The organism is Bradyrhizobium sp. USDA 336, from assembly GCF_044908355.1.
Classification (GTDB): Bacteria; Pseudomonadota; Alphaproteobacteria; order Rhizobiales; family Xanthobacteraceae; genus Bradyrhizobium; species Bradyrhizobium yuanmingense.
Genome location: NZ_JBIYDC010000002.1, coordinates 1,746,641 through 1,803,626, shown reverse-complemented (window position 1 = coordinate 1,803,626; position 56,986 = coordinate 1,746,641). Strand labels below are relative to the sequence as shown.

General features: G+C 63.8%; 52 protein-coding genes, 2 tRNA genes and 1 pseudogene (2 of these 55 cut by a window edge). 41 read left to right on the top strand and 14 right to left on the bottom strand.

The annotated features are described in order from the left end of the window. The 5 genes from ABIA45_RS09335 to ABIA45_RS09315 all read left to right on the top strand — a co-directional run. Positions 1-704: the end of an efflux RND transporter permease subunit gene (locus ABIA45_RS09335; protein WP_404651804.1), read on the top strand. It extends 2,446 nt beyond the left edge of the window; the window shows 704 of its 3,150 coding nt (coding positions 2,447-3,150); its start codon lies off the left edge, out of view; the stop codon is at positions 702-704. Beyond that, complete coding sequence (locus ABIA45_RS09330) at positions 704-3,811, top strand: efflux RND transporter permease subunit (RefSeq protein ID WP_157284297.1); 3,108 nt, start codon at positions 704-706, stop codon at positions 3,809-3,811. The genes ABIA45_RS09335 and ABIA45_RS09330 overlap by 1 nt, the downstream gene beginning before the upstream one ends. 36 nt (positions 3,812-3,847) lie before the next feature. Further along, on the top strand, positions 3,848-4,588 hold the full coding sequence (locus ABIA45_RS09325) for a tRNA-uridine aminocarboxypropyltransferase (RefSeq protein ID WP_404651802.1): 741 nt from the start codon (positions 3,848-3,850) through the stop codon (positions 4,586-4,588). 84 nt (positions 4,589-4,672) lie between these two features. Next, positions 4,673-4,746: transfer RNA gene (locus ABIA45_RS09320), tRNA-Cys, on the top strand. Positions 4,747-4,920: 174 nt separating this feature from the next. Next, positions 4,921-5,067, top strand: a complete 147-nt coding sequence (locus tag ABIA45_RS09315) for a hypothetical protein (RefSeq protein WP_198399783.1) — start codon at positions 4,921-4,923, stop codon at positions 5,065-5,067. 82 nt (positions 5,068-5,149) lie between these two features. Here the strand turns inward: ABIA45_RS09315 and ABIA45_RS09310 are convergent, their stop codons facing one another. After that, positions 5,150-5,344 carry a hypothetical protein gene (locus ABIA45_RS09310; RefSeq protein ID WP_404651800.1) on the bottom strand — a complete coding sequence of 65 codons (195 nt, stop codon included), beginning with the start codon at positions 5,342-5,344 and terminating at the stop codon, positions 5,150-5,152. Positions 5,345-5,607: 263 nt separating this feature from the next. On the opposite strand from ABIA45_RS09310, the gene ABIA45_RS09305 reads away from it, so the two are divergent. The 8 genes from ABIA45_RS09305 to ABIA45_RS09270 all read left to right on the top strand — a co-directional run bounded on the left by ABIA45_RS09305 (position 5,608) and on the right by ABIA45_RS09270 (position 12,905). Then, positions 5,608-5,868, top strand: a complete 261-nt coding sequence (locus tag ABIA45_RS09305) for a hypothetical protein (protein WP_157284303.1) — start codon at positions 5,608-5,610, stop codon at positions 5,866-5,868. Positions 5,869-6,305: 437 nt separating this feature from the next. Then, positions 6,306-7,469 (top strand): PspA/IM30 family protein, encoded by a 1,164-nt coding sequence (locus ABIA45_RS09300; protein ID WP_404651798.1) that lies wholly within the window; start codon positions 6,306-6,308, stop codon positions 7,467-7,469. Between the two features lie 10 nt (positions 7,470-7,479). Continuing rightward, entirely contained in the window at positions 7,480-8,139 is a 660-nt protein-coding gene (locus ABIA45_RS09295; protein ID WP_157284307.1) for an OB-fold-containig protein, read from the top strand. A 23-nt stretch (positions 8,140-8,162) separates the two neighbouring features. Then, positions 8,163-9,857 carry a flotillin family protein gene (locus ABIA45_RS09290; protein WP_157284309.1) on the top strand — a complete coding sequence of 565 codons (1,695 nt, stop codon included), beginning with the start codon at positions 8,163-8,165 and terminating at the stop codon, positions 9,855-9,857. 208 nt (positions 9,858-10,065) lie between these two features. Beyond that, positions 10,066-10,431: a hypothetical protein gene (locus ABIA45_RS09285; protein ID WP_404651796.1), complete on the top strand. Its 366-nt coding sequence runs from the start codon at positions 10,066-10,068 to the stop codon at positions 10,429-10,431. A 136-nt stretch (positions 10,432-10,567) separates the two neighbouring features. After that, positions 10,568-10,642, top strand: a tRNA-Asn gene (locus ABIA45_RS09280). 722 nt (positions 10,643-11,364) lie between these two features. Beyond that, positions 11,365-12,426, top strand: coding sequence for an AI-2E family transporter (locus ABIA45_RS09275; RefSeq protein ID WP_404541182.1), 1,062 nt, complete (start codon positions 11,365-11,367; stop codon positions 12,424-12,426). A 26-nt stretch (positions 12,427-12,452) separates the two neighbouring features. Beyond that, positions 12,453-12,905: a potassium channel family protein gene (locus ABIA45_RS09270; RefSeq protein WP_404651794.1), complete on the top strand. Its 453-nt coding sequence runs from the start codon at positions 12,453-12,455 to the stop codon at positions 12,903-12,905. A gap of 57 nt (positions 12,906-12,962) precedes the next feature. On the opposite strand, the gene ABIA45_RS09265 is transcribed toward ABIA45_RS09270, so the two are convergent. After that, entirely contained in the window at positions 12,963-13,646 is a 684-nt protein-coding gene (locus ABIA45_RS09265; RefSeq protein WP_036039435.1) for a helix-turn-helix domain-containing protein, read from the bottom strand. A 304-nt stretch (positions 13,647-13,950) separates the two neighbouring features. Here ABIA45_RS09265 and ABIA45_RS09260 point away from each other — a divergent pair. Further along, positions 13,951-14,575: pseudogene (locus ABIA45_RS09260) on the top strand (response regulator transcription factor). A gap of 171 nt (positions 14,576-14,746) precedes the next feature. Continuing rightward, positions 14,747-15,115: a response regulator gene (locus tag ABIA45_RS09255; RefSeq protein WP_404655638.1), complete on the top strand. Its 369-nt coding sequence runs from the start codon at positions 14,747-14,749 to the stop codon at positions 15,113-15,115. A gap of 14 nt (positions 15,116-15,129) precedes the next feature. Here the strand turns inward: ABIA45_RS09255 and ABIA45_RS09250 are convergent, their stop codons facing one another. The 3 genes from ABIA45_RS09250 to ABIA45_RS09240 all read right to left on the bottom strand — a co-directional run bounded on the left by ABIA45_RS09250 (position 15,130) and on the right by ABIA45_RS09240 (position 18,321). Beyond that, positions 15,130-15,714, bottom strand: coding sequence for an invasion associated locus B family protein (locus ABIA45_RS09250; RefSeq protein ID WP_404651791.1), 585 nt, complete (start codon positions 15,712-15,714; stop codon positions 15,130-15,132). Between the two features lie 23 nt (positions 15,715-15,737). After that, positions 15,738-16,565, bottom strand: a complete 828-nt coding sequence (locus ABIA45_RS09245; protein ID WP_404655637.1) for an alpha/beta hydrolase family protein — start codon at positions 16,563-16,565, stop codon at positions 15,738-15,740. Positions 16,566-16,632: 67 nt separating this feature from the next. After that, the gene (locus ABIA45_RS09240) at positions 16,633-18,321 is read right to left on the bottom strand and encodes an aspartate:alanine exchanger family transporter (RefSeq protein WP_404651790.1); all 1,689 of its coding nucleotides are present in this window, start codon (positions 18,319-18,321) and stop codon (positions 16,633-16,635) included. Positions 18,322-18,453: 132 nt separating this feature from the next. Here ABIA45_RS09240 and ABIA45_RS09235 point away from each other — a divergent pair, with 132 nt between their 5' ends. The 6 genes from ABIA45_RS09235 to ABIA45_RS09210 all read left to right on the top strand — a co-directional run bounded on the left by ABIA45_RS09235 (position 18,454) and on the right by ABIA45_RS09210 (position 25,895). Continuing rightward, complete coding sequence (locus tag ABIA45_RS09235; protein WP_157284503.1) at positions 18,454-19,134, top strand: YoaK family protein; 681 nt, start codon at positions 18,454-18,456, stop codon at positions 19,132-19,134. Beyond that, on the top strand, positions 19,131-20,834 hold the full coding sequence (locus ABIA45_RS09230; RefSeq protein WP_404651788.1) for a SulP family inorganic anion transporter: 1,704 nt from the start codon (positions 19,131-19,133) through the stop codon (positions 20,832-20,834). Before ABIA45_RS09235 ends, ABIA45_RS09230 begins: the two co-directional genes overlap by 4 nt. 136 nt (positions 20,835-20,970) lie before the next feature. Then, positions 20,971-23,724, top strand: a complete 2,754-nt coding sequence (locus ABIA45_RS09225; RefSeq protein WP_404651787.1) for a decarboxylase — start codon at positions 20,971-20,973, stop codon at positions 23,722-23,724. Between the two features lie 19 nt (positions 23,725-23,743). Further along, positions 23,744-24,175 carry a hypothetical protein gene (locus ABIA45_RS09220; RefSeq protein WP_404651786.1) on the top strand — a complete coding sequence of 144 codons (432 nt, stop codon included), beginning with the start codon at positions 23,744-23,746 and terminating at the stop codon, positions 24,173-24,175. Next, positions 24,150-25,445 carry a TrkA C-terminal domain-containing protein gene (locus tag ABIA45_RS09215; RefSeq protein WP_404651785.1) on the top strand — a complete coding sequence of 432 codons (1,296 nt, stop codon included), beginning with the start codon at positions 24,150-24,152 and terminating at the stop codon, positions 25,443-25,445. The genes ABIA45_RS09220 and ABIA45_RS09215 overlap by 26 nt, the downstream gene beginning before the upstream one ends. A gap of 15 nt (positions 25,446-25,460) precedes the next feature. Next, positions 25,461-25,895 (top strand): hypothetical protein, encoded by a 435-nt coding sequence (locus tag ABIA45_RS09210; RefSeq protein WP_404651784.1) that lies wholly within the window; start codon positions 25,461-25,463, stop codon positions 25,893-25,895. A gap of 43 nt (positions 25,896-25,938) precedes the next feature. Here the strand turns inward: ABIA45_RS09210 and ppk2 are convergent, their stop codons facing one another. Then, on the bottom strand, positions 25,939-26,739 hold the full coding sequence (gene ppk2 / locus ABIA45_RS09205) for a polyphosphate kinase 2 (RefSeq protein WP_404651783.1): 801 nt from the start codon (positions 26,737-26,739) through the stop codon (positions 25,939-25,941). 11 nt (positions 26,740-26,750) lie between these two features. After that, a complete protein-coding gene (locus ABIA45_RS09200) occupies positions 26,751-27,203 on the bottom strand; it encodes a hypothetical protein (protein WP_025035470.1) in 453 nt (150 codons plus the stop codon). 160 nt (positions 27,204-27,363) lie between these two features. Here ABIA45_RS09200 and ABIA45_RS09195 point away from each other — a divergent pair, with 160 nt between their 5' ends. From ABIA45_RS09195 to ABIA45_RS09155, 9 genes are all read left to right on the top strand, one after another. Next, complete coding sequence (locus ABIA45_RS09195; RefSeq protein WP_404655635.1) at positions 27,364-27,789, top strand: hypothetical protein; 426 nt, start codon at positions 27,364-27,366, stop codon at positions 27,787-27,789. After that, on the top strand, positions 27,782-29,017 hold the full coding sequence (locus ABIA45_RS09190) for an HlyD family secretion protein (protein ID WP_404651781.1): 1,236 nt from the start codon (positions 27,782-27,784) through the stop codon (positions 29,015-29,017). Before ABIA45_RS09195 ends, ABIA45_RS09190 begins: the two co-directional genes overlap by 8 nt. A gap of 180 nt (positions 29,018-29,197) precedes the next feature. Next, entirely contained in the window at positions 29,198-29,983 is a 786-nt protein-coding gene (locus tag ABIA45_RS09185) for a DUF2092 domain-containing protein (RefSeq protein ID WP_157284337.1), read from the top strand. Further along, positions 29,980-30,264 carry a hypothetical protein gene (locus tag ABIA45_RS09180; protein ID WP_275502014.1) on the top strand — a complete coding sequence of 95 codons (285 nt, stop codon included), beginning with the start codon at positions 29,980-29,982 and terminating at the stop codon, positions 30,262-30,264. The genes ABIA45_RS09185 and ABIA45_RS09180 overlap by 4 nt, the downstream gene beginning before the upstream one ends. 84 nt (positions 30,265-30,348) lie before the next feature. After that, positions 30,349-32,241 carry an ATP-binding protein gene (locus tag ABIA45_RS09175; protein ID WP_404651779.1) on the top strand — a complete coding sequence of 631 codons (1,893 nt, stop codon included), beginning with the start codon at positions 30,349-30,351 and terminating at the stop codon, positions 32,239-32,241. Positions 32,242-32,333: 92 nt separating this feature from the next. Beyond that, complete coding sequence (locus ABIA45_RS09170) at positions 32,334-33,314, top strand: ABC transporter substrate-binding protein (RefSeq protein ID WP_404651778.1); 981 nt, start codon at positions 32,334-32,336, stop codon at positions 33,312-33,314. 112 nt (positions 33,315-33,426) lie between these two features. Next, positions 33,427-35,109 carry a DUF3300 domain-containing protein gene (locus ABIA45_RS09165; RefSeq protein WP_404651776.1) on the top strand — a complete coding sequence of 561 codons (1,683 nt, stop codon included), beginning with the start codon at positions 33,427-33,429 and terminating at the stop codon, positions 35,107-35,109. Beyond that, positions 35,106-36,023, top strand: coding sequence for a DUF2950 domain-containing protein (locus tag ABIA45_RS09160; RefSeq protein WP_157284346.1), 918 nt, complete (start codon positions 35,106-35,108; stop codon positions 36,021-36,023). Before ABIA45_RS09165 ends, ABIA45_RS09160 begins: the two co-directional genes overlap by 4 nt. Then, complete coding sequence (locus ABIA45_RS09155; protein ID WP_271542176.1) at positions 36,007-36,465, top strand: hypothetical protein; 459 nt, start codon at positions 36,007-36,009, stop codon at positions 36,463-36,465. Before ABIA45_RS09160 ends, ABIA45_RS09155 begins: the two co-directional genes overlap by 17 nt. 20 nt (positions 36,466-36,485) lie before the next feature. On the opposite strand, the gene ABIA45_RS09150 is transcribed toward ABIA45_RS09155, so the two are convergent. After that, positions 36,486-37,004 (bottom strand): GNAT family N-acetyltransferase, encoded by a 519-nt coding sequence (locus tag ABIA45_RS09150; RefSeq protein ID WP_333919458.1) that lies wholly within the window; start codon positions 37,002-37,004, stop codon positions 36,486-36,488. 154 nt (positions 37,005-37,158) lie between these two features. Here ABIA45_RS09150 and ABIA45_RS09145 point away from each other — a divergent pair, with 154 nt between their 5' ends. Genes ABIA45_RS09145 through fabI form a run of 4 tightly spaced genes read left to right on the top strand, consistent with a single transcriptional unit; the run spans position 37,159 to position 42,376 of the window. Further along, positions 37,159-39,387, top strand: a complete 2,229-nt coding sequence (locus tag ABIA45_RS09145; RefSeq protein WP_271542178.1) for a DUF3141 domain-containing protein — start codon at positions 37,159-37,161, stop codon at positions 39,385-39,387. A 29-nt stretch (positions 39,388-39,416) separates the two neighbouring features. Then, positions 39,417-40,379, top strand: a complete 963-nt coding sequence (locus ABIA45_RS09140) for a phosphate acetyltransferase (protein WP_157284353.1) — start codon at positions 39,417-39,419, stop codon at positions 40,377-40,379. A 5-nt stretch (positions 40,380-40,384) separates the two neighbouring features. Next, positions 40,385-41,578 (top strand): acetate/propionate family kinase, encoded by a 1,194-nt coding sequence (locus ABIA45_RS09135; RefSeq protein WP_271542179.1) that lies wholly within the window; start codon positions 40,385-40,387, stop codon positions 41,576-41,578. Between the two features lie 9 nt (positions 41,579-41,587). Then, positions 41,588-42,376, top strand: coding sequence for an enoyl-ACP reductase FabI (gene fabI, locus ABIA45_RS09130; protein ID WP_025035483.1), 789 nt, complete (start codon positions 41,588-41,590; stop codon positions 42,374-42,376). A gap of 19 nt (positions 42,377-42,395) precedes the next feature. Here the strand turns inward: fabI and ABIA45_RS09125 are convergent, their stop codons facing one another. Further along, the gene (locus tag ABIA45_RS09125; RefSeq protein ID WP_404651775.1) at positions 42,396-42,995 is read right to left on the bottom strand and encodes a hypothetical protein; all 600 of its coding nucleotides are present in this window, start codon (positions 42,993-42,995) and stop codon (positions 42,396-42,398) included. After that, positions 42,992-43,918 (bottom strand): alpha/beta fold hydrolase, encoded by a 927-nt coding sequence (locus tag ABIA45_RS09120; protein ID WP_157284359.1) that lies wholly within the window; start codon positions 43,916-43,918, stop codon positions 42,992-42,994. Before ABIA45_RS09120 ends, ABIA45_RS09125 begins: the two co-directional genes overlap by 4 nt. A gap of 132 nt (positions 43,919-44,050) precedes the next feature. Here ABIA45_RS09120 and ABIA45_RS09115 point away from each other — a divergent pair, with 132 nt between their 5' ends. Then, entirely contained in the window at positions 44,051-46,558 is a 2,508-nt protein-coding gene (locus tag ABIA45_RS09115; protein ID WP_271542181.1) for an alpha/beta hydrolase, read from the top strand. 9 nt (positions 46,559-46,567) lie between these two features. Next, positions 46,568-47,452, top strand: a complete 885-nt coding sequence (locus ABIA45_RS09110) for an alpha/beta fold hydrolase (RefSeq protein WP_404651772.1) — start codon at positions 46,568-46,570, stop codon at positions 47,450-47,452. A 196-nt stretch (positions 47,453-47,648) separates the two neighbouring features. On the opposite strand, the gene ABIA45_RS09105 is transcribed toward ABIA45_RS09110, so the two are convergent. From ABIA45_RS09105 to ABIA45_RS09095, 3 genes are read right to left on the bottom strand one after another with little or no spacing between them, the layout of a single operon-like run. Next, positions 47,649-48,107: a MaoC family dehydratase gene (locus ABIA45_RS09105; protein ID WP_157284365.1), complete on the bottom strand. Its 459-nt coding sequence runs from the start codon at positions 48,105-48,107 to the stop codon at positions 47,649-47,651. 12 nt (positions 48,108-48,119) lie between these two features. After that, positions 48,120-48,770, bottom strand: coding sequence for a 3-oxoacid CoA-transferase subunit B (locus ABIA45_RS09100; RefSeq protein WP_275509866.1), 651 nt, complete (start codon positions 48,768-48,770; stop codon positions 48,120-48,122). Between the two features lie 4 nt (positions 48,771-48,774). Continuing rightward, positions 48,775-49,422 carry a CoA transferase subunit A gene (locus ABIA45_RS09095; RefSeq protein ID WP_035999395.1) on the bottom strand — a complete coding sequence of 216 codons (648 nt, stop codon included), beginning with the start codon at positions 49,420-49,422 and terminating at the stop codon, positions 48,775-48,777. Between the two features lie 382 nt (positions 49,423-49,804). Between ABIA45_RS09095 and ABIA45_RS09090 the strand changes: the two genes are divergently transcribed. The 5 genes from ABIA45_RS09090 to ABIA45_RS09070 all read left to right on the top strand — a co-directional run bounded on the left by ABIA45_RS09090 (position 49,805) and on the right by ABIA45_RS09070 (position 56,469). Then, positions 49,805-49,984 (top strand): hypothetical protein, encoded by a 180-nt coding sequence (locus ABIA45_RS09090; protein WP_128261698.1) that lies wholly within the window; start codon positions 49,805-49,807, stop codon positions 49,982-49,984. 130 nt (positions 49,985-50,114) lie between these two features. Next, a complete protein-coding gene (locus ABIA45_RS09085) occupies positions 50,115-50,777 on the top strand; it encodes a protein-L-isoaspartate O-methyltransferase (protein ID WP_271542184.1) in 663 nt (220 codons plus the stop codon). Between the two features lie 204 nt (positions 50,778-50,981). Continuing rightward, positions 50,982-52,367, top strand: coding sequence for a TolC family outer membrane protein (locus ABIA45_RS09080; RefSeq protein ID WP_404651770.1), 1,386 nt, complete (start codon positions 50,982-50,984; stop codon positions 52,365-52,367). 303 nt (positions 52,368-52,670) lie between these two features. After that, positions 52,671-53,441 (top strand): PopZ family protein, encoded by a 771-nt coding sequence (locus ABIA45_RS09075; protein WP_275501999.1) that lies wholly within the window; start codon positions 52,671-52,673, stop codon positions 53,439-53,441. Between the two features lie 151 nt (positions 53,442-53,592). Beyond that, positions 53,593-56,469, top strand: coding sequence for a valine--tRNA ligase (locus ABIA45_RS09070; RefSeq protein WP_404651768.1), 2,877 nt, complete (start codon positions 53,593-53,595; stop codon positions 56,467-56,469). 92 nt (positions 56,470-56,561) lie between these two features. On the opposite strand, the gene ABIA45_RS09065 is transcribed toward ABIA45_RS09070, so the two are convergent. Next, positions 56,562-56,986, bottom strand: partial view of a DNA-3-methyladenine glycosylase gene (locus ABIA45_RS09065; RefSeq protein WP_271542187.1) — the 3' portion only. Its footprint extends 178 nt past the window's final position; only the last 425 of its 603 coding nucleotides appear in the window; its start codon lies beyond the right edge, outside the window; it ends in the stop codon at positions 56,562-56,564.

Here is a 56,986-nt window from a genome sequence, read left to right as displayed (position 1 = left end):
TCAGCTTCAACCTGGCGCCGGGCGCGGCGCTTGGCGATGCCGTCGAAGCTGTGAAGGTGATCGAGACCCGCATCGGCATGCCGGGCAGCATCGTCGGCGTCTATGCCGGCGACGCCGCCGAATTCGCCAAGGCACTCGCCGGCCAGCCGTGGCTGCTGCTCGCCGCCGTCATCACGATCTACATCGTGTTAGGGGTGCTCTACGAGAGCTATATCCATCCGATCACGATCCTGTCGACGCTGCCCTCGGCCGGTGTCGGCGCGATCCTGGCGCTGATGCTGTGCGGACAGGACCTCTCGGTGATCGGCCTGATTGGCATCATCCTTTTGATGGGCATCGTCAAGAAGAACGCGATCATGATGATCGACTTTGCGCTCGAGGCCGAGCGCGGGCGGGGCATGTCGCCGAACGAAGCGATCGTGCAGGCGTGTCTGTTACGCTTCCGTCCGATCATGATGACGACGCTGGCGGCGCTGTTCGGGGCGCTGCCGCTCGCGATCGAGAGCGGCACCGGCGCCGAGCTGCGCTTTCCCCTCGGCATCTCCATCATCGGCGGTCTGCTGCTCAGCCAGCTCCTGACACTTTACACGACGCCCGTGATCTACCTGGCGCTCGACCGCATCAACCGCCGGTTCGAGCAGGCATTGCCGCCGGCCGAATCCGGCGGCCCGCCGGTCGCCGGCGCGACCGAGGGGATGCAGTGATGGCATCGATCTCGGAGCCCTTCATCCGCCGTCCGGTCGCGACCACGCTGCTGTCGATCGGGCTGTTCCTGCTGGGTATCGTCGCCTACCAGTTCCTGCCCGTCGCCTCGGTTCCGAATGTCGACTTCCCCGCCATCTTCGTCTCCGCCAGCCGGCCCGGCGCCGATCCGTCCGTGATGGCGGCGACGGTGGCGTCGCCACTTGAGCGGCGGTTGGGAGAGATCGCCGGCATCAACCAGATCACCTCGACCTCGAGCCTCGGCACGACCAGCATCCAGCTTCAGTTCGACATCGGCCGCAACATCGACAAGGCCGCGCGCGACGTGCAGGCGGCCATCAACGCCGCGATGGTCGACCTGCCGAGCGACCTGCCGACGCTGCCGCGTTTCCGCAAGGCAAACACGGCCGGCGCACCCATCTTCGTGCTGGCGTTGACCTCCAAGACGATCTCTCCGTCGGCGATCTACGACGTCGCCGACAGCGTCTTGGCGCAACGCATCTCGCAGGTGCCGGGCGTCGGCAACGTGTCGATCTCCGGCGCCGACCAGCCGGCCGTGCGCGTGCAGCTCAACCCGGTTGCGCTGTCCAATGCTGGAATCGCCACTGACGACGTGCGAACCGCGATCATCGCCGCCAACGCGCTCGGCCCCGTCGGCATCTTCGAAGGCGAGCGCCAGAGCGAGACGCTGTCGCTGAACAAGCAGATGCGCACGGCGAAGGAGTTCCGCGACATCGTCATCAAGAGCTCGGGCAATAATTTCGTGCGGCTGTCGGACGTCGCCGACATCGAGGATTCCGTCCGCAACGTCCGCTCGATCGCCTGGTTCAACAGGCAACCGGCGGTTCTGATCCAGATCACCAAGCAGGGCGATGCCAACGTCATCGACACCGTCGACCGGGTCAAGGCGCTCATCCCCGAGCTGAAGCAGTGGATCCCGGCCGGGGTCGAGATCTCCACCCTGGTCGATCGGACCGGCACGATCCGCGCCAGTGTGCTGGACATGCAATGGACGCTGCTGGCAACGTCCGTCCTTGTGATGGTCGTCGTGTTCGTGTTCCTGCGGCGGCTGACGCCGACCATCGCGGCCGGCATCTCGGTGCCGCTGGCACTCGCCGGCACTTGCGCAGGCATGTGGGTCGCAGGCTTCTCCATCGACAACCTGTCGCTGATGGCGCTCGCCATCTCCGTCGGCTTCGTCGTCGACGACGCCATCGTCATGATCGAGAACATGTTCCGCAACCTCGAGCAAGGCATGCGGCCGTTCCGGGCGGCGCAGGAGGGCGCCAAGCAGATCGGCTTCACCGTGGTCTCGATCAGCCTGTCGCTGATCGCCGCCTTCACGCCGCTGATCTTCATGGACGGCGTCGTCGGCCGGCTCCTGCGCGAATTCTCGCTGACGCTGACCTTTGCCATCCTGGTCTCGACGCTGGTGTCGCTGACGGTCACGCCGATGATCTGCGCCCATTACATCCGGCAGACCACCTCCGGCACGGCAACGCTGTTCGACCGCATTATCGAAGGTGCGCTATCGCGCACCGTCGCGTTCTACGCCCGCAGCTTGCGCACCGTGCTGGAATTCCCGCTGCTGACGCTGCTGGTGTTCTTCGCCACCATCGCGCTCACGGTGACGCTCTACATCAAGGTCCCCAAAGGCTACTTCCCGACCGACGATTCCGGCCTCATCATCGGCGCGACGCGCGCCTCGGCGGACATCTCGTTTCAGTCGATGCTCGGCCTGCAGCAGCGGCTCGCCGAGATCGTGATGCGGGATCCGGCCGTGGCCGGCATCGGCTCGACCGTGGGCAGCGGAGGCGGGGGGCCGGGGCCGGCAACCTCGAACCGCGGCACCATGTTCATCAGCCTGAAGCCGCCGGAGGAGCGTGGCCACGTGTCGACTGAGGTCGTGATCGACCGGCTCAGGCGCGCGCTGTATCCCGTGCCCGGCATCCGCCTCTTCATGTTCGCCGCCCAGGACGTGCGGGCCGGCGGGCGTCAGAGCGATTCCGACTACCAATATACGCTCACCAGCACCGATCTCGGCCTGTTGCAGAAATGGGCGCCGATCGTGGCCAAGCGCCTGGAGAGCGTGGAGGGCATCACCGACATCTCCAGCGATCGCGATCCCGGCGGGCTGCAGCTGACGCTCGCCATCGACCGCCAGAAGGCGTCCGCGCTCGGCGTCAGGGTCCAGGACATCGACAACGCGCTGAACAACGCTTTCGCACAGCGGCAGATCTCGATCATCTACACCCAGCGCAATCAGTACATGACCGTGCTGGAGATCGACCCGAAGTTCCAGGTCGACCCCTCCAATCTCGATCGCATCTACGTCGCCGGGGCGGGAGATGCGCAGGTGCCGCTGTCGGCCGTGGTGCGCGCGACGCGTGGGCTCGCTGCGCTTGCCGTCTATCATTCGCAGTCGTTCCCATCGACCACGGTGTCCTTCAACCTGATGCCGGACGTGCCGCTTCAGGCGGCGACCCAGAACATCCAGCGCGCGGTCGACGAGTTGCACATGCCCGAAGGCATTCGTGGCAGCTTCGACGGCAATGCCGGCGATTTCGCCAGGACCAGCGGTCGCCAGCCGCTCCTGATCCTCGGCGCGCTGGTCGCGATGTATATCGTGCTCGGGGTGCTCTATGAGAGCCTCGCCCATCCGCTCACGATCATCTCGACACTGCCTTCGGCCGGCTTAGGTGCGCTGCTGGCCTTGCAGCTCACCAACACGCCGCTGACGGTGATCGCCTTCGTCGGCATCATCCTCTTGATCGGCATCGTCAAGAAGAACGGCATCATGATGGTGGACTTCGCGCTCGATGCCGAGCGCCAGCGCGGGCTGTCCTCCGCCGAGGCGATCTTCGAGGCCTGCCAGGCGCGCTTCCGCCCGATCCTGATGACGACCATGGCGGCGCTGTTTGCCGGCATTCCGCTGGTGATCGCCACCGGCCCCGGCACGGAGCTGCGCCGCCCACTCGGCATCACCATCATCGGCGGCCTGTTCGTTTCGCAGATCCTGACGCTGTACACGACGCCCGTGATCTACCTCCTGATCGACCGCCTGCGGCGGCGATCCGAGCCGCGTCCGCTGGCGGCCCCGGCGGAATAGGTTGTTGCAGCGCCGCGTCAAGCGTATAGCGGCGCCATGTCCAATCCGCCCGACACTACCGCCGCGCCGGCCGAGCCGATCCCCGAATGCCCGCATTGCCAGAAGCCGATGCCGCTGTGCATTTGCGACAGCGTCACGCCGATCGAGAACCGGCTCTCGCTCCTGATCCTGCAGCATCCGCAGGAGCAGGACAGGGCGCTCGGCACGGCGCGGCTGCTGGCCAGGCATTTTGCCGATGCCAAGGTGCGGGTCGGCCTGTCCTGGCCGAGCCTGTCCAAGGCGCTGGGACGTCCGGTCGAGAATGCTTCGCACTGGGCGGTGCTCTATCTCGGCTCGGCACGCGCGGCCGATCTCGATGCCGAAGGTGAGATCCTCGCGCTCAACCGCAAGGGCGAGGTCGCGGAGAACCAGCGCGCGATCCTCGGCAAGCTCGAAGGCGTGGTGCTGCTCGACGGCACCTGGAGCCAGGCCAAGGCGCTGTGGTGGCGCAATCCCTGGATGCTCAAATGCCAGCGCGTGATCCTCAACCCGGCGCATCCCTCTCGTTACGGGCGCCTACGCAGGGAGCCGCGCCGCGACGGCCTCTCGACCATCGAAGCCGCCGCGACGATCCTCGCCGGCCTCGAGCGGCGCCCTGATATCGCCGAGACGCTTCATGCCAGTTTCGAACGGATGCTGGCTCGCTACCGCGAGGTCCAGGCCGAGATGCCGGAACTGGCACCCAAGCCCGCGCCCAAGGGCCGCCGGCGCGACTTCCGGCGCGGCAAGCGCGCCTGATTTTGCCTGGACATTTCGCTGTGCTACCCGCGGGCCGTGGGGTTGCCTAAGCCATTGATCCCCTATATTGGTCCGCCCTTACGGGGCCACGTGGCGGAGTGGTTACGCAACGGTCTGCAAAACCGTGTACACCAGTTCAATTCTGGTCGTGGCCTCCATCACAAGTCTCTGATTTTCCGCAAAATTTTGACTTTTGGGCGGTTTCGCCGAGCCGCACGCGCCAGCCAGTCACCGGGTTTGCCCGGGGCTTGGCGGAAAGGTGCGATTCAGTCCTCTGGCATAGACTTCGCATCTGCGAAGAGACGCATCCAAACCCTGGAGCTGGAGAGCACGTGGGCGACGTCGTTCGATTTGTCCCGAAATCCGAGCTGGAGCGGGCCCGCCTCATTGCTGAGGCGCGCGCGATCTATGACAGCATCTTTCCGCCGGCTGCACCCGACCGGGCGCCGCAGCACGGCGAGGAGCGCGTCAAGACTTGATCGGGCTGCGCCGGTCCCCCCGCCGCTCGGTCACGCCGAACCGCCCGCAAGGCGGACGCATCGGTTCACTTCAAGGCGGGCCTCAGCAGGCCGCGTACCAGTCGTCGGGAAAGGGCAGGAGGGGCCAGGCGCCCTCGTTGTCATTGGCAGCGTTGGGCGTCGCGTCGAAGTTCCACGAGCGGGGCACGTATTGCTCCACCGGCACAGGCGCGAAATCCTCAAACACCATGGCGTCCCGGACAGCATCCAGCAGCAAATTGAATTCGGCTTCGCTCATCACACCCTCGCAGAACGCGGACGGCGCAATGTCGCAAAGCCGATTTGTTTCCGTATTGACCCGATCGTTCGCATTTTAACGATGCGGCGATCGGGACCCGAATGGTTAGCGATTCCTGAAAATCCCCGGGGCAACCCTATGTGCCGCCGCCGCGCGGCGGGTGTGAAGGAGATCACGTCCCTGGCGGTTTATTTCTCGTAACCCCTTTGCACCGTGCCGGCCAATGCAGGCCGGAGCGGGCAGTGCAGAGCGGGAGACCGGTCATGAAGGCGAGGTTCTTGCGGTTTGCGGGCGTGAAGAGCCGGGCGCGGAGCGCCTCGACGGTCGGGCTGTTCCTGACGCTGTTTGCCTCCGCGGCCCATGCACAGGGAACGGCAGAGCAGCGGCGGGCCTGTACGCCCGATGTCTACCGGCTCTGCGCCGGCGAGATCCCCAACGTCCGCGCCATCACCGCCTGCCTGCGTCGCAACCGCGCCAGCCTCAGCGAGGCCTGCCGATCCGTGTTCGACCAGGCGGGTGGCTGAACGGCCCGCCTGTGGGGTTGTGCGCAGCAAGTGTCTCGCAGAAGCTCGCGAATCGGTCACAGGCACCCTGTGGATATGCTGTGGATTTGCTGCGGATGCCGGACGTGAATGCTTCGTACCGTCGTCGCATCTTGGTCGGCGATCGTCATATCTCCGTCAAATGAGCTCACCGGAATGATTGGGCGATCTGGCAGATCGCTGCTGCGGCCGGAGCTCCTCGCAACGGCGCGTCGAGAGAATGTCGGCTTACCGAACACCCACAGCATTCGTCTCAAATTTCAACCGAAGCGTGCATCAAATCTTGATCGGCCGTCCGCTAGGGATGATCGGCAGCCTTGAACGCAGGCCCTCGTCGCCGCGACTAACCTACAGAGTGCATAGGAATCAGCAGAACGTGATCGAGTTTCGTCTTCCGAAAGCACCAAAATGGTGCTTTAGTGCTTTCTATGAGCCCATCTCGCAAAAACGCGCCGTCCGCGCTGCGTTACCGGCTTGCCCCTGACCCGGCCGCCAAGGCCGCCATCGAGGCGACATTCCAGGCCTATGACCGCATGATGGAAATCCTCGATGAGGTGGCGCGGATCCACAATGTGGGTTCCAATGTGGTCCTGCTCCATGCCCATGCCTATGAGCCGATCCGCAAACAGACGGCGCTGCCTTCGCGGCTGGTGACGTTGGGGCTGCGCGACCGCGCGGAGTATCGCGCCGCGCAAGGGCGCCGCCTGCCGCTCGACGACAAGCTCGCCAAGATCAAGGGGCCCGCCACCATTTCGATTGCGACCGTGCAAGGGCGCTTCAGCGTGCCCTTCGACTACGCCGGCTATGCCGAGGGCTGGGGGCAGAGCGTGCCGGCGCGCCTCATCCGCACCGACGACGGTTTCGAAGTTCACTACGGCGTCACGCCGAACAGCCTGCCAGAGGAGGAGAACGCCATGGATAACATCGCTGCCGCTCCCGACAATTTCCTGTCCCGAGTCGGGCGCCTGATTGCCGGGATCGCGTACGATGCGATCGAGCAGGCAGAAGGCAAGAACAAGCTGAAGGTGGTCGGCCAGGCCATCCGCGAAATCGAGCGCGCCGAGACCGAAGCCCGCGATGCGCTCGCCGCTGCGCGGGCCGAGGAATATCGCCTCAACGCGCGCCGCAGCGAGATCGAGCGGGCGATGACCGATCTGACCGCCAAGATCGAGGCCGCGATCGCAGACGGGCGCGATGATCTCGCCCGCGCCGGCATCGCGCGGCAAATGGACCTGGAGGCGCAGTTCGAGGTGCTCTCCCGCGCCATCGACGAGAACAACGAGAAGATCGAGCAATGCGTCACATCGCTCCGCGCGGTGCTGTCGGCGCTCCAGGATGCCGAGCAGCGCCGCGCCGATCTGGAAAAGAGCGAGGCACAGGCCAGCCCACAGACATCGACGTCGTCGCGGAAATCCGGCGGCACCTCCGCTGCCGCGAAGGCGCTGCGGGCGGGCAGGGCAGTGGCACGGGCCACCGGCGTGCCGCCGGGAATTCCTTATTCGGGCGACATCGACGAGCTGAGCACGCTCCATCGCGACAAGGAAATTGCAGCGAGGCTGGCCCGGTTGAAGTCGGGCTCCTGAGTGCGGTGTCATGAGCGCTTTGCTCGAACACGTCATGGCGCCTGAGGTCAGGCCGTTCGCGATCGCGGCGGCCATGATCATCATCGTCGGCTCGGTCGAGGTGATCTCGATGCTGGTCGGGGCCTCCTTGAGCGAGATGCTGGGCACCAACATCGATTTTGCTCATCCCAGCGACAACGGCGTGCTCAACGCCATTTCATGGATCAATGTCGGCGGCGTGCCGCTCCTGATCTTCCTCTTGCTGCTGCTCGGCGCCTTCTCGATCACCGGCTTCCTGATCCAGGACCTCGCGCGGATGGTGGCGGGTCCCTTGCCGGCGGCGGTCGCCTCGATCGGGGCAGTCGCCGCATCGGTTCCACTGGTCCGCGTTTCCAGCCGTGCCATCGCGCGGATCATTCCCAAGGACGAAAGCTACGTCGTCGGCTTGGGGGATCTCGTCGGCCGCATCGGCGAGGTCGTCGTCGGCCCGCTCGACCAGGGGCCGCCCGGCCGCGTCAGTGTCGCCGACGTCCACGGCAACCGCCATTTCGTCTCGGCGGTCGCGGCGCCGCAATCGGGACCTTTGCCCCAGGGAACCATGGTCCTCCTGGTCGACCGCGACGGCACGCGCTTCGTCGCGGTGAAGGCCGACGATGAACTCAAGCCGTCGAAGCCCACTCTAAGCAATTAGCAAGTCCCACAGCGGAGAAAGTCATGTTCGACATCGCAGTCCCGGCCGTGATCGGCGTCGCGCTGATCGTCGTCCTGGGGATCGTCTTCACCATCCTCTACAAGCGCGCCACCCGCGACGAGGCCTTCGTGCGCACCGGGCTCGGTGGCAAGAAGGTCGTGCTCGACGGCGGCGCCATGATCCTTCCGATCTTCCACTCCTGTGCCAGCGTCAACCTGAAGACGTTGCGCCTCACCGTCGAGCGCAAGGAGCGGGAATCCCTCATCACCAAGGATCGCCTGCGCGTCGACATCGTCGCCGAGTTCTATGTGCGTGTCCGTCCCGACGAGGAGAGCATCGCGCTCGCGAGCCAGACGCTGGGTGCATTGACCAACGATGCCGAGGCGCTGCGCAACCAGGTCGAGGCGAAATTCGTCGACGGCCTGCGCTCGGTCGCCGCGACCATGAGTATCCTGGAGCTCCAGGAGAAGCGCTCGGACTTCGTCAAGCACGTGCAGTCCACGGTCGAGTCCGACGTCAAGTCGAACGGGCTCGAGCTGGAATCGGTATCGCTGACCAAGCTCGACCAGACCGACGTCAAATTCTTCAACCCGGAGAATTTCTTCGACGCCGAAGGTCTCACCCAATTGAAAACCGTCACCGAAACCCGGCGGCGCGATCGAAACGCCATCGTTCGCGACAATGAGGTGGCGATCGCGCAAAAGGATCTCGAAGCCCGGCAGCAGACCCTCGGGATCGAGCGGACCAAGAAGGAAGCCGAGCTGTCGCAGGAGCGCGACATCGCCAACAAGACGGCGAGCACCCGCGCCGAGGTCGCGACCGCGACGCAGACAGCGCGTCTGACCGAGGAGAACGCTCGCATCGACACCGATCGCGCGGTTGCCGAGAAGGAGGCGGGTGCCAAGCAGGTCAAGGAAACCGCGGTGATCGAGTCGGAGCTGGCAATCAACAAGCGCAAGACCGACGCCCAGCGCGAGATCCAGATCGCGACGCAGGAGAACGAGATCCAGATCGCGGCGAAGAGCAAGGAGACGTCGGAAGCCGTCGCCGAAGCCAAGACCGCCGAGGCGCTGGCCGTCTCCGCGGAGGAAAAGGTCGTCACCGCGCGCGCCATCGAGGTCGCCGATCGTGCCCGCCTGACCCAGGTGCTGGCCGCACGCACCGAGGCCGAACGGAAATCGACCGAGCTGATCGTCGCCGCCGAGGCCGAGAAGAAGGCCTCGCTCGATCGCGCCGAAGCCGTCAAGACGCTGGCCACCGCCGAAGCTGAATCCAACAAGATCAAGGCGGTCGGCGTCCGCAACATCGGCGAGGCGGAAGCCGCCGTCATCACCATGAAGAACGAGGCGCAGAACAAGCTCGGCAGCAACGTCATCGATTTCGAAATCGCCAAGAAGCGGATCGAGACCATGCCGTCCGCGCTGGCGGAGATGGTGAAGCCGATCGCGAACCTCAAGGATGTCCGCATCCTGCACACCGGCGGCGCGTTCGGCGGCAATGGTGCGAGTGGAGGCAATGTCGGCTTCGGCGAAGGTCTGGCCGGCGAGCTGCTCAAGGTTCACGCGCTGCGTCCGATGATCGACGAGATCCTGCGCCAGAGCGGCTTTGCGCCGGGCGACGATCCGGTCAAGGCGCTGGTCGGTGCCGTGACGGGCAAGAGCAATGGCGCGGCCGTACCGGTGCCGGTACCGGAGAAAACAAACTCTGCCGATCTATGAATGCCGGTTCATTGCTGCTGAGAATTCGAAACGATAAACAGGTTGGGCGCGTCTCGCGTCGCGCAGCCGTCCCGGAGTGCAGATCGATCGTGTCTTGAACATGGCGATCGCGCTCCGGACGTGTCTCGAGGCAACGCATTTCCCTGCCGCGGCGCCCGCGCCGATCCATGCCGGTCGCCGAGGCCTGTTTTGATCGGAGGATTTTCAGATGAAGCATTTTCTGTCCGGATTGATCGCGATCGCCCTTTCGATCGCCGCCACGCCGTCACTTGCGGCCGATGCCCGCAACGTCACCGTCGTCAACGAGACCGGCTATGCCATCAAGTTTCTGGGTTTCAACGCGCCGGATGACGGGCTGGACGAATGGGAGAACGAGCTCGACAAGGTGTTGCAGAACCAGGCCAGCACTTATGTCGAGTTCGACGGCGACGATGAAGGCTGCTGGAACATCCGGGTCGACTGGAAAAGCTATGACGAGTCGGTGCTGTGGAAGAACGTCAATCTCTGCAAGCTCACCGCGCTCCGCTTGCGCTACGACCCCGGCACCAAGACCACCTCGTTCCTGGCGGAATAATCCTTGCCCGGTCCCGACCGGAGGAGCGGCCGTTCCAGGTCCCTCCGAGCGCGTTGCGGATGATGACGAATTCGTCCTTTGCAAGCGCAAGCGGCTTTGTTATACGCAGCCGCGCGCGAACGAACGGTTCGCCCTTTCCTCGGTAGCTCAGCGGTAGAGCATCCGACTGTTAATCGGATGGTCGCTGGTTCGAATCCAGCCCGGGGAGCCATCAGGCTGTTTCGTAAGCCTCTCCAAAATCAAACAAGACTTGTAGATAAGCCCTTGAAATTTCAGGGCTTTTGATGTTATGTTATGTTCTAAGGCTTCCATCGGCGTCCGCCCTCGTCCGGAGCCGCTGGGGGTATGGAAGGGGGTAGGGGCCTTGCACCCCCCAAATTCACCCCCCTCAGATACCCCCAAATTCCAGCCACGGGGGTTTGAATGAAATTCCGGAAGGCGCTCTCTGATCGGCCGTTCTAAGCGCCAAGGCCGAATCGAAGGACATAAAGCTGGCCGATGGCGGCGGCCTATTCCATCTGATCACGACCAAAGGGGCCACGTAGAGGATCGATGTTGGCTCTTGCTGGTCTCGCGGCCGAACTCGACAAGCTCGGTCATCGCAACGAGCAAGGTACGATCCTCCCCGATCAGCGGTGGCGTCCTGATCGGCGTGAAATACGCCCCAGAATCCCCAGAATGATGTATTCCGAGGCGATCCTCGCCCGCTGGAACCCACCAGCCGACCTTCCGTGCAAGCTGAGGCTTCCAGCTAAGGCCGCCACCAAGCGAGGCTGACGTGACTTGCGAGCTTGATCTGGATCAAGCCTCCGCGGTGGGCCGCCCCGCTAGCTGCTCAGCAGCGGTCCGTCGGCCTGGAGGCAACGACCCTTGAAAACGCTTCGCCAGCTTCTGTCCGCGGAGGACATTGTCCAACTCGTGATCCGGCTAGGCTTGCTCGGGCTGCTGATCTTCTGGACATTTGTCGTCCTCCGGCCGTTCGTGCCGATCCTGAGCTGGAGCGCCGTGCTGGCCGTGGCGTTTCATCCCGTCTTCGCCTGGCTCGCCCAACGCCTCGGTGGCCGTCCCCGGACAGCCTCAGCCGTTCTCACCCTGATCACGCTGGGCATCGTCATCGGTCCCGCCGCCTGGCTCGGCCTCAGTGCAGTCGAAGGAATCCGGGACCTTGCGGGCCAGATCGGCAGTGGCGATCTCGCGCTCCAGGCCGCACCGGAGCAGATCAGGAGCTGGCCGTTGATCGGTCCTCAGCTCTACGCGATCTGGAACGAGGCCTACACGAACATCCGTGCGGCGCTGCGCGAAGTGGCGCCGTACTTGAAACCGCTCGCCGGAGTGATGCTGTCGTTTGCCGGTGACACCGGAATTGGCATGCTCCAATTCCTGCTGTCGGTGATCGTCGCGGGCTTTCTGCTCCCGCACGGCGCGCAGCTCGTCGCCGCGCTGCGCGGCTTCCTGTTGCGCGTCGTGCCCGGCCGGAGCGAGCACTTTCTCGAGCTCGCCGGCGCAACCATACGCGCCGTCGCGCAGGGCATTATCGGCGTCGCCATCCTTCAGGCCTTGCTGGCGGGCATCGGCTTCAAGCTCGCAGAGATCCCAAGCGCGGGACTGCTCGCGGTCGTCGTGCTCTTGCTGTCGATTGTCCAAATCGGCGCCGGCCCCGTTCTTTTCCCCGTGCTGGTCTGGATATGGGTGGACAAGGACGTGACCGTCGCCCTGCTCTTGACTGTCTATCTGGTCGTCGTCGGTCTGCTCGACAACGTGCTGAAGCCGCTCCTCATGGGGCGGGGCCTGACGACGCCGACGCTGGTCATCCTGATCGGGGTCATTGGTGGTACGCTCGCGCATGGAATCATCGGACTGTTCATTGGGCCGATCATCCTGTCGGTGGCCTGGGAGCTCGCGACCGCATGGACAGGAATCGACCGCGCTGCGTCAGCGCGGGTCGATCAGGAAACCGTTGTCGCAAAGGAAACGATCGAGGCACGGTTGGCCTAGGCTGAAATGAGGTGTGGTTCACCCCGATGATGCTCCAATTCCTTGTCGGCACGCTCGTCAGCGTGATCAATATCGGAATACACGCGCTCGTGACGGTGGTCGCCGTCACCGTCGCCCGCAGTGCCGTCCCGCGCCATACCAAGCGACCGCGATTGCACCTCATGAGCGTCATGATCACGATCGCCGTCGTGTTGAAGATCGCCCACATGATCGAAATTCTGGTGTGGGCGGCGACCTATCATGTCGTCCAGGCCGCCGCCGACGCAGACATGCTCTACTTTGCCTTCGTCAACTACACCACGCTTGGCTACGGCGACATCACGCCGGTGCGCGAATGGCGCCTGCTCGGCCCGCTGACCGCCATGAACGGTGTTCTGCTGTTCGGCTGGTCCGCCGCCATTCTGTTCGAAGTCTTGCTCAAGACGCTCGACCATCTCGGCCTCACCGAAAAATCCGGCGTGGACCTGCCACGCACCTGATGCTGTCGCGTCGGTCAACCGCGACCATTGCGGATCGTGAACCGGCCTTTCGCCGGCTCAGGGCTGCAGATCGAGGCTTGCGAGCTGGTGCCGGTCGAGCAGCACGATCTGGCGTTGGGTGTTGCCGATGAAGCCGAGCACGCCGAGCTCATGCAGCCGCGACAAAGCCCGCGAGACGGTCTCCAGCGTCAGGCCGAGATAGTCGGCGATATCGCGGCGTGACATCGGAAGCGCCATGACGCCTGCAGCCGTCAGGCGCTTGTCCATTTCGAGCAGGAACGCGGCGACACGCTCCAGGGAGGTCTTGCGGCCGAGAAGCAGCATGTGGTCTTCCGCATGCTGGAGGTTATTCGTGGTCATGCTGAGCAGGTTTCTGGCTACCATGGCATCGCTCTCGGCCACGATTTCCAGGCTTTGGCGCTTGATCAGCCGTACCGTGGTATCGACGATGGCTTCCGTCGTGAAGCGGTGCTCGCTGCCGTTCTCGAGCCCGAAGATGTCACCGACGAGGTGAAATGCGCCGATCTGCCTGCGACCGTCCGACAGCAGCTTGTAGCTTCGTACCGCGCCGGACTTGACCTGATAGACATACTCGGCCGGCTCCTTCTCGCCGTAGATCTCGGAGCCTTTCCGGTAGGAAAATTCGCTTAAATTGACCAGTGCATTTGAATGACTTGCCATACCGAGGTCGCGGAGAGTATTGGGTCGCAGCGTGGAATCCGTCGTGATGCGAACGAACATAGGCCAACTCCTCAGCTTTTCCGCCGAATTGGTCTGTCAGACGAAATACGTTGCCGGAAATGCGCCGCGCAATCCCACTCCCGCCGAAGTTGATTTTCGGCCAGCGAAGTATTGTTATCCATTGTCCCAAGGTTCATTGTACCAAAGGACAGCACGGACGATTGCTGCGCTGGATGAGAAGCCCTCTGCGCAGGGTAGCTGCGACGAATTGCGAAGCAGATATTTCGACTTTCAGACGTGAGGATCGCTTTGAACAATGAGAAGGACGTCGAGCGTCCTCATTGAGTTGGGCGAGAGGTAGAAGTTGCCAGGCCTTGTTCACGTTGTTGACGACGACGCGTCCTTTCGGACCGCGATCGAGCGCCGGCTGAAGCTCGCAGGGGTACGAGGTGGCGACATATGCTTCTGCATCGGAGCTGCTGGACTCGCTATCGGATGACGAGCAGGCCGGGTGTATCCTGCTCGACGTCCGGATTCCTGGCCTGAGCGGTCCCGACCTGCAGGCCCGGCTGGTCGCATCCGGTTCGATGTTACCCATCATCTTTTTGACCGGTCATGCCGACACGCCAACGACCGTACGTGCAATCAAGGCCGGTGCGGAAGACTTCCTGACCAAACCAGTTTCGTCCGAGCAACTGCTCGATGCCATCGAGCGGGCGCTGGCCAGTCAGCGGACGGCGCGGGCCCAGGCCAGCAGGCTTGATACGCTTCGTCGTCATCTGGCCGCGCTGACCCAGCGCGAGCGACAGGTGTTTGATCTGATCGTGCGCGGCCGGATCAACAAGCAGATCGCGCATGAGCTGGGGACCACCGAGCGCACCGTGAAAGCACACCGCCATCAAGTGATGGAGAAGATGCAGGTTCGCTCGCTGGCGGAGCTCGTTTCGATCGCAGAGCGTCTCGGAATGCTCAATCCCGACGAACGCTGACGGCTTTGGAACGGCTTAAAGTTCCCTCGATGCGCCTGTCCCAAAGGACAATGCCGAGGCGTGTTGACAGTGCGCGACAAGCTGTGTGCAAGATGCACACATAACCGCGTCAGAATGCGGAGCCTTCGCAATCCAATATCCCAACGGCGTCTTCCAGAAAGGCAAATCGCCTTGCCCCTGCGCGAATCCGTCTTTGTCGTAGATGACGATCGGTCCATGCGGACCAGCATGGACCGGCTTCTGCGGGGACACGGCTTCGCAACGACTCTGTTCGACTCTGATAGCGCCTTGCTCGATCATGGCAGGCTCCATACGGCGATCTGCATCATCCTCGACATCAATCTGGGTGCGAGGTCCGGCATCGAGGTGCGGCGAAGCTTGGCCGAGAATGGCATCGCAGCGCCGGTGATCTATGTCACCGGCAATGACAGCCCGGCGAACCGCGCCGCAGCGATTGCTTCAGGCTGCATCGCCTATCTCATCAAACCGTTTGCGGCTCAGTCCTTGATCGAGTCCGTCGAGCGCGCACTCGTCTCGTAGCTCCGCCTCGGCCGTCATTCGTCGACATATTGCTCGAGCGTCCTGGTCGGCGCCCCCTTGTGGGCGGAAGCAAATTGCGCGAGCGGAATCGAGGTCGTCACGGCAAGAAGATTTGAATCGACGAGTTCGAGCAGAAGCGTCTGACCGTTTTCCATTTCATCAATGATTTTCGGCGCCACGACGTCCGCCGCGACGCATAGATTGGTGAGACACCAGGTATAGGGAACGCGAAACGCGGCGCCATGATCGACGGCCAATTTCGGTGATTGTTGCAGGTACATCCCGACGGGCACGAACAGCTGCAGGCGGGCTGTGGGCGCGTCCTCCCGCTCGATCAGATCGATGCGCACGGCGGTCTGCCCGGTCGGGAAGCGCCCAGTGATCGAGGTTCGGCAGAGGGTGGGCGCACCGCCAGCCCTGAAGCACAGTTTTTGCCAGCTGCCATAGCTGATGTCGTTGGCGTCACGCTGGCCGCGTGTTGCGACCTCGGCGGGCTTTTCGGATTGCGCTGCCACGGGTGAGGCGACGCTCGAGATCGTGGCGGCCCCGATTGCTGCAACCATCAGGAGGCCAGAGAGACAATCAAGAGCACGGGCCATCGCTGCAACTCCGAAATCCGGACTCAGTTCTGCGCATCTAGAAACCTGGCGACCAACGGCGACCAGAGCGGGACCGCATCCGGCGAACCGAGGAAGAAATGTCCCTCGTTGCCGAACGGCGGCATCAGGTGATATTCGGCCCGGCCGCCGGCGGCGAGGAAGGCCGTGTGCATGCGCTTTGACAAGTCGGGACCGAAGAACGTGTCGTTCCCGATGTAGATCCACAGCATCGGCACGCGCGACGTGCGGCCGAAATCGGCGGTGGCCTCGACCAGCCGGTCGGGTGCGCAATTGTTGTTCGGCTTGCCGCCGACCCGTCCGCCGCGCCCCCCGGCAAAGACAATGATGGCCTTCACCTGCGGCGGGTTCACGCTCGACAGGGCGATCGCGCCCCAGCCGCCGGCGGACTGCCCGACGACGATCACGTCCTTCGGGATGATCCGCTTTTCGGCGGCCAGGTAGTCAATGATCCAGAGGTCGACCTGGGCGATCGCGAGGCCCGCATCACGGAAATTGGGATTGGTGCACTTTCCGATTTTCGAGAAGAACGGGCCGAACAGCCCGCGTTCGGGGATGTCGATCGCTTGCGCGCCATAGCCGCTGCCCACCGGCGCCACCACAAGATAGCCGCGCTTCGCAAACCATTTGGCGGCGTCGCGAAATTCGACCAGCGGGAAAAGGCTGCGCTGGGTCGCGTCGAGCGAGACGCCGTGATTCATGATGACGAGCGGAAATGGACCGTCGCCGACCGGGCGCACCAGATAGGCGAACATCGGCAGCGGCAGGGGCAGCGCCCAGATTTCCTCCTGGATGCGGACCTCGTCCCCGGCGCGCGTAGACGATGCGGCCATGATGAGGGCGAGGAAGGTGATCGCGAGAGAATGGAGCAAGGCAGGTCCGCGTCGCATCTGGGCCCCCTCAACCTGCGTAGGTTGCGGCCACGACGATCGGGCCGAGCACCGTGAGGACGACATTGCCAACAGCGTAGGGGACGGCAACGCCGAGCACCGGCGTCTGGCTCTCGGCAACGTCGCAGGCGCCGGTGACGGCGGCATCGACCGTCATCGCGCCGGCGAGCGCGCCGCAGGTCACGACGGGGTTCATGCGCAGCAGATAGTAAGCAGCCAGCGTTCCGACCGTCATCGGAACCAGCGTGACCACGATGCCCATGCCGACCAGCAACAGACCGTGCGCCTGGATCGCCGACCAGGCGGCAAGGCCGTTGCCGAGTCCGATCGCCGCGATGAAGCCGCCGAGGCCGATGTCGCTCAGGGTCTGCTGCGCGGCCGGCGGCATTGCACCAATTCCGGGTCTGCGCGTCCGCAGCCAGCCGCAGACGAGCCCGGCGATCAGTGCGCCGCCGCCACCACCCAGCGTCAATGCAACAGTGCCGACTTTGAAGCTGGCAAGGCCGGCCAGAAGACCCACTGCGATGCCGGCGGCAAGATAGGCGATGTCGGTTCGATCGCCGGTATTCAGGGGGTGTCCCACTTGCGCCGCTGCACGCGCGATATTGCTGGTGCTGCCGACCAGCGTCATGACGTCGCCGAGATAGACCCGCGTGTCGGGACCGAGAGGCACTTCCCGCCCCATGCGCGTGAGCGCACGCAGGAATACGCCGCGCGCATCGGATCCAAGCCGGTCAGCGATCTCGCGAAGTGAGCGGCCGTGCAACTTGCGGCTTTCAACGAGCACCTCGATCACATTGCCGGGCAGGTTGCGCAGCAGCTCTCCGGCGTCGATCTCGGCGCCGATTATCGGCTTGGCCGCAACGATCGCGGCGGTCGGTCCGGCAATGACAATGTCGTCGCCGGCCTCCAGCACGGTGTCCTGCTGCGGCTTGATGTCGGCCCCGCCGCGCACGATGCGTTCCACGACCGTGCGGCTGCCGATCTCCGCCTCGATCGCGCCGATGGTGCGACCTCCGCCGGCCGACACGCGATAGGCGCGGGCCTGAAATTTGCGATAGGACAGGTTTTCCGCCTTTGGTGGCGCACCACCGGCGAGCTCGGCCTCGAGCTTTTTCGCCTCTACCTTCAGATCGATCCGCATCAGCCGTGGCGCGACGAATGGCACGAACAGGAGCGTCAGGATGTAGCCGAGCACGTAGGTCACGGCATAGCCCGCCGCGATGTTGGCTTCCTGCTGCTTCAGCACGTCGCTCGGCAGGCCGAGCTGCTGTAGCGCGCCGGATGCGGTGCCGATCACCGAGGATTGCGTCAGCGCCCCGGCGGTCAGTCCTGCCGCTGTCCCCGTGTCCAATGTGAAGACACGAGCGAAGGTGAGCACCAGGACGAGCCCCGTGGCGCCGATCACCAGCGCGAGCACGACCTGTGCCAAAGTCCGCACGCTCAGCGAGGCGAAGAATTCCGGTCCAGAACGGTAGCCGATCGTGAAAACGAACAGGCTGAACAGAATCGCCCTGAGGATCGGCGGGAACGTGAAGCTCCCGAGCTGTCCGATCAGCACGGCGACGATCAGGATGCAGGCGGTAGTTCCGATCGAGAAGCCGCGAACCCTGATGCGGCCGAGGATGGTGCCGATCGCGATCGCGAGCAGCAGGAAAATTTCCGGTGCGGTGGCGATGCTCCACCTGACGGTTTCCATGGCATTCCCCCGGCACTTCGGCGTGATTTGATTGGCGGCGGCGGGATGTTGCTTGATCCAGATCAAGCCTTCGCGGCGACGTGGCGGCGCCTATGACGCGATGGAATGTTCGCGACAGCCCAATTTTCCGACATGAGTACCATGGACCTCGCCGCCGGCGCGATCCGCCGCGATGAGACGGTCGGGATCGTCCTGCTGCTCGCCTTTGCCGGCGGCTATATCGATGCCTATACGTGGATCATCCACGGTGTGATGGCGAACGCCCAGACGGCCAACCTGATCTTCCTCTGGGTCTATGCGATGGCCGGCAACTGGGCGAAGGCCTTGCACTTTGTGCCACCAATCCTGGCTTTCGCGATCGGAATCGTGCTTGCAGCCTGGCTGCGCCGCGTAGCGGGCGAGCGGGCCAGCGCGATCAGCACGTTGATCGAGATCCTGCTCTTGATAGCGATCGGCATCCTGCATAATCGGTTGCCCGATCTGGCCGGCACGCTCGGTATTTCCGCCGTGGCGGCGATGCAGGCCGCGATGTTCGTCAAGGTCGAAGGAACTGTGTGCAGCACGGTGATGATCACCGGCAATATGCGTCAGGCCATCGAGAATGTCTTCGCAGTCGCAGCAGGCGGTGCGCCGTTGGGAGCGCTGCGCCGCTCGGGCATCTTCTTCGCATTGTGCGCCGTGTTCGGCTTCGGTGCCGCCGCCGGTGCCTTTGCGACCAAGAGCATCCCCGATCTCGCGTTGGGCCTGCCCGTGGTGGCGCTGTTGATTGTGCTGCTGCGCTGCGAGGCGTTCCGTTCGGAGGAGGGGCGATGAACCGGCCATCCGCCCCGACCTGGACGCGATTCTTTCCACCGGCCGAATGGCTCGCGGCCTACCGACGCGAATGGCTGCCCTCCGACGCGATCGCCGGCATCACGCTCGCCGCCTATGCCATTCCGGTCTCGCTCGCCTATGCCGCGCTCGCCGGCCTGCCGCCGCAGATCGGCGTCTATGGTTACATGCTCGGGGGCATCGGCTATGCCTTGTTTGGGGCGTCGCGCCAGCTCGCGATCGGCCCGACCTCGGCGATCTCCCTAATGATCGCCGGGACGGTCGGCGCCCTTGCGGGAGGCGATGCGGTCCGCTATGCGCAGATCGCAAGCCTTACGGCCTTTGCAGTGGCTGTGCTGTGCTTCATTGCCTGGCTGTTCAAGCTTAGCGTGCTGGTGCGCCTCGTCAGTGACAGCATCCTGGTCGGCTTCAAGGCGGGGGCAGGGCTCACCATCATCATGAGCCAGTTGCCGAGCCTGCTCGGCATCGCTGGCGGCGGCCACAATTTCTTCGATCGCGCCATCAAGCTGTCCGGGCAGCTCGGCGGCATCGATCTGCTTGTGCTGGGCATCGGCGCGATCGCGCTGCTGCTGCTTCTGCTTGGCGAACGGCTTCTGCCGGGAAAACCCGTCGGCATCACCGTCGTTGCACTCGCGATCGCATCGGCAACGCTCCTGGGCTTGCTCGCCCTCGGTGTGCCCGTCACCGGGAAGATACCGGAAGGGCTGCCGACGCTGGGACCCCCGACATTCGGGCTGCTGGAATTCGACGACCTGTTCCCGCTCGCGGCAGGCTGCGTGCTGCTTGCCTATATCGAAGGCGTATCAGCGGCGCGCAGCTTTGCCGCCAAGCACGGTTATGCGCTCGACGTTAGACAGGAGTTCCTGGGGCTGGGCGCGGCGAACCTCGCCGCCGCCTTCGGCCATGGCTATCCCGTCGCGGGCGGTCTGTCGCAATCGGCCGTCAACGACAATGCCGGCGCGCGGACGCCGCTGGCGCTGGTGATCTGCTCGGTGGCGCTCGGGCTGTGCCTGCTGTTCTTCACGGGGCTGCTGACCAACCTGCCGAAAGCGGTGCTCGCCGCGATCGTCATCGCCGCCGTCTACAGGCTGGTCGACGTCCGGGCCCTGCTGCGAATGTGGCAGGTCAGCCGGATCGACTTCTATGCGGCGGCGATTGCGCTGATCTCCGTTCTGTTGCTCGGCATCCTGCAGGGCGTTCTGCTGGCCTCGATCGCCTCGATCTTCCTGTTGTTGGCGCGGGCCTCGCAGCCGAATGTCGCGTTTCTCGGCCGCCTGCCCGGCAGCGGGCGATATTCGGATAGCGCCAGACATGAGGGCATCGAGCCGCTGGTCGGGATCATCGCTTTCCGGCCCGAAGCCTCGCTGCTCTACATCAATGCCGAGACGATCCTCGACACCGTCCTGACGGCGCTCCGGAGGTCGCCCGGGGTCCGGCTGGTCGCCTGCGATCTCTCGGCCTCGCCCTATATCGACCTGGCCGGTGCGCGCATGTTGCACGATCTCTACGACGAACTTGCGTCACGCGGGGTGACCTTCTGCATCGTCGGCGCTCATGCGCAGCTCCGCGACCTGCTGCGCGCCGAAGGACTCGCGGACAAGACCGACAGCGGCCAGTGGCTGCGGTCGCTCGACAGCCTGCTCGGGGATGATCAGGCGAGCATCGCACAACGAACGGTCTGATGTTCTCGTGTTGCGCCGCGAAGGCATCGTATCGGTGCGCAGAATGCACGCGACCGTTGACTTGGATCAATGGTGCATTTGGCGCCGCACCCACGATCCTCTCATCAACCTTCGCCTCAGGGATCGGGAGAGACGCATGTCCAAAGACGCCAAGCCCACACAGAAGCGCATTGATCAGTTCTTTTCGGGCCCGGGGGCACGGGCTGACGATTGGCGTGATCTTGTCGATGCTGCGAAGGCGTGGGCTCGCGGCGGCGACCGAGCAAAATACGATGCAGCACTGGCAGATCTCTCGGTCACTGAGGAGTTTCACGGCTATCCCGGCCTGCAATTGATGGCAGCGCTGCGTGAAGCGGCGGCCGCCGGCGATGGGGCAACGTCGCTTGCTCTTGCGACCCGGATCACCCAGGCGTTGGCGACGCGATCCTTCCGCCAGCATGCCGGCGACTGGAGCGCGAAGGACGAAGGCAATGGCGATGCACCCGAGCTGGTTCCCCCGACCTTCGGCGCACATACGACACGCAGGCCCTATTTCGAGACCCTGATCGTCACCGGGGTATCTCCTGGCCAATGGCCGGCGCTAGCCGCCGAATGGCGTAAGCTGCGCCGCCCGGTCGATGCTTTCATTTATGAGCCAGTCATCGTCGGCAGCCTCGAAGACGCCTTCTGTGCGACGATGCTCAATCCCAACATTGGCGCCGTCATCATCAACGAGGGTTTTGGACTGCGCTCGCGGCATAACGCGCCGGTGCTCCGCTCGATCGCGGCGTCGGCAGGCCTCAACGACGAGTCGGACGCGTCGGCGCTGCGGCTTGCCCAGATCATCAAGCGTGTCAGGCCCGAGCTCGATCTCTACATGATCTCAAATCGCGACGTCGAGGAACTCGCCGGAAACCCCGAAGCCAGCGTGGTCCGCCGCATCTTCTATTCGGTTGAAGAACTTCTGGAGCTGCATCTGTCGATCCTCGAAGGCATCCAGGATCGCTACGATACGCCGTTCTTCGACAATCTGAAGAAGTACGCGCAGCGACCGATCGGGACGTTCCACGCGCTGCCGATTGCCCGCGGCAAATCCATCTTCAAGTCGGACTGGATCCGCGACATGGGCGAGTTCTACGGCCCGAACCTGTTCCTGGCCGAGAGCAGCGCCACCACGGGCGGCCTCGACAGCATGTTGGAGCCGACCGGCAACATTAAAAAAGCGCAGGAGAAGGCCGCTCGTGCGCTCGGCGCTGATCGTGTCTTCTTCGTCACCAACGGCACCTCGACCTCCAACAAGATGGCGGTGCAGGCGTTGCTCGCGCCGGGCGACATTGCGATCGTCGACCGCAACTGCCACAAGTCGCATCATTACGGCATGGTGCTCGCCGGCGCTCAGCCGCTCTACGTCGAAGCATTCCCGATGACGGAATATTCGATGTATGGCGCCGTGCCGCTGAAGACGATCAAGCAGGCGCTGCTTAGCGCGAGGGCCGACGGCCGGCTCGACCGGGTCAAGATGGTGGACCTCACCAACTGCACCTTCGACGGCCACATCTACAACACCCGCCGAGTCATGGAGGAATGCCTCGCCATCAAGCCCGACCTGATCTTCTTATGGGATGAAGCCTGGTTCGGCTTCGCGCGCTTCTCACCCTTCCTGCGCCGGCGCACAGCCATGGGGGCCGCCAACGAGATCGAAGCCTGGATGCACCATCCGAAGTCGGTTGCGGCCTATGAAAAGCAGCAGACCGAGCTCGGCAAGAGTCCGTCGGATGAAGTGCTGCTCAAGACGCGGCTGATTCCCGATCCACGCCAGATCCGGTTGCGCGTCTATCAGACCAACTCGACCCACAAATCGATGTCGGCGATCCGGCAGGGCTCCATGCTCTCGGTCAAGGACGTCGAATTCCACACGGTCGAGCAGCAGTTCAAGGAGGCCGTCTTTACTCACGCCTCGACAAGCCCGAACCAGCAGCTCATCGCCAGCCTCGACATCTCGCGGCGTCAGATGGAGCTGGAAGGGTATGGCCTCGTCGCTAATGCGATGGAGATCGCGCTCGCCATCCGCCACGCCGTCAACAACAACCCGCTGCTATCGAAGTATTTCCGCATTCTTGGCGCCGATGTCATGGTGCCGGCGCAGTATCGCCAGAGCGGCTTCACCGATTATCTCGCCCCCGGCGTCAACTGGGCGAATACGCTGAAGAGCCTGGATGAGGACGAGTTCTGCCTCGACCCGACCCGCATGACGCTGGTGTGCGGCATGGCCGGCTATGACGGCACGCAGTTCAAGGGCATTCTCGCCAACGAGTACAACATCCAGGTCAACAAGACCTCGCGCAACTCGGTGCTGGTGCAATCCAACATCAACAACACCCGCAGCGACGTCGCGCATCTGATCCGCGTCCTTGCCGAGATCGCGGGCGAGGTCGATCGCGGACTTGCGCAAGGCGGCGCCAACGCGAAGAAGACGTTCGAAGCCCGGGTCAAGAGCTTGATGACCGACGTGCCTGACTTGCCGAACTTCTCGCATTTCCATCCGAGCTTCCGCGGCGATGCCGGCACCAAGACCAATGAAGGCGACATCCGCAGCGGCTTCTATGCCGCCTATGACGTGGCGGGCTGTGAGCACATGCGCCTCAATGATCCCGAGATCGACCGGCGGCTGAAAGCCGGGCCCGAGCTCGTCTCCGCCAATTTCGTGATTCCCTATCCCCCGGGCTTCCCGATCATGGTGCCGGGGCAGGTCATCACCCAGGAGACCATCGACTTCATGCGCAAGCTCGATGTGAAGGAGATCCATGGCTACGACGCCAAGGAAGGGCTGAAACTCGTCCGCACCGAAGCACTGGCCAAACTAGGCAGGCCAAAGCCGACGACAACGCCGAAGCTCAAGGCCGCGTCATAACCCGTTAGAGGGGACGAACATGCAGGCGTTCTTCACGTTCTTGCAGCAGAATCCGTATCTGTTGCTGTTCTTCGTCGTCGGGCTCGCCGTTTATATCGGCCGGGCCAGCATCAAGGGCTATGGCCTCGGCATGGTCGCCGGTGCCATCGTCGTGGGCGCCGGGCTCGCGGTCTGGTCTTCGAGCTACGGCGTGAAGCTCGAGCTGAACAATTTCACCAAGAGCTTGTTCTACTATCTCTTCATGTACGGTGTCGGCTTGCGGGTCGGGCCTTCCTTCCTCAACAGTTTGAGGGGCGACGGCATCAAGTTCGTGTTCCTGGCGGTGGTGTCGAGCGTTCTCGGCCTCGCGCTGGTCGTCATCTTCGCCAAGCTTTTCGACCTCCCGACCCGGCGCCGCCGGCGGCATGTTGGCGGGCTCGCAGACCATGTCGGCTGCAATCGGCTCGGCTGAACAGGCCATCACCTCGGGTGTCGTCAAGCTGCCTGAAGGCATGAAGCCCGAGGATGCAACGGGCATGATCGCGCTATCCTACGGTATCACCTACATCTGGGGTACTGTCGGCATCATCCTGATTTGCAAATACCTGCCGCGTTGGTGGGGCATCGATGCCAAGGCGGCGGCGAAAAAGTACGAGAAGGACTTCGGCGTCAAGGATCTCGAGGGCGGCGGCCTGACCGGTTATCGGCAGTTTGGTCTGCGTGCCTATCGACTGGAAAATACGGCGCAGGTCGGCATGAGCATCGCCAAATTCCGCTCGATCCATCCGGAGTACCGCATCGTCAACGTGGCGCGCGGCGGCGAGCCACAGGGAGCCGATCCCGATCTCGTGCTACAAAAGGGCGACGTCGTCGCGCTCGGCGGCTCGACGGAGCATCTCACCGACAAGATGGGCCTGATCGGGCCTGAGGTGGCCGATACCGCGGCGCTGGGCATTCCCATGGATCAGGCGGATATTCTTGTCACCAACAAGGAGATGGTCGGACGGACCTTTGAATCCTTCCGCGACACGGCGATCGCCGGCCAATTGCAAGTCACCAAGGTCGAGCGTGGTGGTGTGCCTCTGGCCGCCGGTCTCAAGACCGAACTGCAGCGGATGGACATCGTCTCGGTGGTCGGCCTCAAGTCGGCCGTCAATGAACTCGGCGAGATGTGGGGACGCATTGCGCGGACCAACACGTCGACCGACCTGTTGACGCTGGCCGTGGGCATGATCCTCGGGTTCCTGATCGGCCGGATCGAATTCCCGGCGTTCGGTGCCAAGATCGGCCTCGGCAATGCCGGCGGCCTGTTGCTGTCCGGCGTGATCGTATCTTCGATCGTGTCGCGGTTGCGCTTCTTCGGCAACACGCCGAATGCGGCGCGCAACGTGCTGGAGGATCTCGGGCTCGTCGTCTTCGTGTCCATTGTCGGCATCAATGCGGGTGCCGGACTCCTGGCGCAACTCACCGGCGCGGTTGCCTTGAAGATATTCATCGCCGGCTTCATCGCCTGCACGATCCCTCCGTTCATCGTCTGGGCGATCGGCTTCCATATCTTCAAGATCAACCCGGCCGTGCTGATGGGCGGCGTTGCCGGCGCCAGGTCGCATTCCGGGCCGTGTCGTGAAGCGGCGGTCGAAATCCAGAGCACGGTACCCTGGATCGGATTCCCGGTCGCCTATGCCGTCTCGGGCATCCTGCTCACCGTGTTTGGCTACTTCGCAATGATATTGGCTCAATAAGGGGAAGAAAGCATCATGAGAAAATTCACCTCCGGCGCTGTCCTGGTCGCCTCGCTCGCCGCCTTTGCCGGCTCCGGCACGTCCGCGCGTGCCGATACCGGTCAGGTCGCGGTCGTCTTCACCAAGGGCGGCTTCATCGTCGGCGCCGGCGGTGGAGAGGGGGTTCTGCTCTACCGGGGCAAGAAATATCCATTCACGGTTTCGGGTATGAGCGTGGGCCTCACCATTGGAGCATCAACGACGAAGTTCACCGGCCGCGCGCTCAATCTGAAGGGGCCGGCGTCGATCGAAGGCCCCTACGCGGTGGGCGGTGCGGGTGGGGCGGTCGCCGCCGGTGCCGGCGCCGTACAGCTGCAGAACGCCAATGGCGTGATCCTTCAGCTCAGCGGTCCAAGGGTCGGCGCGGAAGTGTCGGCCGCGGTCGGCGGGGTCACGATCCGTCTGAAGTGATCGGAGCAGGCGACGGGCTGCGTCAGCGCAGCCCGCTCGCCTCTCAATAACGCTCTGCCACGAAATTCATACCCTTCAGGCCAGCCTGGTCGTTGTAGCGACCCCTGTCGGATCGTTTCGGCAGCTTGATTTTATCCTTCTTGATCTGCTTGTAGGGAATGGCGCCGAGGAGGTGGGCGATGCAGTTCAGCCGAGCCTTCCGCTTGTCGTCGGACCGGATGATGTACCAGGGCGCGTCTTTCGTGCTGGTCTTCTTCAGCATCAGGTCGCGCGCCCGCGAATAGTCGTACCAGCGCCGGAACGACTCCAGGTCCATCGGACTGAGCTTCCACTGCCGGACGGGATCATCGATCCGGGCCTTGAAACGGCGCTCCTGCTCGTCCATGCCGACCTCGAGCCAGATCTTGATCAGGATGATGCCGCCGTCGATGACGTACTTCTCCATCTGCGGGCACAGGTTGAGGAAGCGCTCGTGCTCGGCGGGGGTGCAGAAGCCCATGACGTATTCGACGCCGGCGCGGTTGTACCAGCTTCGGTCGAAGATCACGATCTCACCACCGGCCGGAAATCGCTCCATATAACGCTGGAAGAACAATTGCGTCTTCTCGCGGTCGGATGGCGCGGGCAGTGCGACGACCCGGAACACGCGTGGGCTCACCTTCTCCGTGATCGCCTTGATGGTGCCGCCCTTGCCGGCGGCATCCCGGCCCTCGAACAGGATGATGACGCGGAGCTTGTTCTCCCGCACATAGTCCTGGAGGTGACACAGTTCGACCTGGAGCTTCTCGAGCTCCTTCTCATAATCCTTCCGCTTCATCCGCTGCGCAGCTGCGTCCTTGGGCATGCCGCTCCTTCCTAATCGTCCCAGGATATGGTCACACCGATGTCGCCGGGCACGCCGCCGGGAAAATCAATGATCTGATAAGCGATGCGGTAGCCGCGCGGCTTCAGATAATCGGTCCAGAGTTGGAAGATCTCCTTGGGGATCCCGGTCAGGGTGTTTTCCCAACCTTTTTCCATCTGGTTTATTGCGCGGCCCTTGTCGGTGCACAGCGAGTTGGGAAAGCGATAGACCAGCACTTCCGTCAGGCCGTTGCGCACCGCGCGCTGGATGATGGTTGAGGCGAGCTTGATCTTCTCCTCCTCGGTCTTGCCGGAGGGCTTGCTCAGGCGCTCGATCAAGGCACGCTTCTCGGCCTCGGCCGCAGCGGCAAGGCGCACATACTCATCCGCCTTTTCGGCCTCCTTGAGGGCGGCTTCCTTGCGAATCTGGGCGGCGCTGGGAATGAGATCGTCTAGGCCGGGCATGGGCGGCTCCTGGTGATTGCGCGATCAGCATGCTGCAGACGCTAGGTTGGCTCGGCCGCGGTTCCTTGACTCAAATCAAACAAATGCGAACATGCCCGAACACAGTGCTGCCCATGCACGGTTTGACCGGGAGAGACGCTTGAGCGAGCAGCTTCATCCGATGGCCCCACATCATCTGCCGTTCTATCTCGCACCGGGAAGCGGGACCGACACGCTGATGGTGGTGATGGGCGTATTCCTGATCGGTACCGTGCTCTGGATCGGCACGCTCTATTGGAAGCTGCACAGCCTGCCCGAGCGCATGGCTCACAAATCGCAGAAATTGCAGTTCGAGCTCGTTGCCGTGCTCGGCCTGATCTCGCTGTTCACGCACATGCACATCTTCTGGATCGCCGGCCTGCTCCTCGCGATGATCGATCTTCCGGATTTCGGCACGCCGTTGCGCAGCATTGCGGGGTCCGTCGAGAAGATCGCCGACGCGACGCCGGCCTCCGATGCGGAGGAAGTCCAGGCCGAGGCAGCCGTCGCGCCGCCTCCCGCGGACAAGGCGGGACCCGCCAAGGAGAAGGAGCGCAGTCATGCTTGAGCTGCTGATCTGCTCCCTTGTCACGATCCTGCCGGACTACCTCTACCGTCGCTACGCTCAGGGCAAGCGCTTCGGCAAGGAAATCACCTTCTTCTCGGTGTGGTACGAGCTGCGCTGGGGCATCACGGCCTGCCTGATGCTGACGATCTCGTTGATCACGATGATCTTCTATTTCCATCCGTCCACGTCCTCGGCGGCGATCTACTTCCGTACCGTGCCGATTCTCCCCGAGGGCTCGGGCCGTGTGGCTGAGGTCAAGGTCGGCTTCAGTGCGCCGGTCAAGAAGGGGGATGTGCTGTTCACGCTGGACGCCTCGAAGCAGCAGGCCGCCTACGAGACGGCGAAGCGAAAGGTCGCGGAGGTCGACGCCGCCATGCAGACGGCGCAGGCCGACGTGATCAAGGCTGAGGCGCAGATCGGGGAGGCGAAAGCCAACTACCAGCAGGCCAAGGACGAGCTCGAGGTCAAGAGCGAACTCCAGCGTCGCAATCCGGGCATCGTCCCGCAACGGGATATCGACAAGCTCCAGGTGCTGGTCGACCAGCGCCAGTCCGGCATCGATGCTGCGACGGCCGCGAAGCAATCGGCGTCCTTGCATGTCTCGGTTCTGCTGCCGGCCCAAAAGGCCAGCGCCGAAGCCGCGCTTGACCAGGCCCAGGTCGATCTCGACAAGACGTCCGTGCGTGCCGGCGTCGACGGGCGCGTCGAGCAGTTCCTGGTTCGCCCTGGCGACGTCGTCAACCAGCTGATGCGTCCCGCCGGCGTGCTCGTTCCGGAGGGGGCGGGCCGCAAGGCACTGCAGGCCGGTTTCGGCCAGATCGAGGCGCAGGTCATGAAGCAGGGCATGGTCGCGGAAGCGACCTGCATCTCGAAACCCTGGGTGATCATTCCGATGGTGATCACGACGGTGCAGGACTATATCGCGGCCGGGCAGTTTCGCACCGGCGAGCAGCTCATCGATCCTCAGAATGCCGTCCGACCCGGCACAATCCTGGTCTTTCTGGAGCCGCTTTACAAAGGCGGCCTCGACGGCGTCACGCCCGGCTCGAGCTGCGTCGTGAATGCCTATACCAGCAACCATGAGGAGATTTCGGCCAAGGACACCTCGACCAGCCGGAAGATCGCGCTGCACGTCGTCGACGGTGTCGGCCTCGTGCACGCGCTGCTGCTGCGGATCCAGGCGCTGTTGCTGCCGATCCAGACGCTCGTGCTGAGCGGCGGGCATTGAACGAGAGAAGAGGACGGACGAGACGTGGTCGCCGAAAGTCGTCCTCGCCTGCCATTTCGGGCGTCGTGAGCTGGTCCCGCGCGATAGGAACTCGCGCGAGGAGGTGTGCAAGCATTGACTCATGTCAAGCAAGACGATCGCCGACGCATCTCAATGTCCTTCATCCGAGGAGGATATGCGATGAGATCAACAACAATTCTTCGTACCAAATTATCTGGCATCGGCACGGCTCTGCTGCTCGCGGCGATCTCGCCCGCGCACGCCGATGATCCGGCCAAGATCCTGAAATCGATGACGGACTATCTGACCAGCCAGAAAACCCTGTCTGCTTCGTTCGACAGCGACATCGAGATCATCACGCCCGAGCTTCAGAAGATCCAGTTCGCGAGTTCCGGGCAGATCAGGCTGGGCAGGCCCGACAAGCTCCGCGTCAGGCGCACCGGCGGCTATGCGGATGTCGAGCTGGTCTATGACGGCAAGACCGTCTCGCTCTACGGCAACGACGCCAAATCCTACATGCAAGCCGAGCTGGCAGGCACGGTGGACCAGATGATCGGTGAGATGCAGGCCCATTCCGGGCTCGGCATGCCCGGCACCGATCTGCTGCTCACCAACGCATTCGAGGAACTGATGGGCACGGCGACCGACGGCAAGCACATCGGGCAGGGCGTGGTCGACGGGGTCGAATGCGAGCACCTCGCATTTCGCACGCCCGAGACCGACTGGCAGATCTGGATCGAGACGGGCGCCAAGCCGGTGCCGCGCAAATACGTGATCACCAGCAAGACGGTGACGGGCGCGCCGCAATACACGCTGCGGACCAGGGACTGGAAGACCGACGCGTTTGCCGAGGATACCTTCGTGTTCAAGCCGCCGGCAGGCGCCACCAAGATCGAGATCAACTCGGTCGCGATGGCCGAATTCGACGAACTTCCCCCGGGCACACCGACAGGAGCCAAGAAATGATCATGCTGCGAAAGACCTTGATCGGCGCGGCCGCAACGGTCGCCTTTGCTGCCGGACTGTCCTGGAATGGTTCACCTGGCATCGGCGAGAGCAGCTTCTTGTCGGAGGCGCAGGCGAGGGTGGGCCGTCCGCTCACGCCCATGAGCTATGCCGGCGTCGCGCGTCGAACGACGCGCCGTGCGGTCGCGGTTGGTGCCGCGGCGGGGGCGGCCGGCGCCTATTATGCGCCCTCCTGCGCGCAGGTCGTGGACGCCTATGGCCGCGTCGTCACGCGCTGCTGAGGCCCGCCTCGGGGGCTGTCCGTATGGCGCGATTCCAGCTAGAATTGCCTGGAAAGCAGCTGCCGTAAGCTGTGAGGGTGCAGCATGAGCGGGGGCGCGTGCATAGACCGGCTGAAGCCACGGCTCATTGCCGCGCTCCTATGTCTCGGCCTGCTCGTGGCCGAGTGCCTCTCGGCCGGGCAAGCCGATGCGGTCGAGCGGAGCCGGCGCGGCGAGCTCAAGCGTGTGCTGGTACTGCATTCCTTCGGTCGCGAGTTTCGGCCATGGAGCGAGTATGCGCGCGACATCAAGGCCGAGCTCGAGCGGCAATCGCCCTGGCCGCTCGATATCCAGGAGCACGCGCTGCTCACCGCGCGCTTCAACAACCCTGGTCCCGAGGCGCCCTTCGTCGAATATCTGCACTCGCTGTACGAAGGTGCGATGCCGGACATCGTCTTGAGCATCGGCGCGCCTGCCGCCCGGTTTGCGCAGAAATATCGCGCCAGGCTGTTCCCCGATGCGCCGTTGATCCTCTCTGTGGTCGAGCATCGGCTGATTAATCGCACCGACCTCTGCGACAACGATGTCGTGGTGGCCGTCCGCAACGATTTTGTCGCGGCCTTTGACAACATTCTTCAGGTCCTGCCTGATACAAAATCGGTTGCGATCGTCGTGGGAGCCTCGCCGCTCGAGAGGTTTTGGACGGAGGAGCTGAAGCGGGAGCTGAAACCTCTCGCGGAGCGGATCGAACTCGTCTGGTACTCGGATTTGTCCTTCGAGGAGATCCTGAAGCGCTCATCGAAGCTTCCGGCTCACACCGCGCTGTTCTGGGGGCTGATGTCCGTCGATGCGGCCGGGGTGGTCTATGAGAGCGACTGGGCGCTGCGCAGCCTGCATGCCGTCGCGAACGCCCCGATCTTCTCCTACCAGGAGCCGTTCTTCGGCGAGAGCACGGTCGGAGGACCGATGCACTTGATTGGGGAAACGACGTCGCGGACCGTCAGCGCCGCGATCGGCATTCTCGGCGGCGCGAAACCGGCGAGCATCAATTATGAGCCGATCGCCTTCGCCGCGCCGCGTTACGACTGGCGGGAGCTGCAGCGCTGGGGCATCAGCGAGAGTCGTCTGCCGCCGGGAAGCGCAATCCTGTTTCGCGAGCCGAGCATCTGGCAGCGCTATCACTGGCAGATGCTGATGATCGCGGCCGTGTTCCTGGTCCAGGCCGGGCTCATCAGCGGGCTCCTGCACGAGCGACGCCGCCGGCAGGTTGCCGAAGTTGAATCGCGCCATCGGCTGACGGAACTCGCCCACGTCAACCGCTACTCGGCCGTTGGCGAGCTGACGAGCTCGATCGCGCATGAATTGAACCAGCCACTCGGATCGATCCTGACCAATGCCGAAACGGCAGAGCTCATGCTCAAGGCTGCCCAGCCGGATCTGGTCGAGATCCAGCAGATCCTCGCCGACATCAGACGGGACGACCAACGGGCGAGCGAGGTGATCCGCAGGCTGCGCAGCATCCTGAAAAAGGTCCCGTTCGAGATCAAGACCATCGGGCTCAACGATACGGTGCGCGAAGCAATCGATCTCGTGAAGGCCCTCGCTCAGGGGCGCCGGATCACGTTGAGCTATGTGCCGGCCCTGGTCGGCCTTCACGTCAAGGGAGATCCGGTCCAGCTTCAGCAGGTCATTCTCAACCTGATCATCAACGCAATGGATGCGATTTCCGATGCGGACGCCGGAAAGCGGGAGGTCAGCGTGTCGACGCTCAGCACCGGCAATCAGGCCGAGATCAGGATCGCCGACTCCGGGCCCGGAATACCCGCCTCCGATCTCGCAAGTCTGTTTGATCCGTTCTTCACGACCAAACCGCACGGCATGGGCATGGGCCTCGCGATCGCCAGAACCATCGTCGAGGCCCATCACGGCACAATCGCCGCGGCGAACCAGCCTGCGGGCGGCGCGCTGTTCACGATCAGGCTTCCGACCGCTCGCTGAGCGGGCGGTATCTTGATCTTGATCAAACATCACGACGCTGAAGCCGTTCTCTCTCGGTCGCATGACAAGTACGACGGGCGAGCGTGAGGCGTATGAGACGTCGTGACTTCATGAGGCTGGTTGGTGCTGCCGCTGCATTGCCGGTCCTGGCGAAAGCCCAGGACCGAATGCCCGCCGTCGGCGTGCTGACGGGCAATGTCGCCGGTGATCCCGGGGCGCAAATGCGCGTGGATGCCTTTCAGCAGGGTCTCACCGATCGAGGCTGGGTCGCCAACCAGAACTACCGCCTGGAGGTGCGCTGGCCGGGCCCCGATCCGGCGCGCCAGAAGTTGGAGGCGCTCGAGCTCGTCGCCGCGGCGCCGGACGTGCTGTTCTCGACCAGTACGGGATCAACACGGGCGCTGCGCGATGCAACGCAGCGCATTCCGATCGTCTTCGTGGGGCTTTCCGATCCGGTAGGGACGGGGCTTGTCGCCAATCTGGCCCGGCCGGCCGGAAATCTGACCGGCTTTTCGCTCTATGAGCATTCGATGAGCGGGAAGTGGCTCGGCCTCTTGAAGGACATGGTGCCGGGAATGAGCCATGCGGCCCTGCTGTTCAATCCGGAATCGGCACCCTACGGACCGTTCTATGTTCAAGCGGCGCACCAGATGGAAAGCCGTCTCGGCATCAAGATCGCCGGTGCGAGCGTTCGCAGCGGTCCGGAGATCGCGGGAGTGATCGAGACGGCGGCGCGCACAGGCGGCGGCCTCGTCGTGCTGCCGGATGGCGGCTTCTTCGGAACCCACAGCACGATGGCCATTGCATTGCTGGCGCAGCGGCGCGTGCCTGCCATCTTCGCAGTCCGATTCTACGCGTCGAATGGCGGATTGATATCGTATGGTGCAGATCTCACCCAGCAATTTCGTGATGGCGCCGGCTATGTCGACCGCCTCCTGCGCGGTGCCGATATCAGCACTCTCCCGGTGCAATTTGCCACCAGGTTTGAGCTCGTCATCAACATGAAGACCGCCACGGCCCTCGGCCTGACGGTGCCGAACCGGCTTCTGCTGGATGCCGAGCTGATCGAATGATAATTCGATCTTTGCGCTGCAGCAGCCGCGATGACTCGTTTCGTTGATCTCGATCAACAAATGCCTGCGCCCCGGCTTGATCCTCCCGCACTGAAGTCCGAGGGAGGATGTGATGTTTCGTTGCGGCAAGATCCTGATGGCGCTGGCGCTCTTGATGTCGACCTCGGTCGCTGCGACGGCGCAGATCACAACGACACCTGCAGCGCCGGCGACGCAGGCGCAGCCTGCCAGTCCGCCTGCGCCGACGGCCGAGCTCTTGAAGCCCGAGCAGCTCGAGGCCCTCGTCGCGCCGATCGCGCTTTATCCCGACGAGTTGCTCGCCAATGTACTGGCCGCCTCCACCTATCCGCTGGAAGTGGTGCAGGCCGACCGCTGGCTGAAGGAGCGCAAGGGCCTGAAGGGCGATGCGCTGAAGACGGAGGTGGAGAAGCAGGGTTGGGACGACAGCGTCAAGGCGCTGGCGAGTACCGCCGATGTCCTCGTGATGATGAGCGATCAGCTCGACTGGACCAAGAAGCTGGGCGATGCCTTCCTCGCGCAGCAGCCCGACGTGATGGATGCGATCCAGCGTCTGCGCAACAAGGCCTATGACAACAAGAAGCTCGTCACCACCAAGCAGCAGAAGGTCAGCGTCCAGTCTCAGGAAGGCAAGCAGGTCGTCGTGATCCAGCAGGCCGATCCCGCGGCGATGTACGTGCCGTATTACGACCCGGCGACCGTCTACGGCAGCTGGCCCTATGCGGAATATCCGCCGTATTACTGGGGCTACCCATCCTATATCGGCGCCGGCGTGGTCGCGGCCGGCATCGCCTTCGGCACGGCCTGGGCGATCGGACGCTGGGGCAATTACTGGGGCGGCGGCTGCAACTGGGGTAACCGCAACGTCTATGTCAACCATCGCACCACGAACATCGGCAATGGCTGGCAGCACAATCCGGCGCATCGCGGTGGTGTCCGCTACAACAACAGCAATGTTCAGCAGCGCTTCGGCAACAACAATCTGAAGGCCGGCGTGTCGGACCGGATGGATTTCCGCGGCCGCGATGGCAACCAGGTGCTGCGTCCCGACCAGGGTGCCGGGGACCGGGCGGGAGATCGTGCGGGTGATCGCGGCGGTCCAGGAGATCGCGCTGGGGATCGCGCAGGTGATCGCGCCGGCAATCGTGGCGACCGTCCGGGCGCGGGCGATCGCCCCGGCGCAGGTACGCTCGACCGGCCCGGCGGCGGAGATCGTGCCGGTGCCGGTGATCGTGCCAAGGGTGCGACCAAGGGCGGCGGCGATCGCGCCAAGGCTGCGAACCGCGCCGGCGGTGGTTCGGCCAATCGTGGCGGCGGCAATCGCGGCGGTGCCATGAACGTCTCCTCTGGCCGCTCGGCTGCCGCAGCATCCGCACGCGGCCGTGCCAGCATGGCGAGCATGCCGCGCGGTGGCGGCGGCGGACCAAGCTTTGCCGGGCGCGGAGGCGGTGGTGGAATGGCGATGCGTGGCGGCGGAGGCGGCTTCCGTGGCGGTGGGGGCGGCGGCCGGCGCTCGGATATCGCGCTCAAGCATGACATCGTCCTGCTCGGACACCTCTCGAACGGCCTTGGCTATTATCGCTTCAGCTATATCGGCAGCGAGAAGGCCTATGTCGGCGTGATGGCGCAGGAGGTCGAGCAGGCGATGCCCGCTGCCGTGACCCGCGGCAGCGATGGCTATCTGCGCGTCCACTACGAAAAACTCGGCCTGACGTTCCGCACCTATCGCGACTGGCTCGCCGGCGGCGCGAAGATTCCTGCGGAGGTGATGCCATGACCGGTCTGAGATCGTTTAGCCGTGCGCTGATGCCCGGCGTCCTCGTGCTCGCGCTGCTCGGATCGGCCTCTCTCGCGCAGGAATCCTACAAGACACCGGAAGAGGCGGCGTCTGCTCTTGCTGCCGCGGTCAAGAGCGGCCCGAAAGACATTCTGAAAGTTCTCGGCCGCGCCGCCGAGGATATCGTGTCATCCGGTGACGAGGTCGCCGACAACGACATCCGTCAGCGCTTCAGCTCCATGTACGACGCCAAGCACGGCATCAAGGTGGAGGGCAACAAGACTGCCACCTTGATCCTCGGGCCGGACGACTTCCCGTTCCCAATCCCGCTGGTCAACACCAAAACGGGCTGGGCGTTCGACACCGACGAGGGACGCATCGAGGTGCTGCGCCGTCGCATCGGCCGCAACGAGCTCGACGCGATCCAGACCGCGCTCGCCTTCGTCGACGCGCAAAACGAATATGCGGAAAAGGACCGCGGCGAAGGCGTCGGCGTCTACGCGCAGCGCATCGTCTCCTCGCCCGGCAAGAAGGACGGCCTGTTCTGGCGCGACGACAGCGACCCGAGTCCGCTCGGCGCGCTCGCGGCCGAAGCCTCGAAGGAGGGCTATCGCGGCGGCGATGTAGGCCCTGCACCTTATCACGGCTATTACTTCCGAATCCTCAAAGGGCAGGGGCGGGACGCACCCGGTGGTGCGCTCAACTACGTCGTCAAGGGCAAGATGATCGGCGGCTTCGCCCTGATCGCCTGGCCCGCGGAATACGGCAATTCGGGCGTGATGACCTTCTTGGTCAATCATGACGGCGTCGTCTATCAGAAGGATCTCGGCAAGCGCACGGCGTTCATCGCCGAGCGCACAACATTGTTCGATCCCGACGAGACCTGGAAGAAGGTCGATGCCGCAAAACCCTGAGCCGCGCGTGCGCGCATTTCGCCTGATCGCGCTGCTCCTGCTCGCGCTCGGGCTGACCCTGCCGGCGGCGCCGTCCTTCGCGCAGGCCACCGGTCAGGTCAGAGTGAAGATCGTCAAAGCGGGAGTCCTGGCCGGCGGTGGCGTGGGCAGCGGCGTGTTGACGTACCGGGGCAAGACCTATCCCTTCAAGGTCAGCGGCGTGAGCTTGGGCATCACGGTCGGTGCAACTGTCGGCCGCCTCGACGGCTGGGCATCCGGCATCCGGGAGGTCAGTGACTTCGCCGGCAACTACAGCTCCGTCGGCGGCGGCTTTGCGCTGGTCGGCGGCGCCAACGGTGTGCACCTCCGCAACGAAAAGGGCGTCACGATGGTGCTGCAAGGCCCGAAGGCGGGGCTCGAGTTGGCGGCCAATATCAGTCGGATCACGATCGCTTTGAGGTGAGGCTCAGGCCGCTCGCGCGATCAAAGCAAGAGCGACAGGCGCACGGTTCTCGGATCGTCACTCCGCGCAGGCTTGAAGCCCGCCTTCGCGAACACGGTTCGCATGGCTCCGTTGTCGGATAGAACCTCGGCCACGAGCTCTCGTAGACCTTGCGCGCGCGCAATCTCCGTCAGATGCTTCAACAACAGCGAGCCCACGCCGCGACCTTGCCAGGCATCCACCACGACGAAGGCCATCTCGGCCTGGCCGGGCTCGATGACGACATACCGGCCGCCGCCGACAATGGTGTATCGCCCCTGTTCTTCGGCGAGAGCGGCCAGCGCGACGTGATTGCTGAAATCCACGTCCATGAAGAAGGCGCGCTCCTTCTCGGAGAAATGCCGTTTCAAAACGAAGAACCGGTTCTGCAGCGACTGCGGTCCTGTACGCGCGACGGCGGCGAGCATGTCCGCCTCGTCGCTGGCGCGAAGCGCGCGGACCTGGATCGGGGTGCTGTCCTTCAGCACGGTTTGCACGCTGTAAGTTGCAGCTTGGGACATTGTCGATGTCGCTCTTTCAAAACCGCCCGGCCGGGTCTCTTGCCCTATAATGCAGGATAGACGCCTCCGAAGCGTGCAGATCATCTTGACCTAGATCAACGTTCGTCCTCGCTCAGCGCCGTCAATTGGCCAAGGCGACGGAGAGGTCGAGAACATGTCCATGCACAAGATGCAAATTCCGGGCGGTCCCATGTCGGGGCTGGTCGCCTCGGCAGTCGAATACCTCGTCGATGCGGGACAGCGCAGTATCCTGTTCCTGGATATCATGCGCCGGCGCGGGGACCAGTACAGGGAGCACCTCGCGCAAACCGCCCCGCATGTTCTGCAATATGCGGCGGAGTTGATCATCGACGGGCGCCAGCTCGCCGAACCCGTCAATTACGCGCTGGTGCGCATCGTTCCGCCCGCCAACGTCGAGATCGACATGAACCGGCGGCCGTTCGTCGTGGTCGATCCGCGTGCGGGCCACGGCCCCGGCATCGGCGGCTTCAAGGCCGACAGCGAGATCGGGGTGGCGATGAAGGCAGGCCATCCCTGCTATTTCATCGGCTTCCTGCCGGACCCGATGCCCGGTCAGACCATCGAGCGCATCGCGCGTGCCGAAGCCATCTTCATCGAAAAGGTCATGAGCCTTCACCCGGATGCCGACGGCAAGCCCTGCGTGATAGGCAATTGCCAGGCCGGATGGGCCGTCATGATCCTGGCCTCGCTACGTCCCGAGCTATTCGGCCCGCTGATCATCGCCGGCGCGCCGCTGGCCTATTGGGCCGGCGTGCATGGAAAATATCCGATGCGCTACTCGGGCGGGCTGTTGGGCGGAAGCTGGTTGACGGCCCTGACCTCCGATCTCGGCGCCGGCAAGTTCGATGGTGCTTGGCTGGTGCAGAACTTCGAGAACCAGAACCCGTCGAATACGCTCTGGACCAAGCAATACAACGTCTATTCCAAGGTCGACACCGAGGCGGATCGTTATCTCGAATTCGAGCGTTGGTGGGGCGGCCACGTCAACCTGAACGCCGAGGAGATCCAATTCATCGTCGATGAGCTGTTCGTCGGCAACAACCTCGCGGCCGGCAACATCGAAATGTCCGATGGCCGGAAGGTCGACCTTCGCAACATCAGATCCCCGATCGTGGTGTTCTGCTCGGAGGGCGACAACATCACGCCGCCGCAGCAGGCGCTGCATTGGATCCTCGATTGCTATGCCGATGTCGATGAGATCAGGGCCTATGGCCAGACCATCGTCTACACCGTGCACCAGAACATCGGCCATCTCGGCATCTTCGTCTCGGGCGGCGTTGCCAAGAAGGAGCACGCGGAATTTTCCAGCAACATCGACCTCATCGACGTTCTGCCGCCCGGACTCTATGAAGCGACTTTCGAGGCGAAGGATGAGGAAACCGCAAGTTCGGATCTGGTCGTCGGCCAGTGGGTGATGCGCTGCGAAGCGCGGACGCTCGACGACATCCGCGCCATGGGCGGCAATTCGCCTGAGGACGAGCGACGCTTTGCCACCGCCAAACGAATCTCGGAAATCAACCTGGCGGCCTATCGAAAATTTGTCCAGCCATGGCTCAAGCGCATGGTGACGCCACAGATGGCCGAATGGGCTCACAACATGCATCCGCTGCGGCTGCAATACGAGCTGTTCAGCAGCCAGAATCCTTTCATGGCGACGGTGAAATCATTGGCCGAGAAGGCCGCCGAGAAGCGCAAGCCGGTCGCTGCGGACAATCCGTTCCTGGCGTTCCAGGAGCAGATCTCGAAGCAGGTCGTTCACGCCCTCGACAGCTGGCGCGATTCACAGGAGGCGCTCAGCGAAGCGATGTTCCTCAGCGTCTACGGATCCCCGGCGCTCCAGGCGGCGGTCGGGATCGATCCGACGTCCACGCCGTCGCGTCGGCGTGAGATGTCTGCCGAGCATCGCACCATGCTCGAGAAGCGCATTGCCGAGCTGAAGTCGCGGATCGGTGAGGGCGGCCTCCGTGAAGCGGCGTTGCGCGCTTTGCTCTATGTCGGCTCGGCACGGGGGATGGTGGACGAACGCAGCATCGAGGCTCTGCGCCGGGTCCGCCGGGATCATGGCGGCGCACGCATGTCTCTTGCCGAGTTCAAGATGCTGGTACGCGAGCAGTTCTTCATGCTGCTGCTCGACCGGGAAGGGGCGCTCGCTGCAATCCCGAAATTGCTGCCTGACGACATGAACGTTCGCCGCGCAGCATTCGAGGCGATCGAGCAGGTGCTGTCGGCCAGTGCGGATGTCACCGGCGAGCGCGCAAACCGGCTGCGGCAGATCGCTGGCCTGTTTGGCCTCGACTCCGCGGAAGGTACCGAAAGGGCGTCGAACGTTGCCCCTTTCGATCCCAAGGCGAAGGCGTCGTAGCGCGAGTTGCAAGGATCGGGAGCGACATCATGTCAGCAGATGCGACGGCCACGCAGTCTCCCAGCAAGTATGATCGTCTGATCGCCGCTGCCAAGGCAATCCCGCCGACGCCGACCGTCGTGGTGCATCCCTGCGATGAGACATCCTTGCGCGGCGCTGTCGACAGCGCGTCTGCCGGCATCATCCGGCCGCTCCTGGTCGGACCGGAGCGGAAGATCCGGGATACGGCTGGCACGTTCGGCCTGGACATCTCGGGTTATGAGATCGTGGATGCCGCGCACAGCGACGATGCCGCGGCGAAGGGTGTCGAATTGATCCATGCCGCGCAGGGCGAATTGCTCATGAAGGGCAGCCTGCACACCGACGAGCTGATGCGGGCCGTCACGGCCAAGGTCGGGGGGCTGCGCACCGATCGGCGCATCAGCCACGTTTTCGTCATGGATGTGCCGGCCTACGCCGAGACGATCTTCGTCACTGACGCCGCCATCAACATCTTCCCAGATCTGGACGCCAAGCGGGACATCATTCAGAACGCGATCGACCTCTACAATCAGGCGGGCTTCGGCAAGTTGCCGCGGGTGGCCATCCTCTCCGCAGTCGAAACGGTCACCTCGAAAATTCCGTCCACGATCGAGGCCGCGGCGCTCTGCAAGATGGCGGATCGCGGCCAGATCACGGGCGGCGTGCTCGACGGGCCGCTGGCGTTCGACAACGCGATCGACCTCGAATCCGCGCGGATCAAGGGCATCAAGTCCGAGGTGGCCGGCCGCGCTCAGATCCTGGTCGTGCCCGACCTCGAAGCGGGCAACATGTTGGCCAAGAACCTCGCCTATTTCGCCAAGGCCGACGGCGCCGGCATTGTGCTCGGCGCGCGCGTCCCCGTCGTCCTGACCTCGCGTGCGGACAGCCCAAGAGCACGGATGGCGTCCTGCGCAGTTGCTGCACTTTATGCTCACGCGCGGCGCCAGAAGGCGCCGACAGTCGCGGCGTGACCGCCATGGACAGCATCCTCGTCGTCAACGCCGGCTCCTCGAGCGTCAAGTTCCAGGTCTTTGCGGTCGAGGGTGAGGGCGTTCTGCGCCGCCTGATCAAGGGGCAGGTGGACGGCATCGGCAGCCGTCCGCGCTTGCGGGCGAGCAGGGCAGGCAATGATCCCATGGCCGACCGGGCCTATCCGATCGAGACCATTCCGGACGTGCCGGCGGCGATGCAAGTCGCGGGGGAATGGCTGCGGAACGAGGCGCGCATCCATCCGTTGGCGGTCGGGCATCGCGTCGTCCATGGCGGGCCGGATTATGAGCGGCCAATCGTCGTCGATCATGGCGTGGTGGCACGGCTGGAACGCTTCGTCACGTTGGCGCCGCTACATCAGCCGCACAATCTGGCGCCGATCCGCTCGATCCTCGCCAATTTCCCGACGATACCCCAGGTCGCTTGCTTCGACACCGCGTTTCACCGCACGCACGGTCCGCTGGCCGATCATTACGCCATCCCTTACCAGCTTCACACCGAAGGTGTGCGACGCTACGGCTTTCACGGGCTCTCCTATGAATACATCTCCAGGGCCCTGCCGCAGATCGCGCCAGACATCGCAAAGCGCCGGGTGATTGTCGCGCATCTCGGCAGTGGTGCGTCGATGTGTGCGATGAAAAATGGGTTGAGCGTCGAGAGCACGATGGGATTTACCGCGCTCGATGGGCTGCCGATGGGCACGCGCCCGGGCCAGCTCGATCCCGGGGTCGTGCTGTATCTATTGTCCGAGAAGGGGATGACGCCATCGAAGGTGCAGGATTTCCTCTATCGCGATTGCGGATTGAAGGGGCTTTCCGGGCTCAGCAACGACATGCGCGAGCTGGAGGCGAGCCTTGATCCGCAAGCGAAACTGGCGGTGGACTATTTCGTCTATCGCATCGGCCTCAACGCCGGCATGCTGGCGGCGGCGCTGCAGGGTATCGATGCCTTCGTCTTCACCGCCGGCATCGGCGAGAACTCGAGCGGCATCCGCGCGCGTGTGGCGGAGCAGCTCGGCTGGCTTGGCGTGACACTCGACCCGGCCGAGAACACGCGCCATTCGCGGCTGATATCGGCAAAGGCGAGTCTCATTCCGGTCTACGTCGTCCCGACCGACGAGGAGCTCATGATTGCGCAGCACACGCTGACGCTGTTGATGAACGGTCAACCCCAGACATGAGAGGGTGTCATGATTCCAGTATTTCCGGACAGCAAGGTCGCACTAAAGGGGAAGAAGGGCCTCGTCGTCGGCATCGCCAACGACCAGTCGATCGCCTGGGGCTGCGCCAGGGCGTTTCGCGCGCTCGGCGCCGATCTCGCCGTCACCTATCTGAACGACCGCGCCAAGAAGCACGTCGAGCCGTTGGCGCAGGCCCTGGAAGCGCCGATCTTCCTGCCGCTCGACGTCATGGTCGAAGGCCAGACTGAAGCGGTGTTCGAGCGGATCAAGTCGGAGTGGGGGCAGCTCGATTTCCTGCTTCATTCCATCGCCTTTTCGCCGAAGGAAGCATTGCACGGCCGCGTCGTCGACGTCGGCCGCGACGGCTTTCTGAAGACCATGGACGTCTCCTGCTGGTCGTTCCTGCGGATGGCGCATCTTGCCGAACCCCTGATGAAGAACGGCGGCACGATGTTCACCATGACTTATTACGGCAGCCAGATGGTGGTGGAGAACTACAACATCATGGGCGTCGCCAAGGCGGCGCTCGAAGCCGCGGTCCGCTATGCCGCTGCCGAGCTCGGTCCGAAGGGCATCCGCGTGCACGCGATCTCGCCAGGGCCGCTCGCGACCCGCGCGGCCTCGGGCATTCCGGAGTTCGACGAGCTGATGGACAAGGCACAATCCAAGGCGCCCTCGCGCAGCCTCGTCAGCATCGACGATGTCGGCAATGCCACCGCGTTCCTGGCGCTCGACGGCGCCAAGCTGATCACCGGTGGGGTGCTCTACATCGACGGCGGCTATCACATCATCGATTGACCGGCGCAAGCGCGCGTGGTCATGCTGGCGGTGCGCCGATGCCGATGCTCTCGAGTAATTCGCGCCAGAGCTCGCGGACTCCGGCGTGACGCTGCGCGAGCGCCGCACTGACCGCGTCGCGATGCGGCGCAAGGTCTGTGCTCTTCAGAAACAGAATCTGCGCCTGCAACAGCCGGCCGCTCTCGAATTCGATCCGGTGCAGCGCCATAACAAAAGGATCCTGCGCATTGACCTCGAGCGGTAGGAGCGCAGCCGGTCGAATGCCGGCATGCACGGCGTGGGCAAGCGCTGCGAGATGAATCATTTGGGCAAGGCGAGGGTCTGCGATCCCTTCGACCGGTGCAGGCAGCCAGGCGGACTCCCAGGAGGCAAGCATGTAACCCAGGGAAGGATCCAACACCCAGGACGTGGCGCGCAGCAGCAGCGAGACGATCTCGGTCTCGCGATAAAATTGAGCATTCAATTCGGTCTGCCATGCCGCGTCGAGCCTCGCGGGCAGCATGAAAGCGAATTGCCGAGCCAGGGCGCCGTGCGCCGAAATCAGGAATGCTGCGACCTTCGTCTGCTGGTACGGTGGAATGCGACCGTCCGGCGCGACGGGACCGAGGAAGCCGGTCATGGCAGCGCTCGCTTGACCGGGATGGCACGCAGATGATCGTAGCCGGCAGGAAACGGCGTGAGCTCGCCGCCGGGCTGGTCCGGCGCCACCCAGACCGCTTGATTGCCCTGCCAGCGGCCGGCCAGCACGTCTTCGGCAAAGCGCGCCAGCAGATCGGCGGTCAGTGTCCCTTTCTCCAGCGTGAAGGCGTGATAGGCCCTGGGGATGATCACCAATGAGCTATTCTGAATCTCAGCGCGCAATGTTTCGTGGAGACCCCGCGGCGTGAGAAAGTCGAATTCGCCGTTGAGAATCATGGTGGGAACGGCGATCGCGGACAGGTGCGGCGTGAGCGGCTGGAAGTCGAGGAAGGATTCCATCAGGTTCTGCAGCGCGTAGACGTCGTTGACCAGCCAACCTTGCCGCTTCACGCTATCGAGCTTGCCCAGCAGCGGCTTCAGCCATTGGTCCGAGAGGTTCATGGGTAACAGGAGATCCTGGAGGTAACTCGTGCCACCGAGGATCAGGCCGGTCCGCAGCGCATTGCCGAGCAGCAAGAGTTGCGGCGACAGCTCCGCAAAGCAGCTCATCGGCACGAGCCCGGCCAATCGCTTGCCGTGCTCGATCGCATATCGCAGCGCGATCAGGCCGCCAAAGCTTATCCCGCTCAGAAAGACTGGACCGTCCCCGAGTTCGTCGATCAGGAGGCGCAAAGCAGCGACCTGGTCGTCCTGGCTGATGAAGAGCCTCGGCTTGTCGGAGGCGCCCTGGCCGAGAAGATCGAACGTCGCAACGCGAAAGCCGCGCGCCGACAAGGCCTCGCGATAGGCGCCCCACAGCTCGGAATATTGCGTCAGCCCGTTCACGAGAACATAGGCCGGTGCGCCCGCCGGACCGTCGAGCTCATAGCGGATCCGATATGAGCCGTGGTTGAGGAAAGGCATCGCGAGGGTACTGCCGGTGTTTTGATGCCCGCGATCCTCGATTCCTCCGAGCGGATTCCATTGAGCTAGATCAAACCTTCCGCGGCCGCCCTGCCTAGCGTTTCAGGAAAATCTTCCAGGGAGGATCGCATCATGGCCGGACGAGATGCGTTGAAGCGTTGCCTGTTGAGCCTAATCGTGCTGCTGCTCGGAACGGCGATCGCAACCGCACAGCCGTTCACGCGCCGCTCGTCGCAAGTGCAGCATGATGGGCTGAAGAAGACCTACGAGATCGCCAACTTCCGCCTGGGCGGCAAGTACGACCTGTCCGATCCCTCCAAATGGGAGAACGGCGGCGAGGGCGGCGTCACGCTGGAATCGCTCGGGGCCGGCAAGCTGCGCACGGCATACATTGCTGTCGGCAACGCAAGGCGCAACGCGGCCGGCGAGATCACCAATGCCATCGTGATCAACTCCTATTATTCCGGCGATTCCACCGACATGTACGAACAGTGGGTCAAGGGTGCGGCGTTGTCGGGTGGCGTACCCATCATTGGTCCGGGCCGGCCGATCGACACGGATCGTTACTATGTCATCATGGTCGATCCGCTCGGCACTTGGGGCGCGAGCAAGCCGTCCGACGGCCTAGGCATCAAGTTTCCGCAATACAGCTACTACGACATGGTGCAGGCGAACTATCGCCTGCTGCGTGACGAGTTGAAGGTCGCGCGCGTCGCACTGGTGACCGGCGTCTCCATGGGTGGCACGCAGACCTACGTCTGGGGCGTGATGCATCCGGAATATGTCAGCGCCCTGATGCCGATCGGCGGCACCACGCAATCGGATGGCGACGACCCCGTCGGCAACTGGACCTTCCAGATGATGACGGCCGCGATCCAGGGCGATCCGGTCTGGCAGGCGACCGAGGGCGATTATTACAAGCTCCCGAAGGAAAAGCATCCGGTGCCGGGCGTGGCCTTCGGCTGGTCGATCCTCGGCATGACGGGTTATGACTTTTCCTTCCGCACGACCCAGAACTGGGCGGCGGTACAGCCCGAGATTTTCTATTGGGATCCGCCGAACGAGAAGGCCGGCCTCAACGTCACCAATCGCGCCAAGCTCTACGACGCCGTCGACCTCGTCTGGCGCAATCGGGTCGGCGAGACCCATAACGTCAATCCCTATCTCGGTCGCATTCAGGCTCGCACGCTGGTGATGCACATCACCAACGATCTCTGGCTCAACTTCAAGCTGGCGCAGAAGGCCGTTGATCGCGTGCCCGGCGCTGACCTGATCGCACAGGAGAGCCCGGTCGCGCATTACGGCGTGTTCCCGATCATCAATCAGCGCAAGAACGATCCGAAGTTCGTCACCTTCATGGATGATGTGGCGGCCCTCGATCGCGCCCAGAAATTCGTCGACAAGAACTATCGCGTGCCCGACGTCGCCCAGACGATCGATCCCAAGAAGTCGTTCTGGAAGGCCCACGTGACCTATCCCTATCCGGTCAAATTCGGCAGCGCCAAGGACAAGAGCGGCAACTCCTGGGAAATCGGCTACATGGACGAGTATGCCGGCACCGACAAGGATCCGAAGGTGCTCGTCATCATCCACGGCAAGGGCGCGTTCGGCGGCCATTACGGCAACATCATGCAGTATGCGCTGCGCAGCGGCCTGCGCGTGATCGTGCCGGACCTACCGCATTACGGCATGTCGGGACCCGGGAATCTCGACAAGAACCCCGCTCGCACCATGCAGGACATGCGCGAGGTGATCTACGACCTCGTGGTCAACCAGCTCGGAGTCAAGAAGGCGTATTATCTCGGCCACTCGCTCGGCGGCCAGTTCGTCGTGGGCTACGCCCTGACCTGGCCTGATGCGGTGCAGGGCCTCGCCTTGGAGGCGCCGTCCGGCCTCGAGGAATATCCGCGCGAGATCACTATTGCCAAGGACAAGAAGGCGCCTCTCTTCGCCGACGGCCTCGGCCGAGACTTCGACAAGTGGAAGCAGGTCTGGGACCAGACCGGTATTCTCGTTGCGGAAAAGGCGCGGAGCGAGCAGAACGTCCGCGACTTCTTCTACTTCAAGAAACGTGATCCGGACACCGGCGTGGTATCGGCTGCGAAGAGCGGATACTTCTTCAACGACAGCGAATATGCCCGTTTCCATACCGAGCAACGCGCCGGGCTTACCAAGGGCAACCCGAAGGAGCTCGATCAGTGGTGCAACGTCTTCATCTTCGACATCTACACGATCGGTGCTGAGCTCCAGCAGGATGACCCGAAGAACCTCTATGAGCGGGTCACCCAGATCAAAGCGCCGATCTTCCTGGCGTTCGGCGACAAGGAGCCGTTCATTCCGACGCCTGCGTTCAACGGCCTGACGGACCTCGGCCGCGACGTCATCACGCCGTTCATGACGCGTATGACCAATGCCGGCAACCGGCCGATGCTCAAGATCTATCCGGAGACCGGACACTTCATCCACACCGACAATCCAGTGGAATACGCTGCCGATGTCGTGGATTTCGTGACCAACGGGGAGGTGGACACATCATCGCCGCTCGGAACCGATCGCATGATCAAGGGCGCCGTCGTCTCTGCCTTGCCAGTGGCGCCGACACCGCCCGGAGCGGCGCCGACGGCTGGCCTCAACAAGTAGGGCCCGGCGATGCCAAGGGTGCAGGCGGGCGAACTCCGACTCGGCTGGCGGGAGTGGGGAGGAGGCGACGTCACCGTCGTCTTCATCCACGGAAACCTCGCCAGCAAGGACTGGATCGAGCTCGCCGCGCCATTGTTTCCGATCGGGCTCCGTGTGGTTGCAATCGATTGGCGCGGCTGCGGCGACAGCGACCGGCCGAAGCCGTCGGCCGACTATTCCAACTACTCCATGCGGCAGCACGCCGAGGACATGCTGGCGGCGCTCGATACGTTCGAGATCGGCTATTGCCATCTCGCGACACATTCCACCGGCGGCATCATCGCCGCCAGAATGCTGCTCGAGCAGCCGCAGCGCTTCGGCCGTGTGTTCGCGCTCGATCCGGTAACGCCGCTCGGCATGGCCTTCGATGCCGATCAGATCGGATTATTCAGGGCCATGATGTCGAGCAAGGAGCTGACGCGGTCCGTGATGGCTACGGCCGCTTCTTCGCTGTTCGTCCCGGAGAGTATGGGGCCGAACATGATCCCTCGCTTTCGCGAGGGGCTGGGAGAGATCCAGACGCTGTTCGACCGGATCGTCGAGCAGACCTTCGGCGTATCGGAGGGGATCTGGATCGGCACGCCGGTGAACCTGACGCGGGAGAAGGAGAGCCGTGAGCTGGAGCGCCGCATGTCCGAGATCCGGCATCCGCACCTCGTGTTGTGGGGCGAGCGGGACGGTTGGATCGCGCCGGCCGATCTCCGTGCCATGGCCGTAGCGATGCCGGATTGCCGGCTGGTCATCGTGCCAGGCGTAGGGCATTCGATGAACCTCGAATCGCCGGCACTTTATGCTGGCTATTTCGGCGCCTGGTTCGGAGGACGTGCCGCGTCACCATTCACGGCGCCAAGCTGATCCCCGGCGGGCCTCGACGTCGACGGCGGCCACCGCATCGTCGATTGACGCGCCGAGCAGTCCGGCGACCCACGATCGATGGTAACATATTGCCAGTGTTTTGCCCGACGGAGCAACCGGTTCCGGGCGAACAGAAAACATCAATCAGATCAACACCATGGCTACTGTGCGTGGGGTTGTTTTTCGACTCTTTGATTCAGCGATAGTGAAGCGCGATCAATTCGGCCACGCAGGCCGGCTTGGTGCCGCCCTCGATCTCGATCACGAGGTGGTAGTTGACGCGCAGCCCGTCCGGCGGCACGTCCTCCGCTTCCGCGATCGTGACCCGGCCGCGCAGCTTCGAGCCCGCCGGTACCGGCGCAAGATATCTGATCCGGTCCGCACCGTAATTGAGCGTGTTGCGCAGCCCCTTCAGGCCGATGACCGAGCGGATGAAGAGCGGGGCAAGGGCAAGCGAGAGCAGGCCATGGGCGATAGTCTTGCCGCCCGGCATCTCCTGCTTGGCACGCTCCTGGTCGACATGGATCCACTGCTCGTCGCAGGTCGCCTCGGCGAACTGGTTGATGCGGTCCTGCGTGATCTCGATCCAGTCGCTGGCGCCGATCTCGGTGCCGATTGCGGATTTGATCTCGTTGAAGTCGCTGAATATTCGCATGGGTTGACCTGTTCAGAGCTTCATTTCCGGAACATTGTCGGGAATGGCGAGCTCGGCCTCCGTCAGGGCCATGACCTCGCCGACGCTCATGCCGGGTGCTGTTTCCAGCAACGTCGCCTTGCCGTCGGGAAAACCGATCACGGCCATGTCGGTCACGACAAGGTTGACAGGGCGTGCCGAGGTCAGCGGCAGCGAGCATTTCACCACGATCTTCGACTTGCCCTTGGCCGCGTGCTGCATGGCGACGATCACACGCTTGGCGCCCGTGACGAGGTCCATTGCTCCGCCCATGCCCGGGACCATCTTGCCCGGGATCATCCAGTTCGCGAGATGGCCATGCGCATCGACCTGGAGGCCGCCGAGCACGGTGACATCGACATGGCCGCCGCGGATCAGGCCGAACGACATCGCGCTGTCGAAGGTGGATGCGCCCGGCAGCGCGCTGATCGGGCGCCCGCCGGCATCGGTGAGCGTCGGATGCGCCATGCCCTGCTCGGGGATCGGCCCGGTGCCGATCAACCCGTTCTCGGACTGGAAGAACACCTTCAGGTCCGACGGCACATAATTGGCGACCAGGGTCGGAATGCCGATGCCGAGATTGACGAGATTGCCGTTCCTCAGCTCCTTGGCGACACGCCGGGCGATGATGATCTGGGGATCCATGATGTCACCCGTTGGTGATGAGATAGTCGACGAGCGGCGCGGGGGTGACGACGTGATCGGGCGCGATCACGCCGACCGGGACGATATGCTCCGCCGTCACGATGACGGTATCCGCCGCCATCGCCATGACCGGGTTGAAATTGCGCGAGGTGAGGGCGTAGGCGAGGTTGCCGAGGTAGTCGGCGAGGAAGGCGTGCACCAATGCGAATTGCGCCCGCAGCGCCGTCTCCAGCAGGAACGGCTTGCCATCGACTTCGATCTGGCGCTTGCCTTCGGCCACCAGCGTTCCGACCCCGGTCGGCGTCAGCACGCCGCCGAGACCGCACCCGCCGGCGCGGATGCGTTCGACGAAGGTGCCTTGCGGCACGAGATCGACCGCGATCTGGTTCGCCAGCATCTGCTGCTGCGCCTTCGGATTGAGGCCGATATGCGTTGCCGTCAGCTTTGACACCAGCGCTTGATCGAACAGCTTGCCGACGCCCTTGCCGGGCGTGGCCGCGTCATTCGAGATCAAGGTCAGACCCGTCTTCCTCTGGCGCACGACTTCGTCGAGGAGCCGCTCCGGCGTTCCAACTCCCATGAATCCGCCGACCATGACGCTGGCGCCCGCCGGGATCATCGCAACGGCTTCTTCGACGGAAACGGCCTTCATGATCGAAACTCCCGGTCGGCCGACGATGGGTTGAAGGGCGGTGATGTGCGGATGTTGGCGGGCGGGCGACGGGCTCCCTTGATATGGGTCAAAGGCCTCTGGATCATTGCGCGCCGTCAGCGAGAAACCGACGTTTCCGTAATGAAACGCGACCCAGCCCAGGGGGGCAAAATCGTGCCCAAAACTCAATGGTTTGTGCTCGCATCCTCATGCGGCGCGCTATCTGCTTTCCCTGATTTTTGAACATTGCATCGGTAGTCCGGCGCGGAATCGCTCACAGAGAGATGAGTGTGTCGGCGTCGTCCCGCCATTGGGACGGCGCCAAATCGACTCAATTCACGTCGAGCGTGCATCCGCCAGACATTTGCGGAGCTGATTCCCCATGCCAGACATCAAGGTCGACCGTTCGGATATGGCCCCCTCGATTCTGCCGGCCGGCATCCCCGAGCTCAGCGACGATGAATGCCTCGCTTGTCTCGCGCGCGCAGTCGAGGCGCCGGATTCGGCGCGGCTGGACGAGGTCGCCGGCCTCATTGGCCGCCTGGCAGTCGCCATCGAATAGGGCCGGCCCGGCCCTCCATCAGGGGTGCGAAGCGCGCATCGCCAACCGCTATGTTGCGTTTTGACCGAGCATGCTCCAAAAGATGCCGCGATTTTTCTCCGCGGCATCGTCCGCATTGCAGGGTCCGCAAATGTCCGGTTTTTCGACCGCGCGCCAAAAAATGGTCGATGGCCAGGTGCGCACCAATGACGTCACCGACCGTCGTGTTCTCGATGCCATGCTCACGGTGCCCCGCGAGGCCTTCGTGCCGGCCGGCCGGCAGGGGCTAGCTTACCTCGATCTCGACCTCGACGTCAGCGAAGGCGCCGCCAAGCGGTTCCTGATCAAGCCGGCGCTGACGGGCAAGTTGCTCCAGGCCGCCGAGATCGGCGCGGATGACAACGTGCTGGTCGTCGGCTGCGCCACCGGCTATCTCGCCGCACTGGCTGCCAAGCTCGCGCGGCAGGTCACGGCGACCGAGTGCGATTCGGCGTTGGCCGCCAAGGCCAGCGACGCTTTCACCGCCCAGGGTCTCGCCAATGTCGCCTGCAAGGCGGCGGCCTGCACCGAGGGGGATCCTGCTACCGCCCCCTATGATGTGATTCTCCTCAACGGCGCGGCCGAGGTGATGCCGGAAGCGCTGCTCGGGCAGCTGAAGGAGGGTGGGCGTCTGGTGGGAGTATCGGCCGAATCGAGGCCGCCGCGCGCGATGATCGTGACCCGTACCCACGGCGAATTCGGTCATCGGACCCTGTTCGACGCCGCCGCCCCGGTGCTTCCCGGGCTGGAACGGGCGGCTGCCTTTGTCTTCTGACGGCCCCAAAGCCGCCCCAAATCCCGTTCTGAATCAGAAGTGTGGCCGGGATGCTGCACGTGAAGAGTTTCCACTGAGAACCACCCTCGGGTAGTTCCGTCGCGCTTGACCGCGTCCTATGTTGCGGCGGGGCAACGACTCCATTGGTACGGTACCCCGGCTCGCGGGCACGAGCCGGGCGCTAGAACGAACGGAAATTCACGGATGCATGGGGTGAAGCTCTTCACCGGAGCTGCGGTTTCGGTCCTGCTGCTGGCGCTTGCCGGGACGACGCCTGCCTTGGCGGATACGATCGACGGCGCGCTGGTGCGCGCCTATCAGAACAATCCGCAGCTCAACGCGCAGCGTGCCCAGGTGCGCTCGACCGACGAGAACGTGCCTCAAGCCTTGTCGGGCTATCGCCCCAGGGTCTCGCTGACGGCGAGCGGCGGTTACCAGTACCAGGATTTGCAGAGTGGTCCGGGGGCTAACTCAATCAACGGAACGAGGTTACCTCGCAGCGCCGGGATTACCGCTACGCAGACGCTCTACAATGGCAACCAGACCGCCAACAGAACGCGGGCGGCTGAGAGTCAGGTGTCCGGTGCCCGCGAAGCATTGCGCAGTCTCGATCAAAGTGTGCTGCTCCAGGCGGCTACGGTCTACATGGACTATCTGCGCGATGCTGCCACGCTCGAAGTCCAGCGCAGCAACGTGCGCGTGCTCGAGCAGACGCTGAAGCAGACCCGCGATCGCTTCAATGTCGGCGAAGTGACGCGCACCGACGTTGCGCAATCGGAAGCGCAGCTGGCCGCCGGCAGGACGCAGGCCCTTACTGCTGAAGCAAATCTCACCACCACGCGCGCAAACTTCCGCCGCATCATCGGCAACGAGCCGACGAATCTTGCCCCCGGTTCACCTGTCGATCGTTTCCTTCCCGCAACCCTTGCCGCAGCGATCGAGCTTGGCCTCATCGAGCATCCCAACGTCACGGCCGCAATGTTCGGCATCGACGTCAATTACCTGCAGGTCAAGGTCGCCGAAGGTGCGTTGCTGCCGACGATGACCATCCAGGCATCCGCCACGCAGGCCAATGAACAGTCCTTGATTCAGATGCGCTCGTTCACCGCATCGGCGATCGCACAGATCTCGGTGCCGATCTATCAGGGCGGTGGCGAATACGCGCTGATCCGCCAGTCCAAGGAGAACCTGGCGCAGCAGCGCCTCAACCTCGAAACGACTCGCGACCAGACCCGTGCGACCGTTGTGCAATGGTGGGGCTCGCTGCAGGCCACCAAGGCGCAGGTGCAGTCGGCTCAGGCGCAGGTGACGGCGTCCGAGATCGCCCTCAACGGCGTCCGCGAGGAGGCCAAGGCCGGCCAGCGCACCACGCTGGACGTGCTCAATGCGCAGCAGGCGCTGGTGAACGCGCGCGTCGCGCTGGTGACCGCGCAGCACGATCGTGTGGTCGCGTCCTATAACGTCCTCGCGGCGGTCGGGCGTCTGTCGCCGCAAGTCCTCGGCCTTGCGACTACGACCTACGACCCCAGCGTTCACTATCATCAGGTGCGGGACAGCTGGGCGGGTGTGCGCACGCCTGACGGCCGCTGATTCCCGTAATCATCCGGTCGATCTCGCCAATAACCGAGGTCGACCGGTGCTTTGCTTGCAATCGTCAGAATCCCTGACATAGCCTTGCCAAGATGATGCGGGTCGATTCGCCCCGCATTGATGTCACGTGCGTAACGCTTCGGCGCCGGGGCAGGGGCGCACCGCTGCGCGTCGAGCCGTGATCTGGGGACAAGTCGGGCTGCGGCGACGAAAATGGCGGACCCATCGTTGCGGAACCGGCCAATCCTGCCGTGCTTGGTGTAAAACAACGCATGCGAGGGCGTTGATGATGTGGAGTCGGAGATGACGCAGCCTGCAAAGGTCACAGAACCCTCGATGGAGGAGATTCTGGCCTCGATCCGGCGCATCATTGCCGACGACGAGGCAAAGCCTCCGCCGGCCGAGGCCGCCAAGCCCGAGAAGGCTGCTGCGCCCGCTGCGCCGCCGAAGCCGCAGGCGATGAACGACATTCCGCCATCCAAGGTCGCTCCGCCGAAACCCGCCGCCGAGAAGCTTGCACCGCCGCCGGCTGCAAAGCCGGCGCCGCCACCAGCACCAGCACCCGCGCCGGCGGCGGACGCATCCAACAGCCAGGACGACATCGACGCGTTGCTGGCGGGTCTCGATGCGGCCACACCTGCGCCTGAGGTCCGCGCGCCCGAGCCGGAGCCCGAGCCCGAACCGGACGTGCTCGAACTCACCGACGACATGGCGGTGGACCCGACGCCGCCTCCGCCGCCGCCGAGCTTCCGCAAGGTCGAACCCCGCGACGATCTCGAATTCGCTGAGCCGCCGCGGCCCGCCCCGCCGCCGTCCTACGCGCCGGTGGATTTCGACGCGCCGCCGCTGCCTCCGCAGCAGCCGATCCTTGCGCAATCGACGGTTTCCGCGGTCGAATCCGCCTTCAACTCCCTCGCCCATACGGTGCTCAGCAGCAATGCGCGGACGCTGGAGGACCTGGTCAAGGAGATGCTGCGGCCGATGCTGAAGTCCTGGCTCGACGACAATCTGCCCGGCCTCGTTGAACGCATCGTGAAGGCCGAAATCGAGCGGGTCTCGCGCGGCGGCCGCTGAGGACGGCCGAAAGGCCCTCATAAAGCCTGGCTTCGGGTGTCATATTCGAGCCCGGACCGGGTCGGAAAGCGCTGTCGCCGCCGCGCTTTCCCTGAGCTTTTCGTTGACTTTTCGTTGACTTGACCCCCTCGCGCGGCTTTCTAGCAGCCCCATGATCGAGAAAAATTACCAACCCGCCGATATCGAAACCCGCATGTCCGTGGTGTGGGAGGACAGCCTTGCGTTCAAGGCTGGCCGGCCCGACCGCCGTGATGCCGTGCCCTTCACCATCGTGATCCCGCCGCCGAACGTGACGGGCTCGCTGCACATGGGCCACGCCCTCAACAACACGCTGCAGGACATCCTTTGCCGGTTCGAGCGCATGCGCGGCCGCGACGTGCTGTGGCAGCCTGGCACCGATCATGCCGGCATCGCCACCCAGATGGTGGTCGAGCGGCAGCTGATGGAGCGCCAGCAGCCCGGTCGCCGCGAGATGGGCCGCGAGAAGTTTCTGGAGCGGGTCTGGCAGTGGAAGGCCGAGAGTGGCGACACCATCATCAACCAGCTCAAGCGCCTCGGTGCGTCCTGCGACTGGTCGCGCGAGCGCTTCACCATGGACGAGGGCCTGTCGAAGGCCGTCGTCAAGGTCTTCGTCGAGCTGTACCGCGAGGGCCTGATCTACAAGGACAAGCGGCTGGTGAACTGGGACACCAAGCTGCTCACCGCGATCTCCGATCTCGAAGTGCAGCAGACGGAAGTCAAGGGCCACCTCTGGTATCTGCGCTATCCGATCGAGGGCAAGACGTTCAGCCCCGAGGATCCCTCGAGCTTCATAGTGGTCGCCACCACGCGCCCCGAGACCATGCTCGGCGATACCGGCGTGGCCGTCCATCCGGAGGACGATCGCTACCAGAAGCTGATCGGCAAGAATGTCGTCCTGCCGCTGGTCGGCCGCAAGATCAAAATCGTCGCCGACGAGTATTCCGATCCCGAGAAGGGATCGGGCGCTGTGAAGGTGACGCCGGCGCACGACTTCAACGATTTCGAGGTCGGCAATCGCCACGGGCTGCGCCGGATCAGCGTGCTCGACAGGGAAGGCTGTCTCGATCTCCTCGACAACGAGGATTATCTGCGCGACCTGCCCGAAGGCGCTGCGCAATTCGCCGAGGAATTCCACAAGGTCGACCGCTTCGCTGCGCGCAAGCGCATCGTCGAGCGGCTGGAATCGTTCGGCTTCGTCGAGCGGATCGAGCCGCACACCCACATGGTGCCGCACGGCGATCGCTCTGGCAGCGTGATCGAGCCCTACCTGACCGATCAGTGGTACGTCGACGCCAAGACGCTGGCGAGACCTGCGATCGCGGCGGTGCGTTCGGGCGAAACGACGTTCGTTCCGAAGAACTGGGAAAAGACCTATTACGAGTGGATGGAGAACATCCAGCCCTGGTGCATCTCGCGTCAGCTCTGGTGGGGCCATCAGATCCCGGCCTGGTACGGCCCTGACGGCAAGGTGTTCGTCGCCGAGACCGAGGAGGAGGCCATCAGCCACGCGCTCGGCTATTACGTCGAGCAGGAGGTCATCACGCCCGAGCAGGGCCGCGAGATGGCGCTCGACCGCAACAAGCGCGAAGGATTCATCACGCGCGACGAGGACGTGCTCGACACCTGGTTCTCCTCGGCGCTGTGGCCGTTCTCGACGCTCGGCTGGCCCGACGAGACGCCCGAGGTGCAGCGCTACTACCCGACCAATGCGCTGGTGACCGGCTTCGACATCATCTTCTTCTGGGTCGCCCGCATGATGATGATGGGCCTGCACTTCATGAAGGAGGTGCCGTTCTCGACCATCTACATCCACGCCCTCGTCCGCGACGAGAAGGGCGCCAAGATGTCGAAGTCGAAGGGCAACGTCATCGATCCCCTCCACCTGATCGACGAATACGGCGCGGACGCGCTGCGCTTCACCCTGGCGGCGATGGCAGCGCAGGGCCGCGACATCAAGCTCGCCACCAGCCGTGTCGAAGGCTACCGCAATTTCGCGACCAAGCTCTGGAACGCATGCCGGTTCGCGGAGATGAACCACTGCGCCGTGCCTGATGGTTTCGAGCCTGCGAAGGCAAAGGAGACGCTGAACCGCTGGATTGCGCATGAGACCGCGCACACCACGCGCGAGGTGACCGAGGCGATCGAGGCCTATCGGTTCAACGATGCCGCCGGCAGCATCTATCGCTTCGTCTGGAACGTCTATTGCGACTGGTATGTCGAGCTCGCCAAGCCCGTGCTGCTCGGTCCGGACAGCCCTGCCAAGGACGAGACCCGTGCCATGGTCGCGTGGGCGCGCGACGAGATCCTGAAGCTGTTGCATCCCTTCATGCCCTTCATCACCGAAGAGCTGTGGGAGGTGACGGCAAAACGCGACGGCCTGCTCGCATTGGCGCCGTGGCCGCTGAAGCCGGTCGAGCCGACGCCGGAGCAGCTCGCGATGCTTGCGGCGACCACGGGACCCTCCGATGCGCTCGTCTCGCCGGCCTGGGTGCTGCCGATCTTCGATCATGCCGACTTCACCGATCCGGCTGCCGAGGCCGAGATCGGCTGGGTCATCGACCTCGTCACGCAGATCCGCTCGGTGCGCGCCGAGATGAACATCGCGCCGGCAACGCTGACGGCGCTGGTGCTCGCAGGCGCTTCGGCCGAAACCAAGGAGCGCGCGCCGCGCTGGGCCGATGTCATCAAGCGTATGGCGCGGCTGTCGGACATCTCCTTCGCCGACCGCGCGCCTGACGGCGCTGTCCAGCTGCTGGTGCGCGGCGAGGTCGCCGCGCTGCCGCTCAAGGGCGTGATCGACGTCGCCGCCGAGCGCACGCGTCTCGACAAGGAGATCGGCAAGGCCGAGGCCGACATCAAGCGCGCCGAGTCGAAGCTGGCGAACGAGAAGTTCGTCGCCAACGCGGCCGAGGAAGTCGTCGAGGAGGAGCGCGAAAAGCGCGAGGCGGCGCTGGCGCGCAAGGCGAAGCTGCTCGAGGCGATGGAGCGGCTGAAGCAGGCGTCTTAGGGCATGATCCGGAAAAGTGTGCAGCAGTTTTCCGGAAAGATCATGCTCAAACAATAACCTAAAGCGCGATGATGATTCATCGCGCTTTAGGCCTATTTCGGAAACGGCTTGCTCAAAAACTTCGAGCCCCTGACGCCGTAGCGCCAAGGCAGCTCGACCGCCTTGGTGATGCCGATGCGGATGCCGGTTGCGACCTCGACATCCTCGGTTCGCGCATGCAGCGCGATGGGAGGCCGATCCAGCGGCAGGGCGTTGTGCGCGATGGTGATGCCGAGCGCCTCGGTCAGCTTGCCCGGGCCCGAGCACAGCGCATGCACGTCCTGCAGATGCCGGCGTCGGCGCATCGCAGCCAGGCCATGCGTCGGCTCCAGAGCACGGATCAGCACGGCGCTGGCCGAGCCTTCCTCCTCGCAGACGAAGTTCACGCACCAGTGGATGCCGTAGGAGCGGTAGACATAGGCAAAGCCAGGCGGGCCAAACATGACCTGGTTCCGCGGCGTCTGGCCATTGTAGGAGT

Coding starts and splice junctions, on each gene's coding strand:
- ABIA45_RS09330 (WP_157284297.1), top strand. CDS start 704: ATGGCATCGATCTCGGAGCCCTTCATCCGCCGTCCGGTCGCGACCACG.
- ABIA45_RS09325 (WP_404651802.1), top strand. CDS start 3,848: ATGTCCAATCCGCCCGACACTACCGCCGCGCCGGCCGAGCCGATCCCC.
- ABIA45_RS09310 (WP_404651800.1), bottom strand. CDS start 5,344: ATGAGCGAAGCCGAATTCAATTTGCTGCTGGATGCTGTCCGGGACGCC.
- ABIA45_RS09305 (WP_157284303.1), top strand. CDS start 5,608: ATGAAGGCGAGGTTCTTGCGGTTTGCGGGCGTGAAGAGCCGGGCGCGG.
- ABIA45_RS09295 (WP_157284307.1), top strand. CDS start 7,480: ATGAGCGCTTTGCTCGAACACGTCATGGCGCCTGAGGTCAGGCCGTTC.
- ABIA45_RS09290 (WP_157284309.1), top strand. CDS start 8,163: ATGTTCGACATCGCAGTCCCGGCCGTGATCGGCGTCGCGCTGATCGTC.
- ABIA45_RS09285 (WP_404651796.1), top strand. CDS start 10,066: ATGAAGCATTTTCTGTCCGGATTGATCGCGATCGCCCTTTCGATCGCC.
- ABIA45_RS09270 (WP_404651794.1), top strand. CDS start 12,453: ATGATGCTCCAATTCCTTGTCGGCACGCTCGTCAGCGTGATCAATATC.
- ABIA45_RS09265 (WP_036039435.1), bottom strand. CDS start 13,646: ATGTTCGTTCGCATCACGACGGATTCCACGCTGCGACCCAATACTCTC.
- ABIA45_RS09250 (WP_404651791.1), bottom strand. CDS start 15,714: ATGGCCCGTGCTCTTGATTGTCTCTCTGGCCTCCTGATGGTTGCAGCA.
- ABIA45_RS09245 (WP_404655637.1), bottom strand. CDS start 16,565: ATGGCCGCATCGTCTACGCGCGCCGGGGACGAGGTCCGCATCCAGGAG.
- ABIA45_RS09240 (WP_404651790.1), bottom strand. CDS start 18,321: ATGGAAACCGTCAGGTGGAGCATCGCCACCGCACCGGAAATTTTCCTG.
- ABIA45_RS09235 (WP_157284503.1), top strand. CDS start 18,454: ATGAGTACCATGGACCTCGCCGCCGGCGCGATCCGCCGCGATGAGACG.
- ABIA45_RS09230 (WP_404651788.1), top strand. CDS start 19,131: ATGAACCGGCCATCCGCCCCGACCTGGACGCGATTCTTTCCACCGGCC.
- ABIA45_RS09225 (WP_404651787.1), top strand. CDS start 20,971: ATGTCCAAAGACGCCAAGCCCACACAGAAGCGCATTGATCAGTTCTTT.
- ABIA45_RS09220 (WP_404651786.1), top strand. CDS start 23,744: ATGCAGGCGTTCTTCACGTTCTTGCAGCAGAATCCGTATCTGTTGCTG.
- ABIA45_RS09215 (WP_404651785.1), top strand. CDS start 24,150: ATGTCGGCTGCAATCGGCTCGGCTGAACAGGCCATCACCTCGGGTGTC.
- ABIA45_RS09210 (WP_404651784.1), top strand. CDS start 25,461: ATGAGAAAATTCACCTCCGGCGCTGTCCTGGTCGCCTCGCTCGCCGCC.
- ppk2 (WP_404651783.1), bottom strand. CDS start 26,739: ATGCCCAAGGACGCAGCTGCGCAGCGGATGAAGCGGAAGGATTATGAG.
- ABIA45_RS09200 (WP_025035470.1), bottom strand. CDS start 27,203: ATGCCCGGCCTAGACGATCTCATTCCCAGCGCCGCCCAGATTCGCAAG.
- ABIA45_RS09195 (WP_404655635.1), top strand. CDS start 27,364: ATGGCCCCACATCATCTGCCGTTCTATCTCGCACCGGGAAGCGGGACC.
- ABIA45_RS09190 (WP_404651781.1), top strand. CDS start 27,782: ATGCTTGAGCTGCTGATCTGCTCCCTTGTCACGATCCTGCCGGACTAC.
- ABIA45_RS09185 (WP_157284337.1), top strand. CDS start 29,198: ATGAGATCAACAACAATTCTTCGTACCAAATTATCTGGCATCGGCACG.
- ABIA45_RS09180 (WP_275502014.1), top strand. CDS start 29,980: ATGATCATGCTGCGAAAGACCTTGATCGGCGCGGCCGCAACGGTCGCC.
- ABIA45_RS09175 (WP_404651779.1), top strand. CDS start 30,349: ATGAGCGGGGGCGCGTGCATAGACCGGCTGAAGCCACGGCTCATTGCC.
- ABIA45_RS09170 (WP_404651778.1), top strand. CDS start 32,334: ATGAGACGTCGTGACTTCATGAGGCTGGTTGGTGCTGCCGCTGCATTG.
- ABIA45_RS09165 (WP_404651776.1), top strand. CDS start 33,427: ATGTTTCGTTGCGGCAAGATCCTGATGGCGCTGGCGCTCTTGATGTCG.
- ABIA45_RS09160 (WP_157284346.1), top strand. CDS start 35,106: ATGACCGGTCTGAGATCGTTTAGCCGTGCGCTGATGCCCGGCGTCCTC.
- ABIA45_RS09155 (WP_271542176.1), top strand. CDS start 36,007: ATGCCGCAAAACCCTGAGCCGCGCGTGCGCGCATTTCGCCTGATCGCG.
- ABIA45_RS09150 (WP_333919458.1), bottom strand. CDS start 37,004: ATGTCCCAAGCTGCAACTTACAGCGTGCAAACCGTGCTGAAGGACAGC.
- ABIA45_RS09145 (WP_271542178.1), top strand. CDS start 37,159: ATGTCCATGCACAAGATGCAAATTCCGGGCGGTCCCATGTCGGGGCTG.
- ABIA45_RS09140 (WP_157284353.1), top strand. CDS start 39,417: ATGTCAGCAGATGCGACGGCCACGCAGTCTCCCAGCAAGTATGATCGT.
- ABIA45_RS09135 (WP_271542179.1), top strand. CDS start 40,385: ATGGACAGCATCCTCGTCGTCAACGCCGGCTCCTCGAGCGTCAAGTTC.
- fabI (WP_025035483.1), top strand. CDS start 41,588: ATGATTCCAGTATTTCCGGACAGCAAGGTCGCACTAAAGGGGAAGAAG.
- ABIA45_RS09125 (WP_404651775.1), bottom strand. CDS start 42,995: ATGACCGGCTTCCTCGGTCCCGTCGCGCCGGACGGTCGCATTCCACCG.
- ABIA45_RS09120 (WP_157284359.1), bottom strand. CDS start 43,918: ATGCCTTTCCTCAACCACGGCTCATATCGGATCCGCTATGAGCTCGAC.
- ABIA45_RS09115 (WP_271542181.1), top strand. CDS start 44,051: ATGGCCGGACGAGATGCGTTGAAGCGTTGCCTGTTGAGCCTAATCGTG.
- ABIA45_RS09110 (WP_404651772.1), top strand. CDS start 46,568: ATGCCAAGGGTGCAGGCGGGCGAACTCCGACTCGGCTGGCGGGAGTGG.
- ABIA45_RS09105 (WP_157284365.1), bottom strand. CDS start 48,107: ATGCGAATATTCAGCGACTTCAACGAGATCAAATCCGCAATCGGCACC.
- ABIA45_RS09100 (WP_275509866.1), bottom strand. CDS start 48,770: ATGGATCCCCAGATCATCATCGCCCGGCGTGTCGCCAAGGAGCTGAGG.
- ABIA45_RS09095 (WP_035999395.1), bottom strand. CDS start 49,422: ATGAAGGCCGTTTCCGTCGAAGAAGCCGTTGCGATGATCCCGGCGGGC.
- ABIA45_RS09090 (WP_128261698.1), top strand. CDS start 49,805: ATGCCAGACATCAAGGTCGACCGTTCGGATATGGCCCCCTCGATTCTG.
- ABIA45_RS09085 (WP_271542184.1), top strand. CDS start 50,115: ATGTCCGGTTTTTCGACCGCGCGCCAAAAAATGGTCGATGGCCAGGTG.
- ABIA45_RS09080 (WP_404651770.1), top strand. CDS start 50,982: ATGCATGGGGTGAAGCTCTTCACCGGAGCTGCGGTTTCGGTCCTGCTG.
- ABIA45_RS09075 (WP_275501999.1), top strand. CDS start 52,671: ATGACGCAGCCTGCAAAGGTCACAGAACCCTCGATGGAGGAGATTCTG.
- ABIA45_RS09070 (WP_404651768.1), top strand. CDS start 53,593: ATGATCGAGAAAAATTACCAACCCGCCGATATCGAAACCCGCATGTCC.